This is a genomic window from Methylobacterium oxalidis, assembly GCF_007992195.1.
In the GTDB taxonomy this organism is placed as follows: domain Bacteria; phylum Pseudomonadota; class Alphaproteobacteria; order Rhizobiales; family Beijerinckiaceae; genus Methylobacterium; species Methylobacterium oxalidis.
This window is the reverse complement of record NZ_BJZU01000089.1, coordinates 1-56,191: the sequence shown is the minus strand read 5'-3', so window position 1 is coordinate 56,191 and position 56,191 is coordinate 1. Positions and strand designations below refer to the sequence as shown.

At 69.0% G+C, this 56,191-nt stretch carries 44 protein-coding genes; 27 read left to right on the top strand and 17 right to left on the bottom strand.

The window, feature by feature from the left end:
- Positions 1-114 precede the first annotated feature (114 nt).
- Positions 115-3,396 (bottom strand): DUF4214 domain-containing protein, encoded by a 3,282-nt coding sequence (locus MOX02_RS20290; protein WP_170267937.1) that lies wholly within the window; start codon positions 3,394-3,396, stop codon positions 115-117.
- A gap of 470 nt (positions 3,397-3,866) precedes the next feature.
- On the opposite strand from MOX02_RS20290, the gene MOX02_RS20285 reads away from it, so the two are divergent.
- The 8 genes from MOX02_RS20285 to MOX02_RS20250 are packed head-to-tail and all read left to right on the top strand — an operon-like array spanning position 3,867 to position 14,893.
- The gene (locus tag MOX02_RS20285) at positions 3,867-6,098 is read left to right on the top strand and encodes a polysaccharide deacetylase family protein (protein WP_147027611.1); all 2,232 of its coding nucleotides are present in this window, start codon (positions 3,867-3,869) and stop codon (positions 6,096-6,098) included.
- Positions 6,085-7,461, top strand: coding sequence for a tetratricopeptide repeat protein (locus MOX02_RS20280; protein ID WP_147027610.1), 1,377 nt, complete (start codon positions 6,085-6,087; stop codon positions 7,459-7,461). The genes MOX02_RS20285 and MOX02_RS20280 overlap by 14 nt, the downstream gene beginning before the upstream one ends.
- Positions 7,458-8,636 carry a hypothetical protein gene (locus MOX02_RS20275; RefSeq protein WP_147027609.1) on the top strand — a complete coding sequence of 393 codons (1,179 nt, stop codon included), beginning with the start codon at positions 7,458-7,460 and terminating at the stop codon, positions 8,634-8,636. The genes MOX02_RS20280 and MOX02_RS20275 overlap by 4 nt, the downstream gene beginning before the upstream one ends.
- Positions 8,624-9,622 carry a hypothetical protein gene (locus MOX02_RS20270; protein ID WP_147027608.1) on the top strand — a complete coding sequence of 333 codons (999 nt, stop codon included), beginning with the start codon at positions 8,624-8,626 and terminating at the stop codon, positions 9,620-9,622. The genes MOX02_RS20275 and MOX02_RS20270 overlap by 13 nt, the downstream gene beginning before the upstream one ends.
- On the top strand, positions 9,606-11,144 hold the full coding sequence (gene pelF / locus MOX02_RS20265; protein ID WP_147027607.1) for a GT4 family glycosyltransferase PelF: 1,539 nt from the start codon (positions 9,606-9,608) through the stop codon (positions 11,142-11,144). The genes MOX02_RS20270 and pelF overlap by 17 nt, the downstream gene beginning before the upstream one ends.
- Before the next feature lie 5 nt (positions 11,145-11,149).
- Positions 11,150-12,550, top strand: a complete 1,401-nt coding sequence (gene pelG / locus MOX02_RS20260; protein ID WP_147027606.1) for an exopolysaccharide Pel transporter PelG — start codon at positions 11,150-11,152, stop codon at positions 12,548-12,550.
- Positions 12,551-12,581: 31 nt separating this feature from the next.
- Positions 12,582-13,955 carry a polysaccharide biosynthesis/export family protein gene (locus MOX02_RS20255; protein ID WP_147027605.1) on the top strand — a complete coding sequence of 458 codons (1,374 nt, stop codon included), beginning with the start codon at positions 12,582-12,584 and terminating at the stop codon, positions 13,953-13,955.
- A 32-nt stretch (positions 13,956-13,987) separates the two neighbouring features.
- Positions 13,988-14,893 (top strand): MJ1477/TM1410 family putative glycoside hydrolase, encoded by a 906-nt coding sequence (locus tag MOX02_RS20250; RefSeq protein ID WP_170267936.1) that lies wholly within the window; start codon positions 13,988-13,990, stop codon positions 14,891-14,893.
- Between the two features lie 42 nt (positions 14,894-14,935).
- Here MOX02_RS20250 and MOX02_RS20245 read toward each other — a convergent pair whose 3' ends face one another.
- A complete protein-coding gene (locus tag MOX02_RS20245) occupies positions 14,936-15,613 on the bottom strand; it encodes a LuxR C-terminal-related transcriptional regulator (RefSeq protein WP_147027603.1) in 678 nt (225 codons plus the stop codon).
- 466 nt (positions 15,614-16,079) lie between these two features.
- Between MOX02_RS20245 and MOX02_RS20240 the strand changes: the two genes are divergently transcribed.
- Positions 16,080-16,295 carry a DUF6894 family protein gene (locus MOX02_RS20240; RefSeq protein ID WP_147027602.1) on the top strand — a complete coding sequence of 72 codons (216 nt, stop codon included), beginning with the start codon at positions 16,080-16,082 and terminating at the stop codon, positions 16,293-16,295.
- Positions 16,296-16,300: 5 nt separating this feature from the next.
- Here MOX02_RS20240 and MOX02_RS20235 read toward each other — a convergent pair whose 3' ends face one another.
- The 4 genes from MOX02_RS20235 to MOX02_RS32705 form a co-directional block, all read right to left on the bottom strand.
- Positions 16,301-17,230 carry an AEC family transporter gene (locus MOX02_RS20235; RefSeq protein ID WP_147027601.1) on the bottom strand — a complete coding sequence of 310 codons (930 nt, stop codon included), beginning with the start codon at positions 17,228-17,230 and terminating at the stop codon, positions 16,301-16,303.
- A 335-nt stretch (positions 17,231-17,565) separates the two neighbouring features.
- The gene (locus MOX02_RS20230) at positions 17,566-18,633 is read right to left on the bottom strand and encodes an asparaginase (protein WP_147027600.1); all 1,068 of its coding nucleotides are present in this window, start codon (positions 18,631-18,633) and stop codon (positions 17,566-17,568) included.
- Between the two features lie 92 nt (positions 18,634-18,725).
- Positions 18,726-18,983: a hypothetical protein gene (locus MOX02_RS20225; RefSeq protein ID WP_147027599.1), complete on the bottom strand. Its 258-nt coding sequence runs from the start codon at positions 18,981-18,983 to the stop codon at positions 18,726-18,728.
- 107 nt (positions 18,984-19,090) lie between these two features.
- Positions 19,091-19,852: a cold-shock protein gene (locus tag MOX02_RS32705; RefSeq protein ID WP_147027598.1), complete on the bottom strand. Its 762-nt coding sequence runs from the start codon at positions 19,850-19,852 to the stop codon at positions 19,091-19,093.
- 375 nt (positions 19,853-20,227) lie between these two features.
- Between MOX02_RS32705 and MOX02_RS20215 the strand changes: the two genes are divergently transcribed.
- The 3 genes from MOX02_RS20215 to MOX02_RS20205 all read left to right on the top strand — a co-directional run bounded on the left by MOX02_RS20215 (position 20,228) and on the right by MOX02_RS20205 (position 22,699).
- Entirely contained in the window at positions 20,228-20,701 is a 474-nt protein-coding gene (locus tag MOX02_RS20215) for a response regulator (protein WP_147027597.1), read from the top strand.
- 112 nt (positions 20,702-20,813) lie between these two features.
- Positions 20,814-21,980: a Ppx/GppA phosphatase family protein gene (locus tag MOX02_RS20210; RefSeq protein ID WP_147027596.1), complete on the top strand. Its 1,167-nt coding sequence runs from the start codon at positions 20,814-20,816 to the stop codon at positions 21,978-21,980.
- Entirely contained in the window at positions 21,977-22,699 is a 723-nt protein-coding gene (locus MOX02_RS20205) for an RlmE family RNA methyltransferase (RefSeq protein WP_147027595.1), read from the top strand. The genes MOX02_RS20210 and MOX02_RS20205 overlap by 4 nt, the downstream gene beginning before the upstream one ends.
- Here the strand turns inward: MOX02_RS20205 and MOX02_RS20200 are convergent.
- The 3 genes from MOX02_RS20200 to MOX02_RS20190 form a co-directional block, all read right to left on the bottom strand.
- On the bottom strand, positions 22,696-23,118 hold the full coding sequence (locus tag MOX02_RS20200) for a DUF779 domain-containing protein (protein ID WP_147027594.1): 423 nt from the start codon (positions 23,116-23,118) through the stop codon (positions 22,696-22,698). The genes MOX02_RS20205 and MOX02_RS20200 overlap by 4 nt on opposite strands.
- A gap of 142 nt (positions 23,119-23,260) precedes the next feature.
- The gene (adh, locus tag MOX02_RS20195; protein WP_147027593.1) at positions 23,261-24,781 is read right to left on the bottom strand and encodes an aldehyde dehydrogenase; all 1,521 of its coding nucleotides are present in this window, start codon (positions 24,779-24,781) and stop codon (positions 23,261-23,263) included.
- Between the two features lie 255 nt (positions 24,782-25,036).
- Complete coding sequence (locus MOX02_RS20190; protein ID WP_147027592.1) at positions 25,037-26,404, bottom strand: serine hydrolase; 1,368 nt, start codon at positions 26,402-26,404, stop codon at positions 25,037-25,039.
- 214 nt (positions 26,405-26,618) lie between these two features.
- Here MOX02_RS20190 and MOX02_RS20185 point away from each other — a divergent pair, with 214 nt between their 5' ends.
- Both MOX02_RS20185 and MOX02_RS20180 read left to right on the top strand, forming a co-directional pair.
- Entirely contained in the window at positions 26,619-27,893 is a 1,275-nt protein-coding gene (locus tag MOX02_RS20185) for a multidrug effflux MFS transporter (protein ID WP_373866772.1), read from the top strand.
- A 78-nt stretch (positions 27,894-27,971) separates the two neighbouring features.
- Entirely contained in the window at positions 27,972-28,478 is a 507-nt protein-coding gene (locus MOX02_RS20180) for a DoxX family protein (protein WP_147027591.1), read from the top strand.
- On the opposite strand, the gene MOX02_RS20175 is transcribed toward MOX02_RS20180, so the two are convergent.
- Positions 28,475-29,896, bottom strand: coding sequence for an MFS transporter (locus MOX02_RS20175; RefSeq protein ID WP_147027590.1), 1,422 nt, complete (start codon positions 29,894-29,896; stop codon positions 28,475-28,477). The genes MOX02_RS20180 and MOX02_RS20175 overlap by 4 nt on opposite strands.
- Positions 29,897-30,196: 300 nt before the next feature.
- Between MOX02_RS20175 and MOX02_RS20170 the strand changes: the two genes are divergently transcribed.
- The 4 genes from MOX02_RS20170 to panE all read left to right on the top strand — a co-directional run bounded on the left by MOX02_RS20170 (position 30,197) and on the right by panE (position 34,279).
- Positions 30,197-31,078, top strand: a complete 882-nt coding sequence (locus MOX02_RS20170; RefSeq protein ID WP_147027589.1) for a DUF3313 domain-containing protein — start codon at positions 30,197-30,199, stop codon at positions 31,076-31,078.
- Between the two features lie 180 nt (positions 31,079-31,258).
- Positions 31,259-32,752: an IMP dehydrogenase gene (gene guaB, locus MOX02_RS20165; RefSeq protein WP_147027588.1), complete on the top strand. Its 1,494-nt coding sequence runs from the start codon at positions 31,259-31,261 to the stop codon at positions 32,750-32,752.
- 73 nt (positions 32,753-32,825) lie between these two features.
- The gene (locus MOX02_RS20160) at positions 32,826-33,257 is read left to right on the top strand and encodes an MAPEG family protein (RefSeq protein ID WP_147027587.1); all 432 of its coding nucleotides are present in this window, start codon (positions 32,826-32,828) and stop codon (positions 33,255-33,257) included.
- Positions 33,258-33,328: 71 nt separating this feature from the next.
- Complete coding sequence (gene panE, locus MOX02_RS20155; RefSeq protein WP_147027586.1) at positions 33,329-34,279, top strand: 2-dehydropantoate 2-reductase; 951 nt, start codon at positions 33,329-33,331, stop codon at positions 34,277-34,279.
- Positions 34,280-34,288: 9 nt separating this feature from the next.
- Here panE and MOX02_RS31385 read toward each other — a convergent pair whose 3' ends face one another.
- The gene (locus MOX02_RS31385) at positions 34,289-34,465 is read right to left on the bottom strand and encodes a hypothetical protein (protein ID WP_170267935.1); all 177 of its coding nucleotides are present in this window, start codon (positions 34,463-34,465) and stop codon (positions 34,289-34,291) included.
- 149 nt (positions 34,466-34,614) lie between these two features.
- On the opposite strand from MOX02_RS31385, the gene MOX02_RS20150 reads away from it, so the two are divergent.
- Positions 34,615-35,913 (top strand): RsmB/NOP family class I SAM-dependent RNA methyltransferase, encoded by a 1,299-nt coding sequence (locus MOX02_RS20150; protein ID WP_147027614.1) that lies wholly within the window; start codon positions 34,615-34,617, stop codon positions 35,911-35,913.
- A gap of 58 nt (positions 35,914-35,971) precedes the next feature.
- On the opposite strand, the gene MOX02_RS20145 is transcribed toward MOX02_RS20150, so the two are convergent.
- Positions 35,972-36,199, bottom strand: coding sequence for a hypothetical protein (locus MOX02_RS20145; RefSeq protein WP_147027585.1), 228 nt, complete (start codon positions 36,197-36,199; stop codon positions 35,972-35,974).
- 202 nt (positions 36,200-36,401) lie between these two features.
- Here MOX02_RS20145 and guaA point away from each other — a divergent pair, with 202 nt between their 5' ends.
- The 3 genes from guaA (at position 36,402) to MOX02_RS20130 (ending at position 41,664) form a co-directional block, all read left to right on the top strand.
- Positions 36,402-37,961, top strand: coding sequence for a glutamine-hydrolyzing GMP synthase (guaA, locus tag MOX02_RS20140; protein ID WP_147027584.1), 1,560 nt, complete (start codon positions 36,402-36,404; stop codon positions 37,959-37,961).
- 397 nt (positions 37,962-38,358) lie between these two features.
- Positions 38,359-40,050 (top strand): DUF4214 domain-containing protein, encoded by a 1,692-nt coding sequence (locus MOX02_RS20135; protein WP_170267934.1) that lies wholly within the window; start codon positions 38,359-38,361, stop codon positions 40,048-40,050.
- Positions 40,051-40,419: 369 nt separating this feature from the next.
- Positions 40,420-41,664: a DUF4214 domain-containing protein gene (locus tag MOX02_RS20130; RefSeq protein WP_147027582.1), complete on the top strand. Its 1,245-nt coding sequence runs from the start codon at positions 40,420-40,422 to the stop codon at positions 41,662-41,664.
- A gap of 49 nt (positions 41,665-41,713) precedes the next feature.
- Here the strand turns inward: MOX02_RS20130 and MOX02_RS20125 are convergent, their stop codons facing one another.
- The 3 genes from MOX02_RS20125 to MOX02_RS20115 all read right to left on the bottom strand — a co-directional run bounded on the left by MOX02_RS20125 (position 41,714) and on the right by MOX02_RS20115 (position 46,029).
- Positions 41,714-42,949, bottom strand: coding sequence for a class I SAM-dependent methyltransferase (locus MOX02_RS20125; RefSeq protein ID WP_147027581.1), 1,236 nt, complete (start codon positions 42,947-42,949; stop codon positions 41,714-41,716).
- 165 nt (positions 42,950-43,114) lie between these two features.
- The gene (locus MOX02_RS31380) at positions 43,115-45,400 is read right to left on the bottom strand and encodes a glycosyltransferase family protein (protein ID WP_170267933.1); all 2,286 of its coding nucleotides are present in this window, start codon (positions 45,398-45,400) and stop codon (positions 43,115-43,117) included.
- Positions 45,401-45,447: 47 nt separating this feature from the next.
- Complete coding sequence (locus MOX02_RS20115; RefSeq protein WP_170267932.1) at positions 45,448-46,029, bottom strand: DUF4214 domain-containing protein; 582 nt, start codon at positions 46,027-46,029, stop codon at positions 45,448-45,450.
- Positions 46,030-46,315: 286 nt separating this feature from the next.
- Here MOX02_RS20115 and MOX02_RS20110 point away from each other — a divergent pair, with 286 nt between their 5' ends.
- The 4 genes from MOX02_RS20110 (at position 46,316) to MOX02_RS20095 (ending at position 53,705) form a co-directional block, all read left to right on the top strand.
- The gene (locus MOX02_RS20110) at positions 46,316-46,879 is read left to right on the top strand and encodes a hypothetical protein (RefSeq protein WP_147027579.1); all 564 of its coding nucleotides are present in this window, start codon (positions 46,316-46,318) and stop codon (positions 46,877-46,879) included.
- A complete protein-coding gene (locus MOX02_RS20105) occupies positions 46,876-47,361 on the top strand; it encodes a hypothetical protein (protein WP_147027578.1) in 486 nt (161 codons plus the stop codon). Before MOX02_RS20110 ends, MOX02_RS20105 begins: the two co-directional genes overlap by 4 nt.
- A gap of 293 nt (positions 47,362-47,654) precedes the next feature.
- Positions 47,655-48,491 carry a hypothetical protein gene (locus tag MOX02_RS20100; protein ID WP_147027577.1) on the top strand — a complete coding sequence of 279 codons (837 nt, stop codon included), beginning with the start codon at positions 47,655-47,657 and terminating at the stop codon, positions 48,489-48,491.
- An 84-nt stretch (positions 48,492-48,575) separates the two neighbouring features.
- Positions 48,576-53,705: a glycosyltransferase gene (locus tag MOX02_RS20095; RefSeq protein ID WP_147027576.1), complete on the top strand. Its 5,130-nt coding sequence runs from the start codon at positions 48,576-48,578 to the stop codon at positions 53,703-53,705.
- A gap of 78 nt (positions 53,706-53,783) precedes the next feature.
- On the opposite strand, the gene MOX02_RS20090 is transcribed toward MOX02_RS20095, so the two are convergent.
- The gene (locus MOX02_RS20090) at positions 53,784-54,746 is read right to left on the bottom strand and encodes an NAD-dependent epimerase/dehydratase family protein (RefSeq protein ID WP_147027575.1); all 963 of its coding nucleotides are present in this window, start codon (positions 54,744-54,746) and stop codon (positions 53,784-53,786) included.
- 40 nt (positions 54,747-54,786) lie between these two features.
- Positions 54,787-55,764, bottom strand: a complete 978-nt coding sequence (gene gmd / locus MOX02_RS20085; RefSeq protein WP_147027574.1) for a GDP-mannose 4,6-dehydratase — start codon at positions 55,762-55,764, stop codon at positions 54,787-54,789.
- Between the two features lie 244 nt (positions 55,765-56,008).
- Here gmd and MOX02_RS20080 point away from each other — a divergent pair.
- Positions 56,009-56,191: dTDP-4-dehydrorhamnose 3,5-epimerase family protein (locus tag MOX02_RS20080; protein WP_147027613.1), on the top strand; the 183-nt coding region annotated here is incomplete at its 3' end.

Sequence of the window (56,191 nt, the reverse complement as noted above, 5' to 3'; positions counted from 1 at the left end):
GGCGATGCCGACGATGCCGCACATCTCTCCACACTCCCTTAATACGAAGGTTCGCTGAATGGGCGGCCGGGCGGCGAGCGCCGCCCCGGCCTCACGTCACAGGGGCGGGAGACCTCAGGCGAGGTGCCAGCCGGTCTCGATGAACGGCATCAGGTGCTGGTGCGCTTCCTGGCTCTCGGCGAAGCTCGCAGCGACCGTCGCGCGGCTGCCGCCCTGTGTCAGCACGCCGGTCCAGTAATCGTGGCCGGCGCTCTCGGCCTGCCGCCCGAGCGCGTTCTGATAGAGCATGTCGACGAAGGCCGCGTCGGTGAGACCAGCGTATTTTGTCTGGTACTCGCTCGAAGCGAAGAAGCTCTGCGCGGCATCGGCGTCGCTGACGCCGCCCTTCAACGCGCCGGACCAGTACTGGAGGCCGCTGGCATCCGGTGCCCGGTCGAGGAGGGTGTGGTAGAGCCGAGCCGCATCGCCTGCATCGGCGTCCGCCGTGAAGATGCCCCTATCGTACGCTGACTGCAGTCCGGCCAGGTTCTCCGCAGAGAACGCGAAGCCCAAGACGGCGTCCGCGCGCGACATCCCTTGGTCGAGGACACCCGTCCACCACTGCACGCCCGGCGCGTCGCCGGCGCGGTCGAGAGCCGTGAGGTAGAGAGCTTCGACGAAGGACTGGTTGCTGCCAGACCCAAGGTTCAGCCGTCCCTCCGCCGAGTCGAGGAACGTCTGCGCCATATCGTGGAGCGACAGCCCGGAGCTGTGCAGGCCGGTCCAGTACTGCTGGCCGTCCGCGTCCGAGGGCCGGTGCAGCACCGCGTCGTAGAGGGCGTAGACCTCGCCGGCCGCGCTGTGCGGATCGTAGCTCACGTCACCGAAGAAGGGGCGGTTCTGCGGCTGGGCCCCGCCGGTCAGCGTGATGTTCACCGTGTGCGCACCGAGCCCCGCCAGGGTGATGGCGAGCTTGTCGCCGACGACCGAGTAGGTGAGATCGCCGACGGCCGCGCTCGTCACGGTGAGAACGCCGCCCGACGGGTCGCGCAAATCGACGAGGAACTTGCCCTCGCCCACGACCGAGAAGGACAGGTTCGAGCCGTCGCCGGTGACGCTCGTCAGCTCCGCGCGGTCTGTGACGTCGTACAGGTGGGTGACGTCGTCGATGCCGTTGCCGAGATTGATCGTGTAGGTGCCGCCCGTCTTCGCGACGAAGACGCTGTCCGAATCGTAGGCGTACCAGTTCGCCACGCTCTTGATCTTGGTGTCGGCGGCAAGACCGCTCAGGTCGAGCGCGAACTTGCCGGCGTCGGCCGACGCGACGGTCGCGGTGACCGAGTTCGCCGTGGCGTTGAAGCTGTAATGGTAGTTCGTCGCGTCGAAGGAGGCGACGCGCTGCGCGAGGTCGGCCAGCGTGACGAACTCGGACCCGTAATCGTAGGCCGTCTTGATCAGGTCGGTGAACATCTCCTTGGTATAGCCGGGCACCAGATTCTCGTCGGTCACCCAGTTCGTCGGGCCGTAATCGTGCCAGGGCCAGACGACGATGGGCTGGTCCGAGTGCGCGGTCAGGCTCTTGAACTCGTTCTGCCACTGGATCGACGCTTCCGCCGCCGTCTTGCGCTGGAAGCCGACCAGCGTGAAGTCGAACGACATGTTCGGCGCGATGTAGACCTTCGGATCGTCCGGGAGGAGGTGGCCGATCGCGCCCGGGTAGCCGGCCCCGACGAGCGTCGCACCACCGGTGATGTAATCGTAGTACTTCTCGATCGCGATGGAGGCAGGCAGGAATTCGGGCGCACCGGGAATCGCGGCGCCCTTCACGGTGATGCCGAGCTGCTGGCTAATCGTGTTGCGAGAGGTCTCGAATTCCGCCTGGAATCGCTCCGGAGTGAGCAGGTTCGTGTTCTCCGGATGGGACATCGAGTGGGAGCCGATCTCGTTGCCGGCCGCGAGCAGCGCGTCATAGTACGGCTTCGAGACGGCCCAATTCGTGGTCTGGCCGTTCGCGGGGTCGGTGCCGATGTCGATGTAGTAGGATCCGACGAAGTTGTAGTCCTTCTTCCACTCGTCGAGGATCGGCAGAAGCTTGTCGTAGATGCCGGGGGCGCCGCTCTCGGGGCTGACGTCGGCCGTCTCCATCGCCTGGTCCATGTCGGTCCGCGAGGCGACGATCGCCTTGTCGCGGCTCATGTGCAGGCTGAGGCTGGGGCCGGCCGCCGGCTTCACGACGTAGTCGATCGCGTGCTGCAGCATGTTGTTGTCGCCGAGCAGGCTCTCGTTGGCGAAGTGGACGTTGCGCCCGCCGGTCTGCGTGCCGACGACGGCGGCGTGCTCGGTGGTAGCGTTCCCTTCGGTCACCTTCTGCGTCGCGATCGGGGTGACCGGCGTGCCGTCGGCGCTCTTGTACCAGGAGGTGCTCATCTTCGCGTAGTCGCGGACGACCTCGTTGGCCTGGTAGCCGGGGAAGACGTCCGACCCGACATTGGCGACGATCTGGACCGGGTCGCCGCCGAGCGTCGTGGTGCCGCCCTCGCGCGTGAGGTCGAGGAGCGACTGCATGCGGGCGTAGGCATCCGGCAGCGCGACGCCGTTCTCGTTGTTCGTCATGAACTCGCCGGCTGTGATCAGGCCGACGTGATACTTGTAGACGGCGTCCGTCAGCACGTCCTGGATCTGCGCGACATCCGCCGACTTCACGTTGGTGAAGGAGGGGAAGACGATCGCGTCGTAGCCCGCGACCTTGCTGAGGTTCTTGAGGTCCGCCTCGGTGAGCACGTCGAAGGGCACGCCCGCCGCGGTCGCCTGATTCTGGGCGGCCATGAAGAGCTGCGAGTAGGCCATCTTGCCCGCATCGGTGCCGCCGAAGTAGCGGGCGGCACTCGTCTCGGAGTAGACGATGCCGATCTTCAGCGGCGTCGCGTCGACGACGGGCAGCAGCGCCGGATCCTTGACCGTCATCGTGTTGCCGACGACCGGGCTCGGCAGGTAGATGCCGTCGTTGACATCCATCTTGACGTCGAGGCCAGCGGTCGCCTGGCCCATCAGGGCCATCGGGATAGCGACTTCGAGAGACTTCTTGTCGAGCGAATACTGAAACGCCAGCGATTGGCTGATCACCACATTCGCTGCGTTGTAGAGGACCGGGATCCCCTCGCTCGTGACGTTGATGTAATACTCGGCGCCCGTGTCCGCCGTGCCGCCGAATGCCTGTTTGCCGGTCGTGATGTTCCTGTCCGTGTTCAACCAGATCGTCGTGTTGAGCCCGATCGTGATCGGCGAGTTGATGGCGAAGACGTACTGTCCGTTCTCGAACGTGCCATACAGTTGGTAGCCGGCCGTTCCTGTTCCCGGACGATCCAACCGATCTTCATTCGTCCAGTCGAGCAGGCTGCCGTCGATCACGTGGGGCATCTCAGTCTCCATGCGGGCGACAACAGTCGCGCGGCCGCGTTCGTCGAACGACGCAAGGGTTCTCGCGCGCCCTACAGGAAGGCGCGTTGCAATGTATTGAGGAGGACAATTCCCGTCCCCGCGGAAATGAAGTTGCCTATTTCGCTATCAGACCATGTTTTGATCGAAACATTCTGCTTGCGAGTAGGGCGATATGTTTCCGCGCCTTAAATGGAATGCAAATCGAAGAAAACTTCAATCTAGCTCTTTGGTAGTATTATGTACTAACCACTATGCACCCTGGCTTTGTCTTCGGTGGGGGACATATCGAGAAATGCCGACGGTGACGCTACTGTGTGTTCGTCATGAAGCTCGGCCGACGCGGCCGAACTGTTCTCGACCGGCGGCGGGACCATCCCAGGGAAGGCATCCGAATCGTGGGATCAAGGCGCGGAGGAGCCCTTACGCTTCCCGGACTCCAGGGAGCGATCGTGCGCGCGGTCCTGCTGGTAGGGCTCGCGCTGTCGGTTGCACCGTGCCGGGCTGCGTCCGAGGCGGAACCCGGGCGCGTCGTGCCGCGCGAGGTCCTCGCACTCTACGACGGCGACCTTGAGCCGACCGCGGACGAGACCCGGATCCATCGCTTCGCCGAGCTGCCGCTGAACCATCTCGGCTACACGATCGCCTACAGGGATATACGCAGGCCGCTTCCGGGCGCCGCCGAGATCCGGCGCTACGCGGGCGTGCTGACCTGGTTCTCGACGCCGCCCGCGGCCCGCGACGCGTATCTCGCCTGGGCGCGCTCGGCCGTGCGGACCGCCCGGCGCTGGGTGATCCTCGGCACGACGGGCGCCTCCTTCTGGACGGACGAGGCTGCGGCCGGCGACGCGCTCCTCGGCGAGATCGGGCTGAGACACCGCCGCAGGGCGGTCGATCTCACGCTCGGCACGCAGCTGCATTCGCGCGATCCCGCGCTCACGGCGTTCGAGGGCGCGGCCGACGCCGTGCTTCCGCCCTACGAGGTCACCGACGCCGCGCGCCCCGACCTCGAACCCTGGCTCGAACTGATCCTGCCCCAGCGCGAGGGCGGCGGGCGCAGCGTCGCAGTGGCCGTGAGCCCCCGCGGCGGATACGCGGCGAGCGGCTTCGCGATGGTCGAAGATCAGGGGCTCGGCCGGGCGCGCTGGCTGATCGACCCTTTCGCCTTCTTCGCGCGGGCGCTGCGCGACGGGCCGGTGCCGGTGCCGGACGTCACCACGCTGTCGGGCCGCCGCATCTACTTCAGCCATGTCGAGAGCGAGGGGCTCAATCACGTCGTCCTGTCGAAGGACCGTGAGCAGGTTCTCGTCGCCGGCCTCTTCCTGGACCAAATCGTCTCGGCCTTCCCGGACCTGCCCGTCACGTTTGCCCTCACGCCCGGCGATCTCGACTCGGCTATCGGCGGCAACGAGACGCCCCGCGCCCTGGTGCGCGAGATCTGGTCGCATCCGGCCGTCGAGCCGAGCGTCTCCTCCTACACCCGCCCCTACGCGTGGCGCTTCTTCGACAGCTACAGCCGCGCCCGCGAGGAGGAGCTGGTCGCGGTGGCGCGCCCGGCCGGCCGGTTCGGCCTGCGCCGCCTGACCGACCTCGTGAGCACGAACGCGCGCACGGACCGTTACGTGGCCAAAGCCCGCGAGTACCCGCGCAATTACCTTTTGACGCCTTTCGATCTCGCCCAGGAGACACGCGGCGCCTGGGCCGTCGCGGACGCGCTGGCGCCCCCGGGCAAGGGTGTGCGGCTGTATCAGTGGAGCGGGGACGCGCAACCCTCGGAGGAGGCGATCGCGCTCACGCGCGGCCTCAGTCTGCGCAACATCAATGGCGGCGAGGCCCGCTTCGACGCGACCTATCCTTCCGTCGCGCACCTGCCGCCCCTCGCGCGCCCAGTCGGCGAGCAGCGTCAGGTCTACGCCGTGTCGGCCGACGATCTGCCCGTTCGAAAGGCCTGGCGACCGGCCGTCGCGGCCCTGAAGGGGCTTCGCACGACGCTCGCCGCCACGGAGACGCCGCGGCGCCTCAAGGGTTTCAATCTGCACTACCGGCTCGCGACGGTCGGCAACCCCGAGGCGCTCTCCGAGATCGAGGATTACCTGCGCGAGGCGCAGGGCTCCGCCCTGATCCCGATCCGCACGGGCGAGTACGCCGCGCTGGCAGACGATTTTCCCCGCGTCGAGATCGCCGTGTCCGGCCCTCGAAGCTGGGAGGTGCGCCGTCGCGGCTCGATCCAGACGCTCCGCTTCGACGACGCGGACGCGATCGAGGCCGATCTCGCGGCCTCCGAGGGCGTGATCGGACAGAGCCGGCACGGCGGCTCTCTCTACCTCGCCCTGGACTCGGGCGTGGAGAAGGTGCGCGTGGTCCTGCGCGGAGAGGGTGCCGCCGCACGCCCGGTCGGGCTGTCGGAGAGCCGGTGGCGCGTCTCGGGCCTGTCGCGCGGCGACGGCGGCTGGCGTTTCGAGGCGTCCGGTTTCGGGCCGGGCGAATTCCGCTGGGCGGACGTCCCGCCCGGCCACTACACGGTGACGGCCCGTCGCGACGAGGCGGTTCTGTGGAGCGGCACCGCCGAGGCCGACGCACTCGGGCGCTTGGCCTTCACGGTGCCGATGGTCGGCCTCGAGCCGCTCCGGATCAGCGTCGAAGGGCGCCTCCCCGAGACCGGAGGCAGCGATGAGCGTCGCTAAACTCCTCGTCGCGATCGCCTTCGTGATCTCCGCGGTGACGGCCTACCTGCTGCAATCCGGTCCCGAGGAGCGGATCGCGATGCTGGTACGCGACGGCCGCAACGTGGAGGCCGTGGTCGAGATCGAGCGGCTTCTCGCCACCGGTACGGCGAAGCCCCGCGTGCTGATGACGCTCGCGATGCTCCAGGACACGGCCGGCGACCGGGCCAGGGCCGCCGACCTGATGGAGCTCTACGTTCTCTCGCGCCCGCGCGACCGCGACGCCCTGGCCTGGCTCGTCCGCTCCTACGAGGCCGCCGACGACGTCGACGGTCTGATCGAGGCGCAGGCCAAGCTCGCCGCCGTCGACGCGAATCCGGTGCACGTCGCGAAGCTCGTCGCGCTCCACCGCTTCCACGGCCGATTCGCCGAGGAGTGCGCCGCCCTGGAGAGCTTCGCCGAGCGGGGCGCCCTGACGCCGGACCAGACGGAACGTCTCGCGCAGCTCCTCGCCGCGGAGGGACGGATGCCCCGGGCCGTGGAGGTGCTGAGAGGGCTCGACGAGCACCTCGACGATTCGGTCGAGCGGCCGCGCCGCTTCCTGTTCGAGCTCCTGATCGATCAGGGCCGCTACGCGGAGGCGGCCGAGCGGGCCAAGCGCTGGCTCGCCGCCTGGCGCAAGCCCTGGCTCGCCGCCCAGATGACGCTGAGGCTCGCGACCAAGGCGCCGCTCGCCGAGGCCCGCGGCCTCGCTCAGGCGAGCGCCATCCTGCATCCGGACGCGCAGCTCTACCTCGCCAAGAGCCTCGCCGAGCAGGGCAATCGGCGCCTCGCCACCGCGCTCCTGCTCGAATGGCCCTACGAGGGCATGCCGCTCAACAAGCCGAACATCGACGGCTACGTGGCCGCGGCCGCCGCCACCGGCATCCCGACGCTGATCTGGTCGCGCTTCGCGCTGCTGCGCTCCCGGCCGGCCGAGACGGAGGCTCAGGCGCTCTTCGCCGAGGCGATCGCCGCCGAGTATGGCCTCTCGTCCATCGCCCTGCTCCAGCCGGCGCTCCCCGACGCGGTTCTGCGGCGCCGGCCCCTGTTCGCCGCCCGGCTCGCTCTGCATCTCGGCCAGCAGGTTCGGGCCCGGCTGGTACTGGCCGAGGCCGACCTCGACGGGCTGCCGCCGGCCGAGCTGGCGCAATGGCTCGACCTCGTGATGCGCCTGAACTCGCCGCAGGCAGCCTTCGCCACCCTTCAGAATCTCGAGCAGCGGATGCAGCTGCCCGAGAGCCTCCACGCCGCCTACCGCGCCCTGGCCACGCAGCTCGGACGCGCGACAGGCCCGGCGATCACCATCGCAACGAGCCGGCATTTGGCGGGGATCCCACGGTGATAGCGGCCCAGACCACACAGGATGCGATGGCGGCCGGTGCGCAGGAGCGCGCCGCGGGCGAGCCGGGCTGGCTGACGCGGCGCCTGTCGGGCATCCGCGGCAAGTACGAGGCCTGCTTCCTCTTCCTGCTCCTGATGATCATCGAATGGATCATCCCCGGGCCGGCCTCGCTCGCGCAGATCTCGCCGCACCCGTTCTGGATTCCCGTCGTCCTGCTCAGCGTGCAGTACGGCAGCGGCACCGGGCTCGTCGTGGCCGCCCTCGCGGCGGGCCTGAGCTGGCTGGCCGGATGGCCGCCCCAGACCTCGCAGGAGGATTTCTACACCTACTCGCTGCGCGTCTGGCGCGAGCCGGTGCTGTGGATCCTCTGCGCCATCGTGATCGGCGGCCTGCGCAACCGCCAGATCCGCGAGCGCCTCGCCCTGGAGGAACGGCTTCGCGTGACCCAGGAGCAGCGCGACACGATCGCGGGCTTCTGCGGCGAGCTGCAGGAGCACGCCGCGGTCCATGAGCGCCGGGCCGCGACCGCCCGCGCCGGCTCACTCGAGGCGGGGCTCGCGAGCCTGCAGCGCCTGCGCGAGTCGGGCGAGCCCGATCTGATGGCCGCGCTGCACGACGCGGTAGAGGCCTGGCTCGGCCACGCGCGCTGGACCTACTTTCCCCTGGAGGAGGGGGAGCTGCGCCATACCCATGCCGAGCGCGCTCGGCTGGATGCCTGCTTCCCGGTGCGCACGGCCCTCGTCTACGCCGTCGCCTGCCATCGCCCGCGGGTCCTCAGCGTCTTCGACGAGAGCGAGGCGAGCCTCCTCGACGGTGTTGGCATCTTCGCTGCCTCGGTGCGCGCCGGAGAGACGGGCGGCAGCCTCGGCCTGTTCGTGCTGGAGACGGTCCCGCCCGACCGGCTCGATCCGGCGAGCGCCGTCGCGGTCTCCGCGATCGCGGCTGCGCTGGGCGAGGCGATCGAACGTAACCGACACCGCGGGTCGGGCACGGCGGCGCGTCACGCGGCGACGGACGGGATGGTCATCGGTGGCTTCGCGGCGGACGAGATCGGCATGGCGGACTTCGTGATGCCGGAGCGGATCGCCCCGGAACAGGCGATGCCGCCCTCCTACCTGCCTCACTTCCTGGGCGGCCTCGCGGCAGATTCGGGAGAGGCGCCATGGAGCCGCTGAGCTACGCCGCGCGCCTGAGGGCCGGGCCGCTCGCGGCACTCGCCGGTCTTCTCCTCGCGGAGGCCGCGATCCTCGGCGCCTTCCTCACGGAGACGGCGGGTGCCCCGGCGGCGCTCGCGGCCCACGGCATCACGCTTCTGGTCTTCGTCGCCCGCCGGTCCGTCTTCGCCGACGACCTCACCCTCTGCGTGATCGCGCTGCTGCTGGCCGCCTCCACCGGGCCGGTCGGGGCCGCCGCCGCCCTCGCGCTCTACCTGATCCTCGCCCGGACCCCCGTGAGCCATCACGAGCTCGAGAGCTGGTACCGGCAGATCTCCGGCCTCGGCGAAGCGAACCCGGCGGTGACGCTGCACGCCCAGATCGTGGACGGGCGGGCCCGACGGCCGAACCGGACCGCCGTCGCTCATTTCCCGAGCGTGCTCGAAGGCCCGCTGGCGCAGCAGCAGGCGCTCCTCGGCCTGATCGGGCTCGCCTATCATCCCGACTACCGGCCCCTGCTCGGGCAGGCCCTTCGCAGCGCGGAGCCGAGCATCCGCGTTCACGCGGCCGCCGTCTCGGTGAAGCTTCGCGCCCGTGCCCGGCTCGAGCTGCAGAGGAGCCAGGCTGGCGCGCAGAGCTCGGCCGCGCCGGCCGACCTCCTCGTGCAGGCGGTTGAACTGGCGCGCATCGCGGAGGGCGGCTTCCTCGAAGAGGCCGACGCCCGGTCTGCTCGGGAGAGCGCGGCGGCCCTGTGCGAGCAGGCGCTGGCGCAGGCGCCCGGCCATCGGGGCGCCACGGCGCTGCTGTGCTCGCTGCTCGCCGGCCTCGGGCGCTGGGAGGACGTGCTGGCCCGCTCGACCGCCGGCTCCTATCGCCGCGGCGACCGTCTGGCCGAGGCCACGGCCGAGAGCCTGATGCAACTGGGCCGCACGCAGGATCTGCACGCGCTCCTCGTCCGCGCCGCGGACGCCACCCGGAACGGAGGGCGCCATGCGGTTCCTGTCTAGCGGTCCGGCCGCTCCCCCCGAGGCGGACGTCTGCCTCATCGTCGAGGGCTGCTACCCCTATGTCCGCGGCGGCGTCTCGACATGGGTCGACTGGCTGATCCGCGGCAATCCGGACCTGACCTTCGCGGTCGTGGCCATCGTGCCGGGGGCCGGGCCCCGCGAGATCCGCTACGCGCTGCCCGAGAACGTCGTGGCCTTCTCGGATCTGCAGTTGCACACAGATTTCCGCTCGCAGCCCTGGCAGGAGAACGCGCGGACGGAGGAGACCGAGGATGTGCTCGCCGATCAGCTCATCGCCCTCGTGCGCGGCGGCGGGCTCGACACCTTCGCCCGCCTCGTCGAGCTCGTGAACGATCCGGCGCGGGGGCTGACGCTCGCGAGCCTGATGGCCTCTCCGCTCTCCTGGCGGGTCACCTGCCAGATGTACGAGCGGCTGATGCCGCACGCCTCGTTCCTGCACTTCTTCTGGGCTTGGCGCGCCCTGTTCGGCGGCCTGTTCGCGGTGCTGAAGGCGCCTCTGCCGCGGGCGAAGGTCTATCACACGATCTCGACGGGCTATGCCGGCCTTCTGGCCGCGCGCGCCGCCCACGAGACCGGGCGGCCCGCCCTCATCACCGAGCACGGCATCTACACGAACGAGCGCCGCGTCGAGATCCTGATGGCCGAGTGGATCTGCGACACGGTCGACAAGGGCATCTCGCTCAACGACGAGCGCGTCGACCTGCGCGACATCTGGATGCAGATCTTCGATGCGCACGCCCTGATCTGCTATCAGGCCTGCAGCCGCATCATCACCCTCTACGAGGACAACCAGCGCCTGCAGAAGGCGCTCGGCGCCGCGCCCACGCGCCTCGCGGTCGTCGCGAACGGCATCGACGTCGAGAGCTTCGCCGCGCTGCCGGTCGCCGGGCCGGACCAGCCGCCCACCATGGCCCTGATCGGCCGCGTCGTTCCGATCAAGGACGTGAAGTCCTACATCGAGGCGGCGGCGATCCTGCGCCGCCGCATGCCGGACCTGCGCGCCCTGGTGATGGGCCCGACCGACGAGGATCCGATCTATTTCGAGGAGTGCCTCGACCTCGTGCGGGACCTCGATCTCGCCGAGACCGTCATTTTCACGGGTTCGGTCAAGCTCGTCGAGTACTTCTCGCAGGTCCACATCGTGGTCCTGACGAGCCTCAGCGAGGCGCAGCCGCTCGTCATCCTCGAGGCGGGTGCCGCTGGGATCCCTTGCGTCGCCACCGACGTCGGCTCCTGCCGCGAGATCCTGCACGGCCGCTCGACCGAGGTGCCGCGGATCGGCGAGGGCGGTGCGGTGACGCCCCTCGTCAGCCCGAACGACACCGCGGAGGCGGCCGAGCGTCTCCTGCGCGACGAGGCCCTGCGCCGGAGCCAGGGCGAGGCCCTGCGCACGCGGGTGCGCCGCTACTACGCCTCCGAGGACGCGCTCGCGGCCTACCGCGAGACCTACGCCCACTACCTCGCGCCCGGACGGGCCGAGGCCATCGTCGCCGGGAGCTAGAACCGATGGCCGGGATCGGATTCGAGCTGAGGCGGCTCGGCAGCCGCGACGAGATCCTGGGGCCGGTGGCCGCGGTGGCGCACGCCGCCATCGTGGCGGCGGGTCCCTGGCTCTACACGGTTCTGGCGATCCTCGTGATCGGCGAGGCGGCCTCGCCCCTGATCGGCGAGGACGCGATGGCGACCTTCCGCGTCCTCGTCGTCTACATCTTCTCGCTGTCGCTCGTCGGGACGTCGCCGGTCGCCATGGTCGGCACCCGGGTGCTGGCGGACGCCCTGTACCGCCGGCAATACGCCGATGTGCGGGCCGTCTTCGTGATGACGCTGCTGGCCGCCAGCGCGACGACGGCGCTCCTGTCGGGCCTCGTCTTCATCCTCCTGCTGCCGGTCACGGCCGACGTGGCGAGCGCGGGCATCGCGGGCGCTCAGATCGTCAGCCTCGTCTGGGTCGGCCTCGCCTTCTGCGGCGCGGTGCGGGACTACCTCCAGGTGACGCTCGCCTTCGTCACGGGCCTTCTCGCGGGCGCGGGCCTTGCCGTCACCGCCGCCCTGCACGGCTACGGCCCTGTGCCGATGGTCTGGGGCCTCGCGGCGGGCTTCATGATCGTCTTCCTCTGGCTCACCGCGCGCTTCGCCTCGACCTTCCCGTCGCCTTGCCGGGATCTCATCGCGGCGCGGGCGGCCTTCGCCGCGCGCCTGCGCTGCAGCCCCTCCCTCGCCATCGGCGCGACGGCCGGCGCGGTCAGCGTCTGGGTCGACAAGTGGATCATCTGGACGAGCGGGTACGGCGAGCGCGTCGAGGCCGGCCTCATCCACGCGCCGCTCTACGACGGGCCGATGTTCATCGCGAGCCTCACGGTGGTGCCGGCCCTCGCGCTCTTCGTGACGAGCCTGGAGACGACCTTCTTCGAGCGCTACCGCGCCTATTTCCAGGCCATCGACACCCACGCCACCCTCAAGACAATCCGGGCGCAGGGGCGCATCCTGGAGCGCGAGACGACGCGCACGCTCGCCAACATCATGGTGGTGCAGACCGCCCTGTGCGTGATCGTGGTGCTCACCGCGCCGGCGATCGTCGAGGCGGTCGGGCTTCAGTTCCGGCAGATCGGCATCCTGCGGATGGGCACGGTCGGCGCGCTGTTCCAGTACCTGTTCATGTCGTGCTCGGCGCTGCTGATCTTCTTCGACGCGACCCGGGTCTACGCGACGCTGCAGGTCATCTTCCTCGCGAGCCTCGCGGTTCTGACCCTCCTCGTCTCGCAGTTCGAGCCGGGCAGCCTCGGCACCGGCTACATGCTGGCCTGCATCGTGTCCGGCTTCGCCTCGCTCTTCGCGCTGATCAAGGTTCTGGGGTCGATCGACTACCGGGTTTTCGTGGGCAGCGCGACGCAGGCGCGTCCCGTCTGACGGGTCATCGGGTTTCGGGCAGGAGGAGACGATGGGGTTGCACAGGCTGTTCCACCGGCGCCGCACGGGCAGCGGCGGCGCGAAGCGCAGCGGGGCCTGGGCCGCGCTGCTCGCGACCGGATTCCTGCTGGTCGCCGCCCCCGCGCTCGCGGCGGGCGACACGGTGCTGCGGGTCGGCGACCGGCTCAAGGTCATGATCTTCGAGACCATGGAGATCCCGGAGGCGCCCGAGGTCGACAAGCCGCGCTCGGGCGACGCGGCCGCGATCATGCAGACCGTCTACCCGCGGGTCGATCTCTCGGGCGAGTACGGCGTGGAGCCCGGCGGCGCGGTGTCGCTCCCGCTGTTCGGCAGCATCGAGGCGGCGGGCCGCACCACGGCGGCCTTCAAGGCCGATCTCGGCGATGCCTTCGACCGCATGTTCCGGCGCCGCTGCAACATCACGGTCTCGGTGCTGCAGCGGGCCCCCGTCTACGTGATCGGCGCCGTGCGCAACCCGGGCTCCTTCACCTACGTGCCGGGTCTCATGGTGCTGCAGGCCGTGGCGCTGGCGGGCGGCGACATCCAGAGCGGCATGCCCGCCCAGGCGATCGAGACGAACCGCGAGCTGGAGCGGCGGGACGCGGCGCGCGACCGTCTCAAGCAGCTCCTCCTGCGCAAGGCGGCGCTCATCGCCGAGCGCGACGGCACGCCGGTCGCCAAGTCCGCGGACGGGCTGCGCCAGCTCGTCGGCGCCGAAGGCTCGGCCTCCCTCGTGGCCGGCGAGCAGCGCATGGCGCAGCTCCGCGCCCAGAACCTCGCCGGCGCCCGCGCCACGCGCGAGCGGGCCATCGCCGCGACGCAGGACGAGATCGAGCTCCTGAAGCAGCGAATGGCGAATTTCGACGCGCAGATCAAAGTGCGCGGCGAGCGGCTCAAGATGATGGAGGCGCTGTTCGCCCGGCAGGTGGTCGAGAACGAGCGCGTCGCCGACGTCCGGCGCGATTACGTGGACATGGAGGGCCGCCGCCGCGACATCGAGATCAGCCTGCTCCAGGCCGAGCAGCGGCTCGACACCGCCCGCAAGGCCCTGGTCCAGGCCGACAGCGAGCGGCGGCTGACCCTCGAGCGTGACATCGCGACAGTGGAGGCCGAGGCCGAGGCGGCCGAGCGCGCCTACCTCAACCTCGCGGCGACCGCCACGATGATGGCCCGGACGAGCCCGGCGATCGGGCGCGAGGGGGGCATCGTGACCTTCGAGATCGTGCGCCGCACCGTGGAGGCGACGGAGACGCTGCGCGCGAGCGAACTCGACGTCCTGGAGCCCGGCGATGTGCTGCGGGCCCGGATCGTGCCGCCTGAGACCGGACGGCCCGCGACGGCCGCGGTCGAGAAGGAGGCAGCCCTCGGGGCGGGCAAGCCATGAGACCACGGATCCGGCGCCCCGGCAGCCGCCTCATGAGCCGCCGCGGACTACTCACCTCGGGCCTTCTCGGCTTCGCCGTGCTGGCCGGGATCGGCGCCGCGCCCCTGATCGGGCGCCGCGTCTCGGCGCGCCTCGGCGATACCGAGGTGAGATCCTGGGGCTGCCAGTACCAGCAGATCGACCTGGCGCAGGTCGCGGCCTCGGACCTCGACCTGATCGTCCTCGACCCGATCGTCAACGGCGAGAGGATCGACGTCGAGTCCGTCCCGAACCTGCGCCGGAGACCCGACGGCGGCCGGCGCCTCGTTCTAGCCTACCTCAGCGTCGGCGAGGCCGAGAGCTACCGCGCCTACTGGCAGCCCGCGTGGCGGGAGACGCCGCCGGATTGGCTCGGGCCCGAGAACCCGCGCTGGCCCGGCAGCTTCGCCGTGAAGTACTGGACGCCGACCTGGCGCACGATGATCGCGGGGGAGGGCGGCGCCATCGACGCGCTCTGCGCGGCCGGATTCGACGGGGTCTTCCTGGACCGGATCGACGCCTACGGCGACTGGCGCGAGCGGGAAATGCAGGCGCGGCGGGAGATGGTCGACCTCGTGCGCACTCTGTCCGAGCGCGCGAAGGCGCGGCGGCCCGGCTTCCTCGTCGTCGCGCAGAACGCTGAGCCGCTCCTGATGAACGACGCCTACTGCACGGCGATCGACGCGGTGAGCAAGGAGAGCCTGCTCTACAACCTGCACGGCGCGGGCAAGGAGAACACCGAGGACGACGTGCGCTGGAGCATGACCTACCTGGAGCGGGCGCGGGCGCGCGGCCTTCCCGTCCTCGCCATCGAGTATCTCGACGACACCGTCACGCGACTGCGGGCCCGGGCCCGCCTGACAAGGCTCGGCTTCGTGCCGTTCTTCGGGAACCGCCTGCTCGACCGGTTGCCGGCCTGATCGCGGCGGGGTCCGCGGACCCCGCCGTCAGGGGTCTACCCCTCACTTCGGATAGATGCCGTGCTCGCGGGCCCAGATCGCGGCCTGCGTGCGGTTCTGCGTCTTCAGCTTGCGCAGGATGTTCTTGACGTGGATCTTCACCGTTGCCTCGGCGAGATCGAACTTCAGGGCGATCACCTTGTTCGAGGCACCGTCCGCGAGGCAGCGGAGCACGTTGAGCTCGCGGCTCGACAGCGGGTGGCAGGGCGGGGCTTCCGCCTCGTCCGTTCCGGCCACGATGATCTGTTGCGCGCCGGCCGGCGCCTCCATCGCGGCCCGCGGGCGGTCGAGCATCCACGAGAACAGATTCGCCGACTGCACCGTCACCCCGGACATCACCGCGTCCAACGCCTTGACGAGGGTGTCGCGGCCGATATCGCGGTCGAGCACCGCCTGCGCCGTGAGGCAGAGGTCGCGCGGAAGCGAGGTCGGAGCGTCGGCCCGCCCGAAGATGACGAGAATGGCGTCCGCCCGCGCCGCCCTCAAGGTGCGCGTGGCCTCGACGCTGCTCGCGTCGTCGAGCGAGGCCAGGATCAGCAGAGGTCCGCCTTCGCCCGTCGCCTCGACGGTCGGCGCGCTGGTGACCCGGAACCGTGTGCCGCCCAGGAAGGAGGTCAGCCCCTCCCGCACGAACGAACTCGACGCCACGAGGGCCGTCGGGACTTCATCGCCGGATGACATGTCGATGCTCCCCTCGAGAACGAGGCAAGGCCAGAACAGTACGGTACCTGACGGAGAGCCGGCTCTGCCTCGTACGCCGAGCGAACGGCTCAAGTGGAGTGTTTGTTTTTATTGATGGTACGTCTGTTGTTTGCGACAACTTCCGACCAGAATCGTTTTATTGCTTCAATTTCGCAGTGTAATCTCGTTTACACACTTACAAGAGAGCGTATAATTGTTCGTCTGATTTCGTACGTTTGCTGGGTACTAATTATTAACATATGCGGAACTAGTACCTTTTTGTCGACAAACTTACTAGATATCAACGAATAGTTAACGCTCTATCCGAAATTCCTAGCGGTCGATATTCGAAGTTGCAACATCTTATTGAAATCGTGCGATTTCGCTCGTATCGCGGAACACCGGACAAGACGCGTTCCTGAACCGCGCCCGCCAAGCCCCACGCGCTCCCTCCGGGAGAAGGTCCTTGAGCCAGCGCCTCTTCTTCGACCTCACGGATGGCATGACGCTGCTTGCCGACGAGACCGGCGTCGTCGTGACCGATCTCGACCAGGCTCTGCGTCAGGCAGCGAGCGCGATCGAGGAGATGCAGCGCAGCGGGCAGCTGTTCGGGCAGCACGGCTGGCGGATCGTGGTCCGGGACGCCGACCGCACCATTCTCCACCTGCTCCCGGTTCGTTAGACGCCTCAGCTTCGCCCGAGGACGATGAGCCAGGCGAGCGTCGTGAGCGGCGCGGCCAGCGTCGACACGAGCACCGACGCGGCGACGAGGCCGGTCTCGGTCTTGTAGCGGGCGGCGAGCAGGTAGGCGTTGATGCCCACCGGCATGGCCGCGAAGAGCGTGGCGACGCCCGCGTAGGCGGCCGGCATCGAGAAGACGTGGAAGGCCAGGAGCCACACCACCAGCGGGTGGATGCCGAGCTTCAGGAGAGCGATCACGGCCGCGCCCGGCAGGTCGAACAGCACGCGGTAGCGCTTCAGTCCCGCCCCCAAGGCCACGAGCGCGCAGGTCGAGGCGGTCGCCGAGAAGGCGTCGATGAGTGACTTGACGGGCCCCCCCGGCACGACGCCCGCGTTCTTCATGGCGAGCCCGATCAGCAGGGCGATGAAGATCGGGTTCTTCAGGAGGACGAGGGCGAGGCCGCGCAGGCGGTGCAGCAGCGGCCGGTCCCCCTCCGCCTCGATCAGAAAAGTGGCGCAGCCCATCATCAGCGGCAGGTGGACCGCGAGCAGGAGGAAGAGCGGGAAGGCGCCCTCCTCGCCGTAGGCCTGGAGGATCGTCGGCACGCCGACGAACACGGTGTTCGACTGGCTCGCCGCGAATCCGTGCAGTACCGCCCCCTGCCGCCCGATCCCGTGGCGGCGGATCGCGATCAGCGATCCGATCGCCCAGGAGAGGCCGGCGCCGCCGAAAAAGGCGAACCAGTAGGACCACGCGAGCTCGCCCGTGAGACCGGGGCGGGTGAGGGTGCCGATGATCAGCGCCGGCACGGCGATAGCGAAGACGTACTCGGACAGGCCGTCGCTGACCCGGTCCGACAGGAGGCCGGCCACCGCCGCCGCCCAGCCGATCAGGATGATGCCGAAGATCGGGACGATGATCGTGACCGCGTTCATCCCGCTCCCACCCGCATCCGCGCAGTACCCGATCCCGCCGCGGCCGCGCGGCGAGACCGGTTAGCAGGCTCCGCCGGAATCCGCATCCTGAAGGTCGTGGCCGGCGCCGCCCGAGCGTCCGGGTCGGCGGTGCGGAGGGCGGAGTTATCCCCAGGCCCGCCGGTCCGATCCGCGCGGATCACAAAACGGCCACACGAGGGGAGCCGACTGCTCGCCCTGGGGGAGCGTTGGAGGGCCTGATGGCGATCATCATCCTCGACCCTGTGTCCGGCAAACCCGTGATCATCCCGCTTCCGCCGTCCGGCGAGCGGGCGAGGTGACGGGCTCCGGCCCCGTCACTTATCGAACAGGGCCTGGAGCGCGGTCGCATCCTTCGTGCCGGGCAGGGCGAGCAGGGCCAGGATGCGGGCCTTGTCCGGCGTCAGGTCTCCGGCGAAGACCGCGCCCGCCTTCTTCAGCGTGCTGCCGCCACCCTTGAAGCCGTAGACCGGCAGCGCGCGCCCGTCGTAGACCTTCGTGGCGACGATCACGGGCACGCCCCGCTCGACCGCCGCCTTGATCGCGTCGTGCATCGGCGCGTTGACGTTGCCCCAGCCGTAGGCCTCGACGACGATCGCCTCGGCGCCGCTCTCCGCGGCGTGGCGGACCTGGGAGCCGTCCGCACCCGCATACATCGCGACGAGATCGACCCGCGGCATCCGGTCGGGCAGGGGCAGGGTCTGCCGGCGCAGGGACTTGCGGCTGAACACCACCCGGTCCTCGTCGACGTAGCCGAGAATGCCGGCATCTCCGGAATCGAAAGTCTCGACGTTGCTCGTGTGGGTCTTTCTCACCTCGCGCGCCGCGTTGATGCGGTGGTTGAGCGTCACCGTCACGCCCATCCCGCCCGCGCCCTCGGCCAATATCTGGCGCACCGCGTTGAGGAGGTTGCGCGGACCGTCCGCGTCATGGTCCGAGGCGTTGCGTTGCGCGCCCACGAGCACGACGGGCTTATCGCTCTTGAGCGTCAGGTCGAGGAAGTAGGCGGTCTGGTCGAGGGTGTCGGTGCCGTGCAGGACGACGGCGCCTTTCACCTCCGGGTCGGCGAGGACCGCCTCGACGCGGCGGGCGAGATCGGGCCAGCGGTCTGGGCCCATGTAGTCGCTCGGGACGTTGCTGAACTCCGTCACGGCGACGCTGGCGATCTCCTTCAGCTTCGGCACCGCCGCGACGAGATCCTCGCCCGAGAGGGCCGGCACGGGCGCCTGCGTGGCGGGATCGAGCTTCATGGCGATGGTGCCGCCGGTCGCGACGATCGCGACCTTGGGCAGATCGGCCGCAATGGCGGGGAGGGCGAGGGCGGCGAGGCCCGCCACGGCGAGGACGCTGGCCCGGATCTGCCGCTGGGTCGTCTCGAAGGTCATGGCTCTGCCGTCTCCCGCATCCGCTGCTCGAGTCGACGGGAATCGTCCGACGGACGGCTCCGGTTCCCGGAGGAGGCGGGGCTTGCGCCCCGTCAGCGCGGAATGCGGTCGGAGCGGGTGCCCGCGCGGCCGTCACGCATCGTCCGCGCGGCCTCGACCGCGCTCGGCGGAAGCCCGGTCCCGGGTGCTCCCGCGGACGGCCCGGAGCCGTTCGGCGAGACGAGATCCGGCTCCCGGTCGCGCCCGAGCGCGTAGCCAGCATTCACGCCCGCATAGAAGCCGGTGAAGTCCTCGGCCGCGGCGGGGAGCGGCAGGACGAGGGTCAGGGCGAGGAATGCGAGAGCGCGCATGAGATCCCGGCGGCACACAGCGAAACGGCGGCCCCATCGGGACCGCCGTCAAGCTCATATCGGAAACACGGCGAAGGCGTGGCCGCCTCAGTCGCGCGCGGCCGCGATCAATCCTCGACCGTGATGCTCTGGGCCTCGCGGCCCTTCTGGCCCTCGACCACGCCGAGCGTGACCTGCTGGCCTTCGGCGAGCGAGTCGAGACCCGCACGCGACAGGGCGGAGCGGTGCACGAACACGTCCTTGCCGCCGTCGTTGACGGAGACGAAGCCGAAGCCCTTGGCCGGGTCGTACCACTTGACGGTGCCGGTCATCTCGACGGAGGGGCCAGAGGCGAACCGGCCGCCGCCGCCGCCACCGCCGCCGAAGCGGTCGCCACCGCCGAAGCGGTCGCCGCCGCCGCCGAAGCGGTCGCCGAAGCCCGAACGGGGAGGACGCGGGTCGCGCCGGGGCGGAGCCGCCTCGGCCGTCGAGGTGTCGACGCTGATGACGTTCGTCACCTGCGGGCCCTTCTGGCCCTGGGCCGTCTGGACCGTGAGCCGGGTGCCGGGAAGCAGGTCGGCGTGACCGGCAGCCTCGACAGCGCGGATGTGGAGGAAGGCATCGCCCGACCCGTCGCCGAGTTCGACGAAGCCGAAGCCTTTCTCCTTGTTGAACCACTTCACCGTGGCGTCACGCTCCGGGCCCGAAGGAGCCGGAGAGGCGCCGCGCGCCGGGCCGCGGTCGAAGCCGCCGCCACCGCCACCGTAACCACCGCCGAAGCCGCCGCCACCGTAACCGCCGCTGGGCGGCGCCTGGTCCGGCCACCGCGGCTCGCCACCCTCATCGAAGCCGCGCTTCTGCGGCCCCCTGAAATCACGACCACGTCCCATAGAAAGCTCGCAAAAACCGTCCCGCCGACCATCGTCTCGAATACCGCGTGCGCGCCATCCCAGACAGCCCACGCTCCGCACTATCATTACTCCTGGTCGCGGTAACCAAGAATAACGCCTCAGTCCTGACGCAAACCCGGCCGTACCGCAAGGACCTTCTGTCCCGGAGGCGGCTGGTTCCATCACTTTCCGGTGGCGAACTACCGAGCCGGGGGGCGGCCGCGACTCACAACCCAGAATTGTGAATACGGAAGCGTACCCCGCGGCAGCCTGCGGACGCCCGGAGCCGGCCCCGCAGAATCGGCGTTAGGGAAAGCACAAGGCGCGCGGGCCTATGCTCCCGCCCGGCCGTGCGCACGGCCAGGTTCCGGCCCGATGATAGCGACCCCGACCTTCCCCGACCTCTCCGCCCTCGTCGTCGACGAGAGCCTCTACATCCGCCGCATCGTGCGCGACATGTTCATGCGTGTCGGCATCAAGCGCGTGCTGGAGGCGCCGGACGGCGCCGAGGCCCTCGGCGTCCTCGCCGAGAGCAAGCCCGACCTGACGATCATCGACTGGGACCTCGCCATCCTCTCCGGCGAGGAGTTCATCCGGCTCGCCCGCACGCCCACCACCTCGCCGTGCCCCACCGTGCCGATCATCCTGATGCTGGCCCAGCCCCGCCGCAACGTGGTCGACCGAGCCATCTCGCTCGGCGTCAACGAGATCATCGCCAAGCCGTTCTCGCCCAAGACCCTGTGGTCGCGCCTCGACGAGGTGATCAACCGGCCGAGGCCCTACAGCCAGGTGAAGAGCCTGCTGCGCCCCACGCCGCGCATGGCCGGCAGCATGAAGGCCATGGCCTGAGCGCCGCGGGCGCATTCGAGGCTTTGCAGTTCTCGGACGAACTTGTAGGCTCTTTCGTGAATGATGGCCGGCTCTCTGCCCAGGCCACGCGTTGAGGATCTCGGCACCGCCGATGAGGGACGAGAGTGCCGCCGCCACGCCGGCCCGCCCTGCCGCGGCCGGCCCGTCGGCGCCCCGCGAAGGGGCGTCGACGTCGCGCTTCACGAGCGAAGCGCCGCGCTCGGGGAGTGCCGGCGCCGGGTCCCTGCGCCATCCCGCGCCCGGCCACGCCGCGACCGGGCGGAACGGTCGCCGCAGCGCCTACGCCGCCCTCGACCTCGGCACCAACAATTGCCGCCTGCTCATCGCCGAGCCCGCCTCCCACGGGTTCCGCGTCATCGACGCCTTCTCGCGCATCGTCCGCCTGGGGGAGGGCCTCGGCAATTCCGACCGGCTGACCGAGGCCGCGGTGGAGCGGACCGTCGAGGCGCTGCGCATCTGCAGGGCCAAAATGCAGTCCCGCGGAGTCGTGCGCGCCAAGATCATCGCGACGGAGGCCTGCCGGCTCGCCACCAACGGCGCGGACTTCGTCGAGCGCGTGCGCAACGAGGTCGGCCTCGACCTCGAGATCGTGGACCGGCAGACGGAGGCGTACCTCGCGGTGACGGGCTGCGCAGCCCTCGCCGATCCGCGGGCGGAATCGGTCGTGATCTTCGACATCGGGGGCGGCTCCACCGAGATCGCCTGGCTCGACGGCGCCGCGACGAACCCCTCCGCCGACCCCACCCTGCGCATCCGCGCCTGGGACTCGCTGCCCGTCGGCGTCGTGACGCTCGCCGAGCGCCACGGCGGCGCCGAGGTCACCCGGATGATGTTCGAGGGCATGGTGGAGGAGGTGGCAGACCTCCTCGCCCGCTTCGCGATCCGGGCGGCGGCCGCCGCGACCGCGCCGCACTTCCATCTCCTGGGCACCTCCGGCACCGTGACGACGCTCGCCGCCATGCACCTGCGGCTGGCGCGCTACGAGCGGCGCCGGGTCGACGGGCTCTGGATGAGCGACGCCGAGGTCACGGACGCGATCGAGGATCTGCTCGACACGCGGCTGGAGCAGCGTGCGGACAACCCTTGCATCGGGCGCGATCGCGCCGATCTGGTACTGGCGGGCTGCGCGATCCTGGAGGCGATCCGGCGCGCCTTTCCGTCGGAGCGCCTGCGCATCGCCGACCGCGGCCTGCGCGAGGGGCTCCTGATGAACATGATGCGCGAGGACGGCGTGTGGCGCCGTGGAGGTTATCGTTGAGCGACAGGCGCGGGGCCGGCGGCGGGGGAGGCGGCGTTCGGGGCGAGCTGAAGCAGCGGGTGAAGACGGGGCGCGGGCGCACCGTCTCCCAGAAGCGCTGGCTGGAGCGGCAGCTCAACGATCCGTACGTGGCCCGCGCCAAGCGCGAGGGCTACCGTTCGCGCGCCGCCTTCAAGCTCCTCGAGATCGACGAGCGCTTCCACATCCTCAAGCCCGGCCAGCGGGTGGTCGATCTCGGCGCGGCGCCGGGCGGCTGGTCGCAGGTGGCGGCGAAGGTGGTGGGGCCGCAAGGTAGGGTCGTCGGCATCGACCTCCTCGAGATCGAGCCCATGACGGGCGTCGAATTCATCACCCTCGACTTCCTCGACCCGAGCGCGCCGCAGCGGCTGACGGACCTCCTCGGCGGACCGGCCGACCTCGTGATGTCCGACATGGCCGCGAACACGACCGGCCACAAGAAGACCGACCACCTGCGCATCATCGGACTCGCCGAGACGGCGGCCGAGTTCGCCCGCGAGATCCTGGCCCCGGGTGGCGCCTACGTGGCGAAGGTCTTCCAGGGCGGCACCGAGGGCACGCTCCTCAACGACCTCAAGCGCGACTTCGCGCAGGTCCGCCACGTGAAGCCGCCCGCGAGCCGGGCGGATTCGAGCGAGCTCTACGTGCTGGCGACCGGTTACAGGGGGCCGGCAGGCGCGGGCATACCGGCCGAGGCCTAGATCCGGCAGGCGCCCGCCAGCGCCTCGTTCTCGGCGGCCGAGAACAGGCGCGAGCGGATGTGGAAGCGCTTCTCGCGGCCGTTCTCGAGGGAGAACATGCCGCCGCGGCCCGGCACCACGTCGAGCATGATGTGGGTGTGCTTCCAGACCTCGAACTGCGAGCGGCTGATGAAGAAATCCGCGCCGCCGACCTGGCCGAGATGGACGTCGCCGTCGCTCGTGATGAAGTCGCCGACCGGGTAGCACATCGGCGACGAGCCGTCGCAGCAGCCGCCGGACTGGTGGAACATCACGGGCCCGTACTCGGCGCGCAACTCGTCGATCAGTTCGAGGGCGGCCGGGGTGGCGGTGACGCGCAGCGGCGTGCCGTCGACGCCGGCCTGCTCGGCTGTGTTGGTCTCGACGTTCAGCTCGGTCATGGCGCATCCTCTCCGTCGAAAGCCGCTGTCGCTGCCGCTCATCTGGGGCAGGGAAAGCCGCCGTGCAGGCCCTGCCGCCGCCCCCTGATGCGAAAACGCCCCGGCCTCTCGGCCGGGGCGCTCCTCGTGCGGGGCGAGGCTCTCAGAAGAAGCCGAGCTTCTTCGGGGAGTAGCTCACCAGCATGTTCTTCGTCTGCTGGTAATGGTCGAGCATCATCTTGTGGGTCTCGCGGCCGATGCCGGACTGCTTGTAGCCGCCAAAGGCCGCGTGGGCCGGGTAGGCGTGGTAGCAGTTCGTCCAGACGCGTCCCGCCTGGATCGCCCGGCCGAAGCGGTAGGCGCGGGTCCCGTCGCGGGTCCAGACGCCGGCGCCGAGGCCGTAGAGCGTGTCGTTGGCGATGGAGAGGGCCTCCGCGTCGTCCTTGAAGGTCGTCACTGAGAGCACGGGCCCGAAGATCTCCTCCTGGAAGATCCGCATCTTGTTGTGGCCCTTGAACACGGTCGGCTTCACGTAGAAGCCCTCGGCGAGGTCACCCTCCTGGCGGTTGCGCTCGCCGCCCGTGAGCACCTCGGCGCCCTCCTGCCGGCCGATGTCGATGTAGCTGAGGATCTTCTCCATCTGCTCGCCGGAGGCCTGCGCGCCGATCATCGTGGCGGGATCGAGGGGCGAGCCCTGCTTGATCGCCTCGACGCGCTTGACCGCCTTCTCGATGAAGCGGTCGTAGATCGACTCGTGCACGAGCGCGCGGCTCGGGCAGGTGCAGACCTCGCCCTGGTTGAGGGCGAACATCGTGAAGCCCTCGAGCGCCTTGTCGAGGAAGTCGTCGTCCTCGTTCGCCACATCGGCGAAGAAGATGTTCGGGGACTTGCCGCCGAGTTCCAGCGTCACCGGGATGAGGTTCTGCGAGGCGTACTGCATGATGAGCCGGCCCGTCGTCGTCTCGCCGGTGAAGGCGATCTTGGCGATGCGGGGCGAGGAGGCCAGCGGCTTGCCGGCCTCGAGGCCGAAGCCGTTCACGACGTTGAGCACGCCCGGGGGCAGCAGGTCGCCGATCAGCTCCAGCACGACGAGGATCGAGGCCGGTGTCTGCTCGGCGGGCTTGAGCACGACGCAGTTGCCGGCGGCGAGCGCCGGGGCGAGCTTCCAGACCGCCATCAGGATCGGGAAGTTCCACGGAATGATCTGGCCGACGACGCCGAGCGGCTCGTGGAAGTGGTAGGCGACCGTGTCGTGGTCGATCTCGGAGATCGAGCCTTCCTGCGCCCGCACGCAGCCGGCGAAGTAGCGGAAATGGTCGATGGCGAGGGGGATGTCGGCGTGGGTCGTCTCGCGGATCGGCTTGCCGTTGTCCCAGGTCTCGGCCAGCGCGATCAGATCGAGGTTCTCCTCCATCCGGTCGGCCATCTTGTTGAGGATGCGGGCGCGCTCGGCCGGGGAGGTGCGGCCCCAGGCTTCCTTGGCCCCGTGCGCAGCGTCGAGGGCCTTCTCGATGTCCTGCGCGTCCGAGCGGGCGACCTCGCAGACGACGCGGCCGGTGATCGGGGAGGTGTTCTCGAAGTAGCGCCCGTTGACCGGCGGGACCCACTGGCCGCCGATGAAGTTCTCGTAGCGGGCCGAGAAGGGGGATTTCGTGGTCGAGCCCAGAAATTCCGGCTTGTTCATGGATGTCTCCTCCGGTGAGCGTTTCTTGTGCGCTGCTGCGTTCTCGGCGGCAGCCAATGGCAGATGGCTCCCCAAATCAAGTTGGACTTTTGGCCATACGGGTCGGGGAGCAGGGCGCGGCGTCCGGATCCGGACGGGCGGCGTCGGTGCCATCGTGGCGTTGCGATCCTCCCGTGCGGGGCGGCGGCCGTCGTCTGACGCGGGCATGTTAGCCCCGAACCGCGGGCTTGGCGACCGCCGCGCCGAGGCGGGCCCTCAGTGCTGCGGCTCGCCCTCGACCCGCTCGGCGAGCGTCTCGGTGCCGCCGCGGGTGAGGATTAGCCCGGTGGGCCGCCCGTCCGGCTCGGTGTCGATGGTGATGCGGGCATCACGGTCCCGCGAGAGGAAGGTCCGGTCGCCCTCCGGCGCGAAGGGCACGGCGGGCTCGCCGGCGGTCGCCACGAGGAGGTGGCCTCCCTCCCGGGCGAGCGTCAGCGTGCCCTGCCCGTCGAGGCGGTAGCGGCCTGCGTAGCGGTCCATGATCTCGGGCTCCAGCACGATCTCGGGGCCCGGCTCGGCGACGCCGAACCACAGCGCGGCGAGCTCGCGGGCCATGGTCTGGACCGGCGCCGTCTCGGTGTTGGCGAGCACGATCACCGTGAGGTCGTCGTCGGGGTAGAAGTCCTTGATCGTCAGGAAGCCGTTGAGGTTGCCCCCGTGCGACCACAGCCGGTGCCCCCGCGATGCGCCGACGAACCAGCCGAGCCCGTAGCCGTAGCCGTAATCGGTGAACATGGCGCCCCGCGACTCCGTTGAGATCACGCGTCCCGAGAACAGGGCGCGGTCCCAGGCGAGGAGATCGTCGAGCGTGGCGTAGTGGCCTCCGGCCGCGTAGGGGATGCTGGAGGCGATCGGGAAGGCGTTGCGCCAGCGGCCCTGAGCGTGCCGGTAGCCCGCGGCGCGCCGGGGCAGGATCTCGGCAGCGTCGTCGTACCCGATGCCGGCAAGGCCGAGGGGCGCGAACACGGCCTCGCGCAGATAGCGCTCGTAGGGCTGGCCCGAGGCGGCCTCGATCGCGAGGCCGAGCAGGACGTAGCCCGTGTTGTTGTAGTCGAAGCTGCTGCCCGGCTCGAAGAGCAGCGGCCTGTCGGCCGTCAGGGCCACGATGGCCCGCGGGCTCATCTCCAGCCGCTGGATGCGCGCGTAGTAGTCGGGCAGGTTCGTGTAGCTCGGGATGCCGGACGAGTGGTTGAGGAGCGTACGGATCGTCACCCGCTCCCAGGCAGGCGGCGCCTGCGGGTAGAACCGCGCGACCGGATCGTCGAGGGAGAGCTTGCCCGCCTCCGCGAGCTTCAGGATCGCCGCGGCCGTGAACTGCTTGGTGATCGAGCCGACCCGGAAGCGCGTCTCCGGCGTGTTCGGCACGTCCCATTCCCGGTTCGCCAGCCCGTAGGCCCGCCGCAGGACCGGCTGCCCGCGATGCGCCACGAGGATCGCGCCGGAGAAGAGCCCGCCGGCCGTGAACGGCCGGATCAGCGCCTCGGCGCGCGTCGCGAAATCCTCGTCCGGCTCGGCATGCGCAGGACCGGCGGCCAGGGAGGCGAGGCCGAGGAGCAGGAACGCGGCGACGCGGACGCTGTGCATGCGGGCCCTCCGACGCGAGGCAGCCCCGGAATCGACTCAGGGTGCGGCCCAGGGTTGTGCCAGAGCCTCAACCTTCATTGCGGCGCGAAAGCGTCCGTGCGCCCGCACACATCGGCCCGCGCCGTGCCGCTCTACCGGCCGCGAACCGCGCCCGGCGCCGATCCCACCGCCCGCGCGTTCCCTCGATCCCGAGCCCACGCCCCGAAGGCAAGCCGTGACCGCACCGATCCGCCATTCCGTGCCCGAGGCCGCGCCCGTGCGCGAGGCACCGCCCTGGACCGGGCCGGGATTCGCCGAGTTCGTCGCCATCGTCGCCCTGATGATGGCGGTCACGGCGATCTCGATCGACAACCTTCTGCCCGCCTTCCCGGCGATCCAGGCGCGCTTCGGCATCGCGGACCCGAACAGCCTGCAACTTCTCGTCTATGTCTACATGATCGGCTTCGGCGTGGCGCAGATCGTCTACGGGCCGCTCTCCGACGCGCTCGGGCGCCGGCCGGTGCTGCTGGCGAGCCTCGCGATCTACGTGGCCGGCTGCTTCCTCGCCATGGCCGCGCCCTCCTTCGGCTGGCTTCTCGCCGCCCGGGTGATCCAGGGGCTCGGTGCGGCGGGGGGGCGCGTGCTCTCGACGGCGATCGTGCGCGACCGCTTCGCGGGGCGCGAGATGGCGAGCGTGATGTCGCTCATCATGATGGTGTTCCTGATCGTGCCGATGATTGCCCCCGCGATCGGCGGCGCGATGCTGGCGCTCGGCTCGTGGACCTACGTGTTCGTGTCGATGCTAGTGCTGGCCGGCATCCTCGTCCTCTGGTTCACCGCGCGGATGCCGGAGACGCTGCATCCCGAGTACCGGCGGCCCCTGTCCGTCCGCGCCACCGGCGATGCGCTGCTCACGACCCTGCGCAACCGCACGGCGGTGGGTTACGCCACGGCCCTCGGCCTGCTGACCGGCTGCATCATGGGCTATGTCGGCTCGGCGCAGCAGGTGTTCGATACCGGCCTCTACCATCTCGGCAGCCTGTTCCCGCTGGCTTTCGGCCTGGTGGCGGGCGCGATGGGTGCGGCGACGCTCGTCAACGCGCGCGCCGTGCGGCGCCTCGGCATGCGCCCGCTCTCGCATGCCGGGCTGATCGCCTTCGTCGCGGTCGGCCTCGCGCAGGTCGGCGTCGGCCTCGCCTTTCAGGGACAGCCGCCGCTTGCCCTGTTCCTCGCCGTGCTGGCGCTGAACCAGTTCCTGATCAGCTTCGCGATGCCGAACTTCAACGCGCTGGCGCTGCAGCCACTCGGCGCCATCGCCGGCACCGCCTCCTCGGTGCTCGGCTTCTACACGACGATCCTCGGCGCCTTCTGCGGTTACGTGATCGGCCAGTCCTTCGACGGCACCACCCTGCCGATCGGGGTCGGCTACGCCGGGCTCGGCGCGCTCGCCCTCGTCGTGGTCGCCTGGACCGAGCGCGGTCGCCTGTTCCGGGGCGGCGTCTCCGGTTGAGAACCCCGCAACCTTAACCCGGTCTTCACGCCCGCCCGCGAGCCTGCGGGCGACCCCTTCGAGACCGGAGCCTCTCCCGTGATCGCCCGCGCCCAGGACGGATTGCTTCTCACCTCGCGCCTCCTCCTCGCGGCGGCGCTTCTGCCGACCGGCATCGCGCGGGCGCTCAACGTGTCGGGCTTCGCGCTGACGCTCGCCGGGACCGGCCTGCCGGCCCCGAACGCCCTCGCGACGGCGGCGGTGATCGTGCAGGTGTTCGGACCCGTGGCGCTGATCCTCGGCGTCCTGCCGCGTCTCACGGGAATCGCGCTCGCGGGCTTCGCCGCCGCGATGGCGTTCCTCCTCCACCCGTTCTGGCAGTTCATCGGCGCCGCGGCGGTCGCCGAGCGCACCCTGTTCCTGGCCGATCTCGGCCTCGCCGGCGGCTTCCTGATGTACGCTCTGACGGGACCGGGCGCCTGGAGCTGGCAGGGCTGGCGCTCGGGCGCCGCGCGCGCGCCGGCCAGGGGCGGGGCGAAGGGAGGCTCGAAGGCGCCCGCCCGCCCCAAGCGCGCCGCCGGCGCGCCGGCGCGGGCGGCGGCCTAGTTCCGCCCCGGCGCTGCGGCCGACTGCGCCCGGGCGAGGCGCTGTCCCGAGACCTCGGCGCCCGCGTCCGGCGCGAGCCGCCGGAAGGCGAGGACCGAGGCGCCGGAGATGAGGGCCACCGCGAGGAAGGCCGGGGCGAAATCCTCCGCCCGGATGGCACTGCGCCCGTGCCAGCCGGCGGCGGCCTCCAGCGCCAGTGCGCCGATGGTGACCCCGAGGCTCAGCGAGATCTGCTGCGCCACGCTGGCGAGGCTCGTGCCCGCGCTCATGTCCCGCGATTCGAGGTCGGCGTAGGCGATGGCGTTCACGCAGGTGAACTGGACCGAGCGCAGGCAGCCGCCGACGAAGAGCAGAGCGATGATGAGCCAGTGCGGGGTCTGCGCCGTGAACAGGCCGTTCACCGCGAGGAAGCAGGCCGCGAGCACCGCGTTCGTCACCATCACGCGTCGGAAGCCGAAGGTGCGCAGGATGCGCGGACCCACCGACTTCACGAACATGGCGCCCGCCGCCGCCGCGAAGGTGATGAGGCCCGATTGCAGCGGATCGAGCCCGAAGCCGATCTGCAGCATGAGCGGCAGCAGGAACGGGATCGCGCCGGTGCCGATGCGGAACAGGCTGCCCCCGACCACGGAGGCGCGGAAGGTGGGGTGCCGGAACAGATCGAGCCTGAGTACCGGGTGCGCCACTGCCCGCGAGTGCCGGAGGTAGAGGACGAGCAGGGCGGCGCCGACGCCGAGGCAGCTCCAGCTCAGCCAGTCCGGCAGCAGGTGGCGTCCCGTCGAGGCGAGGCCGAGCATCAGGGTGGCGAGCCCGAGCGCCAGCATGAGGAAGCCCGAAACGTCGAGGGGCGGGCGGTCCGGCTCGCGGATGTCCTCGAAGAAGGCGGTGGCGAGACCGATCCCGATCAGGCCGATCGGGATGTTGATGAGGAAGATCCAGCGCCAGTCGAGCCAGGTGGTGATGAGGCCGCCGAGGGGCGGGCCCATGATCGGGCCGATCAGGGCCGGGATCGTCAGGTAGGCGAGCGCGGTGACGAGTTCCGCCTTCGGCACGCTGCGCAGGATCACGAGGCGGCCGACCGGCACCATCATCGCCCCGCCGATCCCTTGCAGGAAGCGCGCGGCGACGAACCAGCCGAGCCCGTTCGAGGCGGCGCAGGCGAGCGAGCCCGCCATGAACACGGCGAGCGCCGCCCGGAACACCGTGCGGGCGCCGTAGCGGTCGGCCATCCAGCCGCTGATCGGGATGAAGATGGCGAGGCTGACGAGGTAGGAGGTCAGCGCGAGCTTCAGCGCGATCGGATCCTCCCCGAGGCTCTCCGCGATGGTGGGCAGCGCCGTCGCGATCACCGTCGAGTCGGTGTTCTCCATGAACAGGGCGGTGGCGACGACGAGGGGGACGATTCGGGAGGCGCGCATCGGGCGGGAAATGGTCGAGGTCCGGTCGAGGTTGCGGCGCGCGGGAAGCGCGCGGGATGAGATTGGGGGCCCGGACGTGTGTTGCTGGTTCGTGTCGCGCGGGCCACAGGGCCGGCCGTAAGTGTTTCGTTAACGGCGAATCCCGTTCCGGGCGAGGGGGAAGCCGCTTAAGCTCAGCCGCAACACGCCGGCCTGCCGCTGCCGCTCCAGCCTCCACTGCGCGACGGGCCCATGCCCCGCGCGGCGGGATGGACGCGGCGGGCGCGCCGACGCACGAGCCCTCGCCGCGAAAGTGACAGGATGCGTTTTCGGCCGACTTCGCCCCGCTCTCTCCCGCGCCTCGCCGCCGGCATCGGCGTCCTCACCCTCGTCGCCGCCTGCGGCACGGTGCTCCTGAACGAGACCGGCTCGCTCACCCGCTACGACCGCCTCGTCTCCAGCGAGGAGACCGCGAGCCGCGCCCGCATCTACCTCGATCCCGCCGCCCTGCCGCAGACCCGCACCGTCCGCATCATCCCGACGGAGTTCTCGGAACTCGTCGCCCCCGGGCTGACGCCGGTGGAGCGCAAGCTCGTGGCGAACGCCGCCGACCGCGCCCTCTGCTACGAGCTGTCGCTCCGCTACGACGTCGTCTCGACCCGCAAGGCCGACCTGACGATCCGCGCGGCCGTGACCCGGGCCGAGATGACGAACGTGCCGGCGGCCGGCGCCACCATCGCCACCTCGGCGGCCGTCACCATCGCCTCGCAGGTCGGCGTCGGCTTCGCCACCGCCGTCGGGCGCGTGCCGATCCCGCGCCTGCCGATCGGGCTCGGCAGCCTCACGGTGGAGGCCGAGGCGCTCGACCGCCGCCACGACCAGCGGGCCGCCATGGTCTGGGGCGGCGCGGCGAACGCCTTCACGAACCAGGCGCGCGTCTCGCCCGCCAGCGACATCTACGACCTCGCCGGCGAGTTCGGGCAGGATTTCGGCTTCTTCCTGGCCACCGGGCAGGACCCGTTCAAGGCCCCCCTGACCCTGCCGACCTACGACCGCGTGCGCGTCACCGTTCTCGGCGAGGCGCCGCTCGACCCCGATTGCGAGGCGTTCGGCCGGGCGCCGGGCATCGACGGCATCATCGGCGACTATATCGGCCTGCCGCCCGACTGGACGGACAAGGGGCCGGCCGCCCGCTCGAACTGACGCGCGGCGGACGCTTCGGCCGCCATGCGGCCGGCGCAGGGCGGCTCCGACCGTTTTCCTGTTGCCCCGGCGCGGCGCGCCTTTGCGCCCCGCACCCGCGCGTGATACTGGCCCGTGCCAACCCATTGACGCCGTAGTGCCGAATCCGGCCCGGCGCGACGCCCGTGAGGTAGTTGGCACATGGCCCGTATCAGCTCCGAGTCCATCATCGAGGGCCTGACGTTCGACGACGTTCTCCTGCGCCCTGCGGCCTCCTCGGTGATGCCGACCGAGGTCAACGTGGCGACCCGGCTGACGCGCACGATCTCGCTGAACCTGCCGATCCTCTCCTCGGCCATGGACACCGTCACCGAGGCGCCGATGGCGATCGCCATGGCGCAGAACGGGGGGCTCGGCGTCATCCACCGCAACCTCGAGCCGCCGGAGCAGGCCGAGCAGGTCCGCCTCGTCAAGAAGTACGAGTCCGGCATGGTGCTGAACCCCATCACCATCCATCCGGACGAGACCCTGGCCGACGCCTTCGAGGTGATGAAGGCGAACCGCATCTCCGGCATCCCGGTGGTCGAGCGCGGGCCCAACGGCTCCCGCGGCAAGCTCGTCGGCATCCTGACGAACCGCGACGTGCGCTTCGCCACCAACGCGGGCCAGCCGGTCGCCGAGCTGATGACGCGCGACCGCCTCATCACCGTGCGCGAGGGCGTGACCCAGGACGAGGCGAAGCGCCTCCTGCACCAGTTCCGGATCGAGAAGCTCCTCGTCGTCGACGACCATTACCGCTGCATCGGCCTGATCACGGTGAAGGACATCGAGAAGCGCGTCGCCTACCCGCACGCGGTCAAGGACGAGCAGGGACGCCTGCGGGTCGCCGCCGCGACCACGACGGGGGACAGCGGCTTCGAGCGCGCCGAGCGCCTGATCGACGCGGGCTGCGACGTGATCGTCGTCGACACCGCGCACGGCCACTCGATCAAGGTTCTGGAGAGCGTGCGCCGCGTGAAGCAGCTCTCGAACGCCGTCCAGGTGGTGGCGGGCAACGTCGCCACGCGCGAGGGCGCGCAAGCGCTCATCGACGCAGGGGCCGACGCCATCAAGGTCGGCATCGGCCCGGGCTCGATCTGCACCACCCGCATCGTCGCGGGCGTCGGCGTTCCGCAGCTCACCGCCCTGATGGAGGCCGTGGAGGCCGCGCACGAGGCCGATGTGCCGGTGATCGCCGACGGAGGCATCAAGTACTCGGGCGATCTCGCCAAAGCCATCGCGGCGGGTGCCTCGGTGGCCATGCTCGGCTCGCTGCTCGCCGGCACCGACGAGGCGCCGGGCGAGGTGTTCCTCTACCAGGGCCGCTCCTACAAGAGCTACCGCGGCATGGGCTCGGTGGGCGCCATGGCCCGCGGCTCCGCAGACCGCTACTTCCAGGCGGAGGTCAGCGAGACCCACAAGCTCGTGCCGGAGGGCATCGAGGGACAGGTGCCCTACAAGGGCCCGGTGGCGGCGGTGCTGCACCAACTCGTCGGCGGCCTGCGCGCCGCCATGGGCTACGTCGGCGCGGGCACGGTGCCGGACTTCCAGGAGCGGGCGCAGTTCATCCGCATCACGAATGCCGGCCTGCGCGAGAGCCACGTCCACGACGTGACCATCACCCGCGAGAGCCCGAACTACCCGAGCCGCACCTGAGGCTCACGTTCCGCCGTATCTCCGCGTGGAAGCAGGGGCGGAACGCGTGCGTCCGCGCCCACGGGCCTCATCGATGACCGTCCAAGCCGTTCTCGCGCCCGTCTTCGTGCAGGTGCTCCTCGTCTTCGCCCTGATGATGGTGATGGGCCGGCGCCGCTTCGCCGAGATCGGCGCCGGGCGGGTGCGAATCGGCGACATCGCGCTCGGCGAGCGCAACTGGCCGCCGCGGGTCCAGGCCGCGGCGAACGCCTTCTCGAACCAGTTCGAGATCCCGGTCCTGTTCTTCGCCCTCGTGCCGCTCGCGCTCTATACCCGCAAGGCCGACCTGATCTTCGTCGTGATGGCCTGGATCTTCGTCCTGTCGCGGCTCGTGCATGCTGGCATCTTCGTCACCTCGAACCACGTGCCGGCCCGGTTCCGGGCCTACATGGCCGGCGTCGCCGTGCTGGGCCTGATGTGGCTCCTGTTCGCGTGGCGCATCCTGTTCACGCCGCTCGCGGCCTGAACCGGCGTTGCATCCGCGCCCCGGCGCGCGCATGGAGGGCCCGGACAGGGGTCCGAGGCGGGAGACGTGCGATGCGGGTGCTCGTGGTGGGAGCAGGGGCGACCGGCGGCTACTACGGGGCGCGCCTCGCGGAGGCAGGGCGCGACGTGACCTTCCTAGTGCGCCCGGCCCGCGCCGAGAGGCTGAGGGCCGAGGGTGTCTCGGTGAAGAGCCCTCTCGGCGACGCGCACATCACCGCGCCCGTGACGCTCACGGCCGACGCGCTCGCCGCGGGGGAGGGCGGGCCGTTCGACCTCGTGCTCCTCTCCTGCAAGGCCTACGATCTCGACGGAGCGATACACGACGTGGCCCCGGCCATCGGTCCGGACACCGCCGTGCTGCCGATTCTCAACGGGATGCGCCACCTCGACGCCCTCGACGCCCGCTTCGGACGTGAGCGCGTGCTCGGCGGCTCCTGCTCCATCGTCGCGACGCTCGGATCCTCGGGCGAGATCCGCCACATGAGCGAGTTCTGCACGCTCACCTACGGCGAGCGCGACGGGGCGCGATCGCCCCGGCTTGAGGCGGTCGATGCCCTGATGCAGGGCGCACGCTTCCAGCCGAAGCGCAGCGACGCCATCCTGCTCGAGATGTGGGAGAAGTGGGTCTTCCTCGCGACGCTCGCGGGCAGCACCTGCCTGATGCGGGCCGGCATCGGCGACATCGTCGGCGCGCCGGGCGGCCGCGAATTCCTCGAGGGTCTCTACGCGGAGTGCGTCGCGGTCGCCGCGGCGGCGGGCTTCGAGCCGCGGGCCAAGGTCGCCGCCGCGGCGCGCACGATGCTGACGCAGGAGGGTTCGGCCGTCACCGCCTCGATGCTGCGCGACATCGAGGGCGGCGGCCGCGTCGAGGCCGACCACATCGTGGGCGACCTGATCGCGCGGGGCAGGGAACTCGCCCCGCAGGCGGCCCGCCCGCATCTCGAGCGGGCCTACACCCACCTGAAGAGCTACGAGCGGCGGCGCGCCCGCGAGAGCGCCTGACCGCTCGCGTCAGTAGCGCGCGCCGGGCGGCGGGGGCGGCGGCGGGTTGCCGTATTCGAGCTGCGTCTTGGCGTCGACGGGGCGGCGCGGCGGCGGCGTCAGATCGGGAGCGGCCGGGGCCGTCGAGCAGGCGGCGACGGCGAGCGCCAGGAGGCCGGCGACGGCGAGATGGGTGACGGGGGACATGGCTGGCTCGGTGACTCCGGCGTTGACGAGGACGACGCCCTCGCGTTCTGACGCCGGATCGCGCCGGAAGCTCGGCCGCAATGTGGCCCGCCTGAGCGGGAAGCGTGGCCGTATCGCGGCAGCGTGAATCGTTATTAGGAGATTTCGACCTGACCCCCGCAGCCCGCTGCTCCGCCGCCATCGAGGTTCTCGCCGACATCGCCGAGCGTCGCCGCCCGGCCGCCGATGCCCTGAAGGACTGGGGGCTCGCCCACCGTTTCGCCGGCTCCGGCGACCGCGCGGCGATCGCGAGCCTCGTCTATGACGCCCTGCGCCGCCGGGCCTCCGCCGCCTGGATCATGGGCGAGGACAGCGCGCGCGCCGTGCTGATCGGCTCGCTGCGCCTGCAGCAGGGCCTGGCCGCGCCGACGATCGCCGCCCTGTTCAGCGGCGAGCGCTTCGCGCCCGCACCGCTCACAGAGGCGGAGCGGGAGCGGCTGGAGAGGGGCAATCTGGCCGAGGCACCGCCCGAGGTCGCCGGCGACGCGCCCGACTGGGTGCTGCCCTCGCTCGGCGCGACACTCGGCGACGACCTCCTGCCGGAACTGCGCGCCCTCGGCCGCCGCGCGCCGCTCGACATCCGCATCAACACGCTGAAGCGCGGCCGGGCCGACGCGCTCGCGGGCCTCGGCCATCTGAAGGCCGAGACGACCCCGCTCGCCCCGCATGGGCTGCGCATCCCGATCGGCGCCGACGGACGGGGCCCGGCCCTCCATGTCGAGGCCGAGTTCCTCGACGGCTGGTACGAGATCCAGGACGAGGGCTCACAGCTCGCGAGCCTGCTCGCCGGAGCTGGCGCGGGCGAGACGGTGGTCGATCTCTGCGCCGGGGGAGGGGGCAAGACGCTGGCACTCGCGGCGGAGATGGGCAATGCCGGCCGGCTCGTGGCGACGGACGGCGATCCGCGCCGCCTCGCGCCGATCCACGAGCGCCTGCGCCGGGCCGGCGCCGTCGCGGAGGTGCGCACGCCCCGCGCCGGCCGGGCCCGGGCCGACGTGCTGGAGGATCTCGACGGTGCGGTGGACCGCGTCGTCGTGGACGCGCCTTGCACGGGGACGGGTACGTGGCGCCGCAACCCGGACGCGAAGTGGCGGCTGCGCCCGGGCAGCCTCGCGACCCGCCTCGCCGAGCAGGCCGCCGTTCTCGACCGAGCGGCGCGGCTCGTGCGCGCCGGCGGCCGGATCACCTACATCACCTGCTCGCTCCTGCCGGAGGAGAACGATGGGGCGGTCTTGGGGCTGCTCGCGCGCACCGGCGATGCCTTCGCGGTGGTGCCTGCCGAGGATGTCGTGGCGGCCGCTCTGCCGGGCCTTGCCGGATCCGTGCGCCTCACCCAGCACGGGCTGCAGATGAGCCCGGCGCTCACCGGCACGGACGGCTTCTACGTCGCGACGCTGACGCGGCGCTGAAAGGACGAATGGCCCCTGAGAGGGGCCATTCGCAGATCTCGGTGCGCGTGCGGGCGCCTCAGAAGCAGCGGCGGCGGCGTTCGACCACCATGCGGCCGTAGGGGCCGCGGCGCTTGACCACGACCGTCTTGCAGCGCGGGCCGCGGATGACGGTGCGCGAGACGACCCGCGCCTGCTCGATGCCGTTTCCGGGCGCGACGAGCGACCCGCCCGTGACGGGCAATGCGGCGGCAGGGGTGATGCCGGCGAGCGCGACGGCGGCGAGTCCGAGGATCGTTGCTCTCATGGCGTGAGGCTCCTAAGCGTGTGGACTGGGCGGCCCGTTTCGCCGCCCAAGCGTGAACATCAACTTAACGGTGCGGTTCCGCTCGCGGCGGCCTACGCCGAGGCCGGCCGGGCCGACGCGGTCCCCAGCGTTCGGCCGGGCGCTCCCCAGCCCTGCGAGCGGGCGCGTTGCACGGGCGCGGGCGCTCGTCTAACTCGGGGCCATGACGACCACCGACCACGACAAGATCCTCATCGTCGATTTCGGCAGCCAGGTGACGCAGCTGATCGCCCGGCGCGTGCGCGAGGAGGGCGTCTACTGCGAGATCGTGCCCTTCACCAAGGCGGCCGAGGCCTTCGCGGAGACGCGGCCGAAGGGCGTGATCCTCTCCGGCGGTCCGGAATCGGTGACGACCGAGGCGTCGCCGCGGGCCCCCCAGGTGGTGTTCGACTCAGGCGTGCCGATCTTCGGCATCTGCTATGGCCAGCAGACCATGGCGGCCCAGCTCGGCGGCGAGGTCGAGGGCGGCCATCACGCCGAGTTCGGCCGGGCCGAGATCGAGATCCTGGCGGAATCCGCCCTGTTCAAGGGCGTCTGGCACGTGGGCGAGCACTACCCCGTCTGGATGAGCCACGGAGATCGCGTCACCAAGCTGCCGGACGGCTTCACCACCGTGGCGATCTCACGCAACGCGCCCTTCGCGGCGGTAGCCGACGAAACGCGCAAGTTCTACGCGGTGCAGTTCCACCCGGAGGTGGCCCACACCCCGCACGGCGCGCTCCTCATCCGCAATTTCGTCCGCGACATCGCCGGCTGCTCCGGCGACTGGACCATGGGCGCCTACCGTGAGGAAGCGATCGCGAAGATCCGGGCGCAGGTGGGCCGCGAGCGCGTCATCTGCGGCCTCTCGGGCGGCGTCGACTCGGCGGTGGCGGCCGTGCTCATCCACGAGGCGATCGGCGAGCAGCTCACCTGCGTCTTCGTCGACCACGGCCTGCTCCGCGCGGGCGAGGCCGAGGAGGTCGTGCGCCTGTTCCGCGACCACTACAACATCCCGCTCGTGCACGTGGAGGCGCAGGATGTCTTCCTCGGTGCGCTCGAGGGCGTCAGCGACCCGGAGGTGAAGCGCAAGACGATCGGCCGCCTCTTCATCGACGTGTTCGAAGCCGAATCGAAGGAGATCGGCGGCGCGGCCTTCCTCGCGCAGGGCACCCTCTACCCGGACGTGATCGAGAGCGTCTCCTTCACGGGCGGCCCGTCCGTCACCATCAAGAGCCACCACAACGTGGGCGGCCTGCCCGAGCGCATGAACATGCAGCTCGTCGAGCCCCTGCGCGAGCTCTTCAAGGACGAGGTGCGCGCTCTCGGCCGCGAGCTCGGCCTGCCGGACGCCTTCGTCGGCCGCCATCCGTTCCCGGGCCCGGGCCTCGCCATCCGCTGCCCCGGCACGATCACCGCCGAGAAGCTCGACGCCCTGCGCAAGGCCGACGCGATCTACCTCGAGGAGATCCGCAAGGCGGGCCTCTACGACACGATCTGGCAGGCCTTCGCGGTGATCCTCCCCGTGAAGACGGTGGGCGTGATGGGCGACGGACGAACCTACGATCACGTCTGCGCCTTGCGCGCCGTGACCTCCGTCGACGGCATGACGGCGGATTTCTACCCTTTCGACATGGCCTTCCTCGGCCGGGTCGCGACCCGGATCATCAACGAGGTGAAGGGCATCAACCGGGTCACCTACGACATCACCTCGAAGCCGCCCGGCACGATCGAGTGGGAGTGAGGTGGCCGGGCACGCCGCCGAACCGGGTGGCGCAGGACAGGCCGTTGTCCCCAGTAATCCAAGCCGCCGTGCTTGAAATTTACCTTAACTGAGTGTGCCGACGCGCCGTGCGATTCCATTCCTGGCTCTGATTTTAACGGACTGTTAAAAGGGAATGGCGCGGCGGATGACGCGACGCTGACATCCGCCGACGCAGATCCGGACACGGACCGAACGATGCCAACCGTGAGCGGTCGCGCTCATCGGCGCTGATCGCTCGCGCCTCGTCCCGCACAATGGTTTCGCGTGGAGCATGGCTGTGACGCCTCCTGAACTCGGCACCCTTACCCCCTCCATTGCGACCGGGGGCACCTCCACGTCCGGTGCCGTCGAGCCGCGCGCGAGCACGAGCTGGGGCTTGGCCGGGTACGGATCGCTGCGCGATGCCTTCGTCTTCGCCGATGCGAACGGCAACGGCCTGCACGACGCAAACGAGGTGTCGGCCACGACGGATACGGCGGGTCACTTCGACTTCCCGGCACCGGGCGCTGGAAGGCTGCTCCTGACCGGCGGCCTCGACACGGTGACCGGACTCGGCGCGACCGACTCCCTTGCCGCGCCGGCTGGATCGCTCGTCATCAGCTCGTTGACAACCCTTCTCGACCGGATCGTCGTCGCGACGGGCGGCGATCTCGCCGCGTCCCGGACGGTCCTGCGCACGGCGGCCGGCTTGTCCGGAGAGATCGATGTGACGCGCTTCGACGCCGCAGTCGGAGTTCAGCTCGGCCAAGCCTCTGCCGCCGCGGTCTATGCGGCGGACGCGATCCTACGCGACACCGTCACGCTCCTTCATCACGTCGGAGCGACAGCCGACGCCTATGCGGTGCTCGCCGCGGATCCGACTCTGCTCGCGCGGATACTCGACCGCGGCGCTGCTGATTGGACGACGCGTTACGAAGCTCTCCTCGAACTCGCGAAGGAGGCGGGAGTAGCCGCACTGCAAGCTTCGGGCTTCGCGGCCATCGCCGCGGCGAGCAATGCGCTGATCACGGCAACCAATTTCAATGCAGCGAACCCGGTCGCCTATCTCACGGCGATCAGCGCGATCAGCCGGACGGCACAAGGGGAGGCGGCGCAAGAGCTTCACTTAGCCGGCACCGATGCAAATGCCATCCTGGATGTGGTAAGCGCCTACACCGGAGAGCATCTGTCCGCAGCCGTCTCTGCAAGTCTCTCAAAGGTGGGTCAGTTTCCGCCCCCGAGTGGAACTGCAATTCTTGGGTCAGGAACTGTTGCCACTCCGTTCGATGGGCATGCTCCCGCAGAGCCAGCACACGACACGAGCGCGCTTTCGTTCGGAAGCTTCGCCGACTCTGTCCATGAAGTGGGAGGACAGATCTACGCGATCTACCAAGCGGTGCTTGGGAGGGCACCTGACACGCTCGGTCTCGAATACTGGGCTGATGCATTGGAGGATGGGCTCCAACCGACAGATCTCTCGCGGGCGCTTCTGACCTCGACCGAGTATCTTGCCCAGACGCTGACCAGCGACAGCACGGCGTTCATCGAGAACCTCTATCAGAATGCTCTCCACCGTAGTGCTGACGCGACTGGCCTGCAGTTCTTCAGGGATGCGCTGGAGCGGGGAGCGGCGTGCGCTGACATCGCAATGGTGATCGCAACCTCTGCGGAGGCCCAGACGGTCCTGGAGCCCATCTTCGCGAGCGGCTTGTTCGTGCCTGATAAGACCGCCGCCGATGTGGCCCGGCTCTACTACGCGACTCTTGGGCGGCCACCGGACGCCGACGGTCTCCGTTCGCTCACGCTTGCCAGCGCGAATGGACTTTCGAAGAGTGAAGTGGCGAAGGTGATGCTCGACTCGATGGAGTTCAGCTCTCGATTCGGCACGCTCGACGCGAGAGAATTCATTGACCATCTCTACGTCGGCGCCCTGGGCCGGCACGCGGAGGTAAGTGGCGTGCAATTTTGGACAGACGTGCTGAAGCACGGCGCGTCATACGCCGACATCGCGATCGCGATAACGGACAGCGCCGAAGCCTTCTCCTTTCACGCTGCACATATCGAGCAGGGTTGGCATCTCGCCGCCTGAGCGGGACGCGGCGACTCACCCCGTCCAGCCCTTGCAGACGCGCGCAGCGACCGACGTTCCGCTGCAGGCGGCCTTCTGTGAGAGACGTGCTTGGCCTGTATTTTTACTCGAGTGCGGGATGTTTTGCTGTATTTATCCAAAAAATCTGCGGAGCATTGCTCCAGCTTCAAAATATATCCAATATTAAAATTGATAATACGATCTGCCTAATCCGAAAGTACTCAGCCGTAGTCCAAATTATTCCTAACGTGCGACAGGCGGAAGCCATAATCTCCAGGCGTGGATTAGCCTCGCGCAAGTGCACAGGGCGCACCGCGGGGACTTCAGTGCGGTCTTTCACAAGACCCACGAGCGCTGGGAGTGATCTTTATGGCACATGCCGTTGACGGGAACCTCAATGATTGGACGTTGGCTGAGCGGCTCGACGATGCTCGCACCGGCGTCTCCAATTACGCCCTCTACGCCACCCTGGAGAGCGGCCAGTACGTCTTCGCCATCCAGTCACCGGTCGCCATTGGCTTCAACACCACCCTGTGGCTCAACACCGATCGCAACGAAAGCACCGGCGCCGAAGCCTATTCGGGAGCCGGCACGGGCGCGGAATACTATATCAACGTCGATCCCGACGGGACGCCGCTGCTCTACACCTACCTCGGTGCCGGGCAGACCCCGACGATCACGCCGGTGAGTTTCGCCTATGGCGCAAACAATCTCACCTTGGAGATCGCTGTTCCGGTGAGCGCTCTTGGCGGCGCAGCCTCCGGCCTCGACCTGAAGGTCGACGTCAACAACGCCACGTTCCTGCCGTCCGACTACAATCTGTTCAAGTACAGTGTCGCGCCGAACGGCTATTACGGCCTGTTCGGCGACGCGACCCATGACGTTCACAGCTTGGGCGGCCAAGTCTATGCCCTCTATTCCGGTCTTCTCGGGCGCGCGCCTGACACGCTCGGCCTGGAGTACTGGGCGGACCAGCTTGAGCACGGCGCTTCGGCGCGGACGCTCGGCGACCTCCTCCTTAACTCACAGGAAGGTCAGGCGCGCGCCGGCGCGCTTGGGAACTCCGATTTCGTCCAGCAGCTCTACCAGTCTACCCTCGGCCGCCCGGCGGACGCGGAGGGCCTCAACTACTGGACCGGCCAGCTCAATGGCGGCGCCGCCCGCATCGATGTCGCGAGCGGGTTCGTGTTCTCCGACGAGCATCTGAGCAGCCTGAAATCGGTGTTCGACACCGGCCTCTTTGTGCCGGACAAGCAGGCGGCCGACGTCGCCCGCCTGTACTACACCATGCTCAACCGTCCGCCGGATGCGAGTGGCCTCAAGTACTGGGAATCCCAGCTCGACCACGGCGGCTCACTTAGCAGCCTCGCTCAGGCGTTCCTTGGCACACCGGAGAACCAGGCGAAGTACGGTTCGATGGCGAATTCGGATTACGTCGACGCGCTCTACATGAACGCGCTCGGCCGCCATGCCGAGACGGACGGGCTGTCCTACTGGACCAACCAGCTCAACGGCGGCACGTCGCGCGCGGATCTCGCGGTCCTGCTCGCCGACAGCGCTGAGGCCCACGGCGTCCACCTCGCGCAGATCGAGCAGGGCTGGTTCCTGAGCTGAGCCCGGCTCCGACCCCGTGCGCCGATCGCGCGCGGGGCCGAGGCGTCCGTCAGATGATCTCGATCTCGGGGAAGGGGAAGATGAACTTCCCGCCCTGGGCCCGGAACTCCTGCTCGCGCTGCAGGATGCCCTCCTTGAAGTGCCAGGGCAGGACCAGGAAGTAGTCGGGCTTCATGGCCCGCGCCTCGGCCTCCGAGATGATCGGGATATGCGTGCCGGGGGTGACGCGCCCGAACTTCTCGGCGTTCACTTCCGCGATGGCGGAGACTTCCTTCTCCGTGATGCCGCAGAATTGCAGGGTGACGTTGCCCTTCGTCGAGGCCCCGTAGCCGAGGACCTTCTTCCCGTCCGCGGCGAGCGCCCGCAGCAGCCGGGTCAGGTCGGCCTTATGCCGGAACACGCGGTCCTCGAACTCCCGGAACGGCCGCACCGTGTTAAGACCCATGCGGTCTTCCTGGCCGAGCAGCCAGTCGATCACGGCGTCGTTCGCCTTGTGCGGCGAGGTCACCGGTGCGGCGGTCACGGCGAAGCTGCCGCCGTTAACGCCGTTCATCTGCACGTCTAGAACCTTGAGCTGCGCCGCTTCGAGGATCTTCTGCACGACGCCGAGCGAGTAGTATTCGAGGTGCTCGTGGCAGATCGTGTCGTAGGACACGGTGCGGAGCATCGCCGGCATGTAGCTCTGCTCGAAATGCCAGACGCCGTCCGGTGCCAGCACCGAGGCGATGTCGCGCGCGAAGGCGATCGGGTCGTCGAGATCGTAGAACATCGCGATCGACGTGACGATCTTGGCCTGACGGTCGCTGACCTTGCGGAAATTCGCCGCGGAAAAGAAATCCGGGACGAGTTGGACATCGTCCGGATAGTACTGGCGGAACTTCGCCCCGGTCGGGTCGATGCCGATCCGCCGCAGGCCCGAGGTCTGGTATGCCTTCAGGGAGGTCGCGTCGTTCGAGCCGATGTCGAGGACCGTGTCACCGGGCTTCAGATCGACGAATTTCTCGAGAAAATCGATCTTCTGGGTCAGATGCGTGACCATCGACGCGTTGAGGCCGGACCGATAGCCGTAATTGTCGCCGTACATCTCCGACGCATCGTAGGTGTGCGCGAGCTGCAGCAGCCCGCTGTCCGGGCACCAGACCAGCTCGAGGGGCCCTTCCGTCACGGCCTCACCCGGCGCGGGGAAGACGCCCGTCAGCTCCTGCTGACCGAGGTGGAGAACCGGGATCAGGTTGGGCGACCCGCTGACGCGACATGACTCGATACGTTTGTAGGATCCGCGCATCAACAGGCCTCCCGTCGGGCTCGCGCCGTACTGGTTTCGGGCCCTGTATAGCTACAGGTTGAGTCGGATCGTCAACCGGAGAGGGGCGGTTCGAGGACGCGCCCGGGCCCGGAGAGCGAGCCCGCCCGATCGGGAATGCGGCGGCTGCCGGACCGCCGTGGATGATCACGCGACGCAGGACACGGCGTCCCGCCGCTCGACGTCGAAGCCGAGCTCTTGGAGCAGGAGGCGCGCGTAGCGGTCGCAACTGTGGTCGGACGCATAGGCGCGCGCCGCTTCGAGAGGGCGGTGTGCGTGCTCGCCGGCCTGGAGGATGCCGAGGACGGCCTCGGCGATGTCGACGGGCGCGTTCGTGTCCGGAATGGTACGGACGAAGGCGGGCGCCTCCATGGCCTGCGCGAGGTGCGCGTTCGCGATCGTGGGCAGGGCCGCCGAGATGCAATCGCTCAACGCGCCCGACAGGCCGCCCATCTTGTAGGTGCGCAACTGAATGCCGATGTCCGCCTCCGCCATCCGCTGCCGGTAGGCGTCCTCGGTCACGAAGGTGTCGGAGATTTCGACGGCGTCTCCCATGCCGAGATCCGCCGCGAGCGATCTCAGCCTGTCGCGGAGCGCCGGCTCGGCGTAGCCGCAGAAGGTTAGGCGCGCGTCGACCCCCCAGCGGCGCAGCATCGCGACCGCCGCGATGATCCGGTCGGGGGCCTTGTCGTCGCCGACATAGCCGAAAGTCACCAGCGAGACGGGCGCACCGGCTGCCCGCCGCCACTTTTCCGGTGCCGGCACCTCTCGGTATTGGGCGAAGGGCAGCACGATGGGCGTGGCGCGATAGTAGCGCCCGATGAGATCCGCCGTCAGGCGCGAGTGCACGAACAGCGGCCGGGCCGCAGCGGCGATCTCGGAGAGGAAAAGGATGGGCAGCGCGTCCTGGTCCTGCATCCAAGTCGCGACGGCCGCCGCGTCCGCGCCGCTCTCTCCTTCAGCGCGCGCCACCTGCAGGGTGCGCTCGAGACCGAGACAGCCGACGTAGAAATGGAGCATGCGCGCGTCGTGCGCGATGGCGGCACCGCCGCGCTCCAGGAGATACCGGTAGATCGAGAGGTGATAGTCGGAATTGCCGAGCACGGAGATCGTGGCGTCGAACTGGTCCCGCATCGCGTAGGCTTGGCTGATCGGGCTGACGGATCGGTAGGCTCGGCTCGCGCGGGGCGAGACGGTATCGGTGAAGACGTGGATATCGGCGTAGTCCGCGAGGGCGGCAAGAGTCGCCGCCGAGAAATCGGCTACTCCGGATCTCGACGGCGGCAGGGGTGTAAGCACGGCGATCTGCGGGCGCGCGTAACCGATGCGCGGCGTGAGGGGAAGTAGCGCGCGGGACGCGCCGTCGATGCCCTCCAGGACGCGATGGGCCAGGGCGCTCTCGGTGAATTCGCGCGCGATCGCGCTCTGCTCATCCCGCAAACCTTCCCAGGTATCGCGCTCCTGGACCACCCGCTCGACGAGGGCCTGAAGCGCGTCGGGCCGGTCGGGCGCGAACCGGTACGTCTCACGACCGGTCTCCTCTCGGAGGGCCGGATAATCCGGTGCGATGACGGGCGTCCCCGCAGCCGCGCTTTCCAGCGCCGTGAGAAGGGACCGGTCGCCGCTCGCGCAGGGAACCGTGAGAAGGGCGTCGTCGAGGTTCTCGCGCGTCGGTTCGCAGGCGTGAAAGACGAGGTTGAGCGGTTGCCCGCCTGCCTGCGCGTAGACGGTGCGCAGATGCGCCCGCCGCTCCCATGTCAGCTTCTCCCGGACGATCAGCGGAACGGGCGGCGCGTGGAGCGTGGTCGAGCGTGCGTGGGCTCGCAGCAGCGTCTCGATGCAGCCGAGCGGATCGCCGGCACCGCTGGCGAGGATGCCGGAGCGATCCGAGCGGGGCCGCGGCGCGCCTCCGGACTCGGCAAAGGCCGCCCGCGGCGCCGTCGATATGGCGAACGCGGAGGGACCGCGGGGGCCGAGGGCCTGCCCCAGCAGTCCCTTGGCGTCGGAGGACAGGGTCGCGACGCAATCGTAGGCCGTCAGCCACGCGAGCGCAGCGAGGGCGTGCGCGCGCCCGACCTGATCGCGAAGACGCTCCGGGTCCGTGAGGATCGAGATATCGCTGCACAGCGCGATCGTGCGAACACGGGCGTCCCGTATGAGGCTCCGCAGCCAGAGCGGGTCGTGGATCATCGGCGAAAGGGTGATCAGCCACGCACCCTCGCCGGCGGTCTGCTGCGGCGCCTGTGACGTCTCGTCGAACAGCGCGGCGTTGTCGCCGTCGAGGGTCGGCAGAGACGCGTCGACGAGAGCGATCATGCGCGGCGCAGGCCCGTGCCAGCCATGCGCCCGGAGCGCCGACAGAACGATGCGTCCGTGCAGGGCCGACAGGCTCACCTGCGAGGCGGGCTCCTGGAGCGCGCGCGCATCGACCAAGATCCGGGCGGGTGTCGGACGCGATGCCGGAAAAGGCGGCATCGCGCTCATCCGACAGATCCGTCCAGGCTAGGGCAGAGAGCGGCCGACATCAGGAGTGCGTGCGCGGCGGCCTTGAGGGCGGCGGGCTCAGTGCTCGGCGCCACGGGACCGCCGAGCTGCAGCCGAGATCCGGAGGCGAACAGACGCGCGGACACGAAATCCTGGATCATGGAGACGACCTCCGCCAAGTCGCGCAGACTGGGCGGAGGGCCGCCATCCACGGAGTGTTCCGACGCGGGGAGGCGGTCGCGTACGCGCTGGAGGAACTCAGGGCTCTCGATCAGGCCGGCGAGCACGGCCTCGGGCGAAGCGCGCGCGGCGAGTTCAGCGAAATGATCGAGCGCCTGCGGCTCGGGCTCGCGCTGGAGGAGCAGGCGGAACAGGCGGGTGACGCTCTCGGGCGCCTCGCTTCTGTGCCGCTCGGCCTCGGCGCGGTCGCGAAACTCCTGGCTGGCGAGGAGTTCTGCGATGAGTCCCTGCAGGCCGGCACCGCCCGCGAGGATCTGCCGGCCGTGGGCGAGGTCGTCCGGGTCCGGCGCGCGGCCGAGCAGAGCGCCGTAGGTGGCGTGGACGAGATCGCCGGCCATAAGGCGCCGCGCCCGGCGCTTGACGACCCGCGCGGCCCACCTGACCGGCGATCGGACGGCCCTGGCCCAGCTCGTGAATCTGGAGGGTTCATCGCGACGCATCAGAAGAAATCCTCTGCCACACCGTCTCCCTTCGTGATTGTTGACCGAAGCCTGCGGCCCTGCCCGAATCCGAAATTTGACCGACTTGCGCCCGCTAGGCTAGTCCGGATGACTGATCCGACCGGTGCCGGAGATGCCCGCACCCTGACCATCCGCGACGCGTTCAATCGAGGCCGAGCCTGACGTGAGGTTGCGCCCGCAGCGCTACATCGACCGCTTTCGGCGATGGGCTTCCGGATCGGAACAACCGCGCGCCGAGCGATCGATCGACTGCCTGTTCGTCAATCATTCCGGGGAACGCTGCGGCGTCTACCAATTTGGCCGACGCCTCTTCGATGCGCTGGCCACGATGGTCACCCCGCTGACCTGGCATTACTGTGAGAGCGGCTCGCGGGAGGAATTCGCTGCCTGTCTCAGTTCGGCGCGCCCGCGGCTCGTGCTGTTCAACCACCATCCCGCGACCCTGGCCTGGGCGGCCGAGGACCGGCTCTGCGGCGACGCGGTGGCGACTTACGCGATCTGGCACGAGGGGCACGAGGCCGGCGCGCACAGCATCGATCCGGCCCCGTTCGACTTCCTGATCTGCGCGGATCCGACCCTCGTGACGGAAAATCCGCGGGTGATATCCGCCCCGCGCTTCATTCCCGATGCTCCTGCGGACGTGCGGGCCGAGAACCCCGTCTTCACGGTCGGCTCGTTCGGGTTCGCGACGGGGGGAAGGGCTTCGACCGGCTCTGCCGTCTCATGAACGCGCAATTCAACGCAGCGCGGATCCGGATCAACATTCCGGCGCATGACCTGCCGGGCATGATCGAGGCTTCGGCCCTGGCCAACATCATCTCCGATTGCCGGCAAGCGGTAACGAAGCCCGGCATCAGCCTCGAATTCACGCATGATTTCTTCGAAGAAGAAGGGTTGCTCCAATTCCTCGCGAGCAACGATCTCAATGCCTTCCTGTACGACGACGCCCCCGGGCGCGGCATTTCGAGCTGCATCGATTACGCTCTGGCCTCCGGGCGCCCCGTCGCCGTGAGCGGCTCCTCGATGTTCCGGAACCTGCGTGAGGTGCGGCCGTCCGTCTTTGTCGACGATCGGTCGCTTCTGGAGATCGCGCGGACCGGACCCTCGGTCCTTTTGCCGCTCCGGCAACGCTATGCTCCCCGCGCCGCCGGGCAGGCGTGGAACCGACTGATCGTCGACGCCTACGAGGCGCGCTACGGTTTGATTTGAGCGGCTGACGGCCGCAATCGGAGCAGATGCTCCGATTGCGGCGCGAGAGTCGGCCCGACTGGGCGAAGCGCGGCGTCGCGGGCAGCGCTTTTCCGGGTGTGCACTTGCGGTGCGCAGGGCGAGGCCATTAAGACACCTCCCTGAGTTGTGGCAGGCGTTGCAGCGCCGAGCGCTGCCTGTCGAGATCGAGCCCAACCGATGCGCGCGCCCGGTTCGCGAGGCGAGCATCCTGGCCGCAGCCATGTCGGCAGGGTCTGCGCCCACGTTTGTGACGAGCGAGAGTGACAGCACCGATGTCTCAGCAGGGCGCAACGCTCGAAGCGATCTACCTTGAGAAGTTGGAGCGGCTACCTTCCGACGACGAGCTGCGGAACTGGGAGGCCCGGCTCATCGAGAAGGGCGATGCGGTCGTCCGAGCCGAGATCGCCCAGTCGGCGGAGGCCGCCGCCGTCGCGGCGCGGCGGCAGCAACGCGCCGAACTGCAGCGGAAGAGCGACGCTTTCGCGATCTTGCGGCGGGCACGTGCCCGCATCGACACTCTGATGTCCGACCTGCTGAGTGAGATTGTCGCCGAGCCGGTTTCCATCGGCGTGCGCCAGGGAGTTGAGTCTCTCCTGCCGGCAGGACTTCTCGAGCGATTGACCGCGGCACCTGCGATCCGCGTGAAATCCAGCGCCGATGCGGACGGGCAGGACATCATCGTCCTGCTTCCGGATGACCTCTCCGCCCAAACCGATGCGAGCCGGACGACGCTCGTGCTCCTCGACAGTTGGCGGTTGGCCGGGGCGCGATTTGCACGGCCGACGTATCGGAACAGCTACGAGGACCGATGGGCGGCGGCCGTCAGTCGTTTCCCGCCCTCGTCCCGCCGCGGTCCCGAGCCGGTCCTGCTCGACCCGGGCGCCGCGCGCGGCGTCGAACCGACTCCCTCGGCCGCATTGCTCGAGTCCACCGACCTCTGGCGCGCCGGAAGTCCGGAGCCGCGGACGGTTGCGACCTCCGCTGCGCTCCATCACTTTCTGACGGAGCGGCCGAGGCAGGTCACCGCCGCGCTCGATTTCTGGGACCGCTACATGGGATCGGAGCTCGCGCGCCGCTACAAGGCGCTCGCGGCACCTCCGACGCTCTGACCCACCTTCGGTGGGGCCCGGCCGTTGCCGTGCAGCACAGGTCAACTTGGACATGATCCGCCCGACCCGAGAGGATTTTTCCGCGTGAACGTCATCGATCTCCGGAAGCCGCAGAATCTGAGGGGGCACTTCGACGGATATCGCGACGGCGCGCTGCACGGTTGGGTGACGCTCGCGCAGAGCGATCGCGACCTCGGCGTCATCGTCCTCATCGGTGGAAGATATTACGGGCATTTCGTTGCGGACCGCTGGCGAAAGGACCTGGAGGCCGACGATATCGGCCGCAACGGCCACTGCGCTTTCGTGATCCCGCTCGATCCGGCCAAGCTAGCCAGCGAACCGTCATCTGCGGTCGAGATCTGGGTTCTCGGCTGGCCCGCGCGGTTGCTCGGCAGGCTCGAAAGCGCAGCCGGGCCCGCGGTCCAGGGCGAGTTCAGGCGCGGCTCCCTGCGCAGATCGGCGACACTGCTGTCGTTCTTCGGCCTCCACAACCGCTGGTTTCGCCGCAAGCGGAATGGCGCGCAGGATGCCGTTCAGACGGATCCGGCGGCGAACGGTCACTCCGGCCTCGCCGATGAAAGGGCCTGGCTGCCGCATCGACCGCGCGCGCTCGATCTCTGTCCACCGCGCAGCACGGGCGGCGCCGGGGCGGTGGGCGAGCCGCTCTCCATCCGCATCGTCGGCCATATCGACGGGCACTACAGCTTGTCCGGCGTCAACCGCGATCTCGCACTCGGGCTCTCCGACCTCGGGGCGGCGGTCCGCGTCAATCATTTTCACGGGGCGAAAATCGAGGCGCCCTCCATCGCCTTCGAGTCACCCGAGACCCACCGCATCGAGGCCATGCTGCAGCCGTGGGGCGACGCGCCGCCCGACGATGGCGACTACGTCTCCCTGTGCCACCACTATCCCCTCATCAAGGACGAGCGCGAGGCGCGGCTGCGCGTCGCGACGTTCTTCTGGGAAGAATCACTCGTTCCGCACGGGCACGTCGCGCATCTGAACGTGAATTTCGACGCGTTGATCGTGGCCAGCAACTTCGTTCGGAAGGTGCTGCGCGACTCCGGCTGCAAGTTGCCGATCCGCGTGGTGCCGCTCGGCGTCGGCGATGCCTACCGGGAGGCGCCGGCGGAAGCTCCGCACGACGGGGCCGCGTCTGGGCCGGCGATGGCGCCCGCGCGGCGGCGCATGCGCTTCCTTCACGTTTCGTCGGCCTTCCCGCGGAAAGGAGTCGACGTCCTGTTGGCGGCCTATTTCGCCGAGTTCACGCGCGACGAGCCGGTCGAACTGCTGATCAAGACCTTCGCCAACATCCACAACGACGTCGCCGATCAGATCGCACGTTTCCGGGAAACGCATCCCGACGCGGCGCCGGTCGAGGTGGACGAGAGCTTCCTGACCGAGCGGGAACTCGCCGATCTGTACAAGGCGAGCGATGTCGTGGTCCTGCCGACGCGCGGCGAGGGCTTCAACCTCCCCGCCGCCGAGGCGATGCTGAGCGGCCGTCCCGTGATCGCCACCGGTTATGGCGCCCACACGGATTTCCTGACCGCGCAGACCGGTTGGTGCCTCGACTATGATTTCGCTCCGGCAGAAAGTCATTTTCGAGAGGTCGGTTCGCTATGGGTCGACCCGAACACGCGCGACCTGCGCCGTATGATGCGCGAGTTTCTCGGCGCCTGGCAGCAAGGGCAGAAGAGCGGCCTTCCCGGCCTCGAGGGGTCCGTTGGTGGTCGAGATATCCGGACGACCATTCAGAATGGGAAGGAGCTCGTGCGCTCGATCTATAATCGATCGGCCAGTGCACAGTGCGTGGACTCATACATCCGGGACCTGCTTCGAAACCGGAACGCAACGGCTGCACCGCTGCGGCTCGGCCTGATCTCGAGTTGGGCAAGTCATTGCGGCATTGCAGAGTACACCAAGGATTTATTGACGAATTTTAGTAGCGATGCTTTCGAAATCATCTATGTCACTGACACACGCGCAGCTGCTTCTGACAAAATCCTCCCGCTGTATTCGATCTCACTGAAGGAAGATCTGTCGCGCGCGCTCGATTTTGTCGAGGCTGGCGGCTTCGACGCGATCCTAGTCCAGCATCAAGCTTCGCTGTTCGATATCCTTGGCTCTGCGGCAGGACGTCTCGCAGAGTTGCAGCGACGATCGCCGGTTATTCTGGAACTGCACGCGACCGCGTTCCTCGACCATATCGACCGCGACCGGGTTGCACGCGGCGTGCTTCACCTCAAACAGTTGGAACGCATCCTCGTCCACACACCGGCAGATCTCACGCGGCTGAAGCGCCTGGGTCTAGTCGAGAATGTTGCGCTGTTCCCGCTCGGCATTCATGTGCGGCACGATGACGGCTATGGCCGGGCCGATGCAGCGCTGGCGCGGCGGGCCATGGCGCGCAGCCTCGCTGCCGTGGAGGGCGCCACGCTATCTGAAAGCGATCGCGAGGAGATCGCTGCGCGTTTGCAGGACGGTACGTTCTGGATGGCCAGCTTCGGGTTCCTGCTACCCCACAAGGGGCTCGCCGAACTTATCGAGGCCGTGAAGCTCCTCCACGACGCGGGCCAGACCGGAGTACGCCTGCTTCTGGCCTGTGCCACCTTGGACGAGCGTAGCGAGCGCGTGGGTGACGATCTGAGAGCTCTGATCGACCGCTTGGGCTTGTCGAACGCGGTCGTTCTCGTCACCGACTTCCTCACCGTCGGGGAGGCTTCGACACTCCTCAGCTCTGCCGACCTGCTCACCTTTGTCTATCGGTCGACTGGCGAGTCGGCCAGCGCTGCGGTTCGCATTGCGCTCGGCACCGGTCGCCCGGTGCTGACGACCCCTGAGCCGATCTTCAATGATATCCGGGGCTTCAGTCACCGAACGGCTAACGAAACTTCCGAAGCTATCGCTGCGGCGATCATGCCCCTGATCGAAGATCGTCAGGCGCTGAACCAGTTCTACGACGAGCAGCAGAATTGGCTGTCGCACCACACATGGGACAGGCTTAGTACGCGCTTGGCGAACATGATCGTCGGAGCGTGCGCGGATCGCGATCTTGCTTCAAAGCCTCTGAGTCGACCTTCGCAGACGGTGCCGAGCACCGCCTCCCTGGCTGCTGACGAGCCGCTCTGCCCGCCCGGCATTCCGTATCCGCGCACGGGACGGGCGCGCTCCTGGCTCCGCCGGGATTTCTGCCTGGAACCCGCTGCGGAGCCGCGGACGCTCCCAGCTGACGCGTTCGACGGGCCAACGAGATCGGCCGCGGGCATCCCCGTGTCTTGGAACAGCCGAACCCTCGCTCTGGAGGCGATGGGCGCCGACGGCAACTCCAAGCTGCTTCATCTCGTCCCGGAGTTTCGCACTACCCTCAACGAGGCATGGCTGACGGTCCCGGACACGGCACTGTCCGAGGTGCCTGAGCGGGAGCGTCCCGCCCTTTTCCAGTACGCCCGCCGCCATCAGATCCGCTCGCTCCTGACGCTCACCGACGCGGACGGCCGTGCCGGCCCCTGGGCGTTCCTCGCGGACGTCATCCAAGCGTCGAGCGCGAATCTGCGGGATCGTTGGCGGGATGCCCTCGCCGTAGGTTCGGCCTCGGTCGATGCTGATCGGCACTTGCCTCAGATCCATCTGGCGGACGGGGACGGGGCGGCGCTGCGGCGCGACGCGTGCACGCTGCGCGGCCTCGCTGTGCAAGTCGACCGGGGAATCTCATCGCCGCTCCTGGACGCGTTGCGAACGGAAGCCCTGGACATGGATCGCCGTCTCGTTTCGAACCCGATTCATTTCGGAGCCGATCCGAACCGACAATGGGTGCTCGCGAGCCTTTCCTCGCAGGAAGAAAGTGTGCCGTCGCGGCCTGGCCAACGCCTCGCCGTGCTGATGGACGGGGCAGCCGTGGCGGCGTGCGGATCGTCGAGCCGCCGCCTCGACCGTCTGATCGGCGAAGCGGCAATGCTCGTCTTCGAGCACGCGGAGGATTACGCGCGGTTCTTCGCGACGCTGTGCGCAACAGACCATCCGGTCGCCCTCGTCCGTGGGCGCTCCGTACTTCTGGAGGCGGACGAGGACGGGTCCGGCCTGGTGGATCGATTCTGCCGTGTTCTTACGGAGATGTACCCGCTTCGATTGCGTGAGCTCGCCGCAGTCGCTCCGAACATCGAGCGTTCGCCGCTCGCGCGAAGCCCGATACGCCTCTCGGTCTGCGTGTCGACCTACAATCGAGCCGATTGGCTCAGCAAGACGCTTCCGCTGCTGGCGCAAGATCTGAGCGCGCACCGCGATCAGATCGAGTTCCTGGTCGTCGACAACGCATCGACCGATCACACGCCGCAGGTGATGCAGGAACTGGCGGCCGCCTACGACGTCAAATCGGTTCGGAACGCCGAGAATGTCGGCATGTTGGGCAATCTCGCGGTCACCGCGCAGCTCGCGGCGGGCGATTTTGTTTGGATTCTCGGGGACGACGATCTGGTCAAGCCGGGCACGACGGCGCTGATCCTGAACGCGATCGAGGCGCATCCGCGCAGCGAGCTCGTCTATATCAACTACGCCTACACCTACTTCGACCGGCCCTCGGACCTTTCGGACGTCGACGGCCTGCTCGAATCCGCGACGCCGATCGCGACGGAGACGCCCGTCGCGTTCCACGACGAGATCCGCGAGTTTGCCGCCAACAACGAGAACTTCTTCACGGCAATCTACGCCTGCGTCTTCCGCAGGGACCAAGCCCTCGCCGCATACTCGCAATACACGTCCGCGCCGCCCTTCTCAGACATGGCGAGCTGCATCCCGACGACGAAGCACGTCCTCGAACACATGCTCGACCGTCCGGGCTACTGGATCGGCTCAAATCAGATCGTCGTGAACATGAACGTGTCGTGGATGCGCTACGCTCCGGTCTGGCACATCGAACGCCTGCCAGAGACCTACGATCTCGCAGAGACCATGGGCGTGCCCGCCGACGCGCTGCGGCGCTATCGCATCTCGAACGTCGGGCAGGCCACCCACTTCGTGCGCGAGGGCTTCGGCGAGGACGATCAGGTCCGCAACCTGCTCAGCCTCCCGCGATACATCGAGCGGCTGAAGCGCCTCGGCAACTTCAAGGACCGGTCCGCCGACCTGTTCGCCAACTACGATCAGGCGCTTCAGCGCGGGTCGCGTTTCGGGGACGACCCGACGACGGGGACCCTGCGGGCCATCTACCGTCTCTGAGGAGAGGGGGGTGGCCCCGCCTCCGATGGTCGCGATCGAAGACGGCGCCCTCTCGGGAGACCGGGGTCCGCGCGGCGGCTAGACCCTCAGCGCGTTCCGGTGTTCCTCGAGGACGTCGCGCAGGGTTTGTTCCCACGGGATGCGCGGCTGCCAGTCGAGCGCGCTCCGCCCGACCTCGGCGTTCCCGGTCGCCGACATGACCTCGTTGCGCCGCAGGACGCCTTCATCCTGCTCCACGGCGATCTCGACCCGCGAGAGATCGCATAAGCCACGGAGAACGCTCGCGATCGTGCGGGGAATCCCGGAGGCGATGTTGAAGATGCTGCCCGGCCGCAGGTCCTCGGCGAAGATCGCCTGAACGTAGGCGCGGACCACGTCCCGGACGTCGAGGAAGTCGCGGGCCGGTTCGAGATTGCCGACCTTGATCACCGGCTGCTGCAGACCCGCCTCGATACGGGCGATCTGCGATGCGAAGGCGGGCACGACGAAGCGGGTCGTCTGGCCCGGGCCCGTGTGATTGAATGGCCGGAACCGGACCGCATTGAGACCGGTATGGACCATCTGGCCGACGAGGAGGTCGGCTGCCGCCTTCGACGCGGCGTAGGACGTGGTGGGACGCAGCGTAGCGTCCTCGTCCAGCGGGCCCGACTGGACTTGGAACGTGCTGCCGTAGACCTCGGCGCTCCCGATATAGATGAAGCGCGCGTCCGGTACGGAAGTCAGGGTTGCCTCCGCAAGGGACATCGTGCCCGTCAGGTTCACGGACCAGGTATGGCCGCGATCCTTCTGCGCATCCTGAGTCGCTGCGATCGCCGCAAGATGGAGGATCGTAGTCGGCTTCGTCTCGGCTACGACCCTCTGGACCTGTAGCGGTTCGGTCACATCGAGCGCCACCGTCTCGACGGAGGCCGGAAAGGCGCGGCAGCCGGCCCGGCAGGTCGCGAAGATCCGGTTCGCTTCGCCCGGCCGTTTGAGCAGCGCCTCTATGACGTGTCGTCCTACGAATCCATCGGCACCCGTGATTAGGATTCTCTCGGACATGAAGTTGCTTCTTGTAGAGTGCCGACCAAATGAGACGGTTCTATCTGACGTTCGAGAGCCGTTGGACGTCGGCGTCCACCATTTCCTTGATCATCGTTTCGAGCGAGGTCTCGGCCTCCCAGCCGAGTTTGGCCTTTGCCTTCGAGGCGTCGCCGAGGAGGATGTCGACCTCGGCCGGACGGAACAGGTTCGGGTCGATGACGAGAAACTTGTCCATGTTGAGCCCGACATGGTCGAACGCGATCCGGCACATGTCGCGGACGGTAACAGTGCGACCCGTCGCGATGACGTAGTCGTCCGCCGTCTCCTGCTGCAGCATCAGCCACATCGCCTTCACGTAATCCCGGGCGTGACCCCAGTCCCGCTGCGCGTCGATGTTGCCGAGGCGGAGTTCGTGCCCGAGACCCAGCTTGATCCGGGCGACGCCGTCCGTGACCTTCCGCGTCACGAACTCGATGCCGCGCAGCGGGCTCTCGTGATTGAACAGGATCCCGCTCGACGCGTGCAGCCCGAAGCTCTCGCGGTAATTCACCGTCATCCAGTGCGCGTAGAGTTTCGCGGCCGCGTAGGGCGAGCGCGGATAGAACGGCGTCGTCTCCTTCTGGACGGATTCCTGAATAAGACCGAACATCTCCGAGGAAGATGCCTGATAGAACCGCGCATCCGGCTTCTCGATGCGCACGGCTTCGAGCATGTGCGCGCCGCCGAGCCCCGTGACCGCGCCCGTCAGAAGCGGCTGTTGCCAGGAGGTTTTCACGAAGGACTGCGCCGCGAGATTGTAGACTTCGTCCGGTTCGATCTGACGGATAGCCCTCATCAGACTGGACAGGTCGGACAGATCGCCGTCCACCAAGGTAATCTTGTCTGCAATGCCGAGCCAGCGCAGACGGAGGTCGTTCACGTCGGTCGTGCTCGACCGGCGTACCAACCCATAGACGGAGTAACCGTGGCGCAGCAGGAGCTGCGCGAGGTATGCTCCATCCTGGCCGGTGACGCCGGTGATAAGGGCTTTCCTCATTTCAGGCACTTTGTCCGTGTGATCGGGATCGGTTGGTTACCTTTGCCCTAGTGCCTACAGCCTCGAGCCGGGAAGGTCAAAGCGCGGTTCTGAGGGTGTCCGCGGGCGTTGGAGGTGCGACGGAAGGGGCCGTTATCAGCTTGCATCGGCAGCGAGAATGGGCTCGATGCGCGGAGCTGTCGCCCACGTTGCCGGGTCGGCGGCGGGCCGGAGCGGGGACCGTTTGCGCGAGGAGGAGGCCGAGGTGCTGGTGATCGCGTGCGAGATCCCGGGCGTGAAGCGTGTGGTGCCGAAGCGGCACGGCGACGACCGGGGCTGGTTCTCGGAGACCTACCGCGCCGACGTCCTGGCCGAGGCCGGCCTCGACATCGCCTTCGTGCAGGACAATCAATCCTTCTCCGCGCCCGCCGGCACCGTGCGCGGCCTC

Bases quoted from the DNA above. Each gene is read 5' to 3' on its own strand.
- guaA (WP_147027584.1), top strand. From the start codon at position 36,402: ATGACGACCACCGACCACGACAAGATCCTCATCGTCGATTTCGGCAGC.
- MOX02_RS20190 (WP_147027592.1), bottom strand. From the start codon at position 26,404: ATGCACAGCGTCCGCGTCGCCGCGTTCCTGCTCCTCGGCCTCGCCTCC.
- pelG (WP_147027606.1), top strand. From the start codon at position 11,150: ATGGCCGGGATCGGATTCGAGCTGAGGCGGCTCGGCAGCCGCGACGAG.
- MOX02_RS20215 (WP_147027597.1), top strand. From the start codon at position 20,228: ATGATAGCGACCCCGACCTTCCCCGACCTCTCCGCCCTCGTCGTCGAC.
- MOX02_RS20230 (WP_147027600.1), bottom strand. From the start codon at position 18,633: ATGACCTTCGAGACGACCCAGCGGCAGATCCGGGCCAGCGTCCTCGCC.
- MOX02_RS20280 (WP_147027610.1), top strand. From the start codon at position 6,085: ATGAGCGTCGCTAAACTCCTCGTCGCGATCGCCTTCGTGATCTCCGCG.
- MOX02_RS20245 (WP_147027603.1), bottom strand. From the start codon at position 15,613: ATGTCATCCGGCGATGAAGTCCCGACGGCCCTCGTGGCGTCGAGTTCG.
- MOX02_RS32705 (WP_147027598.1), bottom strand. From the start codon at position 19,852: ATGGGACGTGGTCGTGATTTCAGGGGGCCGCAGAAGCGCGGCTTCGAT.
- MOX02_RS20200 (WP_147027594.1), bottom strand. From the start codon at position 23,118: ATGACCGAGCTGAACGTCGAGACCAACACAGCCGAGCAGGCCGGCGTC.
- MOX02_RS20160 (WP_147027587.1), top strand. From the start codon at position 32,826: ATGACCGTCCAAGCCGTTCTCGCGCCCGTCTTCGTGCAGGTGCTCCTC.
- MOX02_RS20130 (WP_147027582.1), top strand. From the start codon at position 40,420: ATGGCACATGCCGTTGACGGGAACCTCAATGATTGGACGTTGGCTGAG.
- MOX02_RS20290 (WP_170267937.1), bottom strand. From the start codon at position 3,396: ATGCCCCACGTGATCGACGGCAGCCTGCTCGACTGGACGAATGAAGAT.
- MOX02_RS20235 (WP_147027601.1), bottom strand. From the start codon at position 17,230: ATGAACGCGGTCACGATCATCGTCCCGATCTTCGGCATCATCCTGATC.
- MOX02_RS20270 (WP_147027608.1), top strand. From the start codon at position 8,624: ATGGAGCCGCTGAGCTACGCCGCGCGCCTGAGGGCCGGGCCGCTCGCG.
- MOX02_RS20250 (WP_170267936.1), top strand. From the start codon at position 13,988: ATGAGCCGCCGCGGACTACTCACCTCGGGCCTTCTCGGCTTCGCCGTG.
- MOX02_RS20115 (WP_170267932.1), bottom strand. From the start codon at position 46,029: ATGGCCGGCGATCTCGTCCACGCCACCTACGGCGCTCTGCTCGGCCGC.
- pelF (WP_147027607.1), top strand. From the start codon at position 9,606: ATGCGGTTCCTGTCTAGCGGTCCGGCCGCTCCCCCCGAGGCGGACGTC.
- guaB (WP_147027588.1), top strand. From the start codon at position 31,259: ATGGCCCGTATCAGCTCCGAGTCCATCATCGAGGGCCTGACGTTCGAC.
- MOX02_RS20100 (WP_147027577.1), top strand. From the start codon at position 47,655: ATGTCTCAGCAGGGCGCAACGCTCGAAGCGATCTACCTTGAGAAGTTG.
- MOX02_RS20105 (WP_147027578.1), top strand. From the start codon at position 46,876: ATGAACGCGCAATTCAACGCAGCGCGGATCCGGATCAACATTCCGGCG.
- adh (WP_147027593.1), bottom strand. From the start codon at position 24,781: ATGAACAAGCCGGAATTTCTGGGCTCGACCACGAAATCCCCCTTCTCG.
- MOX02_RS20125 (WP_147027581.1), bottom strand. From the start codon at position 42,949: ATGCGCGGATCCTACAAACGTATCGAGTCATGTCGCGTCAGCGGGTCG.
- MOX02_RS20210 (WP_147027596.1), top strand. From the start codon at position 20,814: ATGAGGGACGAGAGTGCCGCCGCCACGCCGGCCCGCCCTGCCGCGGCC.
- gmd (WP_147027574.1), bottom strand. From the start codon at position 55,764: ATGAGGAAAGCCCTTATCACCGGCGTCACCGGCCAGGATGGAGCATAC.
- MOX02_RS31385 (WP_170267935.1), bottom strand. From the start codon at position 34,465: ATGTCCCCCGTCACCCATCTCGCCGTCGCCGGCCTCCTGGCGCTCGCC.
- MOX02_RS20175 (WP_147027590.1), bottom strand. From the start codon at position 29,896: ATGCGCGCCTCCCGAATCGTCCCCCTCGTCGTCGCCACCGCCCTGTTC.
- MOX02_RS20145 (WP_147027585.1), bottom strand. From the start codon at position 36,199: ATGAGAGCAACGATCCTCGGACTCGCCGCCGTCGCGCTCGCCGGCATC.
- MOX02_RS20170 (WP_147027589.1), top strand. From the start codon at position 30,197: ATGCGTTTTCGGCCGACTTCGCCCCGCTCTCTCCCGCGCCTCGCCGCC.
- MOX02_RS20255 (WP_147027605.1), top strand. From the start codon at position 12,582: ATGGGGTTGCACAGGCTGTTCCACCGGCGCCGCACGGGCAGCGGCGGC.
- MOX02_RS20090 (WP_147027575.1), bottom strand. From the start codon at position 54,746: ATGTCCGAGAGAATCCTAATCACGGGTGCCGATGGATTCGTAGGACGA.
- panE (WP_147027586.1), top strand. From the start codon at position 33,329: ATGCGGGTGCTCGTGGTGGGAGCAGGGGCGACCGGCGGCTACTACGGG.
- MOX02_RS20225 (WP_147027599.1), bottom strand. From the start codon at position 18,983: ATGCGCGCTCTCGCATTCCTCGCCCTGACCCTCGTCCTGCCGCTCCCC.